The sequence below is a fragment of the Microcoleus sp. T3_D1 genome (assembly GCF_036700405.1).
Classification (GTDB): Bacteria; Cyanobacteriota; Cyanobacteriia; order Cyanobacteriales; family Microcoleaceae; genus Microcoleus.
Genome location: NZ_JAUBOV010000004.1, coordinates 115,343 through 156,118 on the forward strand (window position 1 = coordinate 115,343; position 40,776 = coordinate 156,118).

Sequence of the window (40,776 nt, forward strand, 5' to 3'; positions counted from 1 at the left end):
AACCTGAAAGATTTTGTACATTTTTATGAATGGCAAGGGCTTTTTCACGAACGAGATGACTGGAGTGAGAGCTTTTGGGAGTGGACACACTGAGGGAAATAAGTAAATCAATAAGTAAATTAATGAATTCAAATAAATTAGCAGTCAAGGGATTTATCACTATTTTAACCGGTCTTTACTCTTTCCAGGATTGCGTTCATTTTCTGGCGTCTGTTAGGAAGTTTCACCGCGAACCAATTATTATTTTAATAGATAGAGTACCTCTAATTTTATATCCTTTACTTCAGGTGTTCGGAAATGTCATATTGAAACCTGCACCCTCTAATGAAAATCCTGTTTTGGCGTCGCGGCTAGCTAAGCTGGCTTTGTACGGGGAATCTCTGTTTGAGAAAACTATTTATCTGGATTGTGATATTTGTTTGCTGTCGCCAATAGATGAGGTTTTTGATTTTCTTGATGGGGTGGATTTGTTGGTGACGGAAGATGTGCAGCCTGCGATTGCTAAAGCGGCAAATTTATTAAGAGTGAAGCAGGATATTCTGTCAACTTTGCAGTCTGTCGGGTTGCCGCTAAATGAAAATAGTATTCAATACAATGGCGGATTTATCGCTTTTACGAAAAGCAGTAAAACTCAGGAATTGTTCACAAATTTTAAGAAATATTTCGAGATGGTAGTGGCGCATCAAAATGTGCTACTGTTAAAAGACCAGGGCGCTTTTGCGGCTGCTGTTGAATCTGTGAAACCGAAAATGACAACTTTGTCCCCGGTTTACAACTATTTGGATAAGTGGAAAGATGTTTATACGATCGACAAACCGATTAAAGTAATGCACTGCACTTATCCTTACCGCCCTCAGTACGCGAAGAACGTGACGCGATCGCTCTTTACTAGAATAGTCGATCGCACGGCTAAAATATTTTTACCAAATCAACTTAACAATCCCTGGCGTTTAAAATAATTAAAGTTTGTTGGCCAACTGCATCAAAAGCAACAAAAATCAGCGCAAAATAAAAAAAATTAGCATCAACATATCCGAAAATTTACTTAGAAGAATTATTGCTGGCTTGAATAACAGTCTTGGGTTCATTACTGTGTTTTTTGTACCAAAAGACGCGTTGCTGCCCTTTTCCCTGGTTAAAAACCCCGTTGCTTTGGTCAAGAGTGCCTGAGTCCCCATAGCCTTGACAAAAGCTCGGTTAAGCAGGAAAATTAAATAAATGTTTTAAACAAAATACTCAGTGAAAGTTTCATTAGTAGTGAGCGATTTGTCAGGAGGAGGTGCAATTCGTGCTTTTTTATTAGCTCAAGTCTTGATAGAGCTTAAATGTGATGTAGAAGTTGTTGGATTTCAGTTTGGCACGGAATTGTATGCTACTCCTCCCAGAGACATCCCGGTATGTGCGATACCGGGTAAAAATTATCCGGGGTTTTTGATGGATGCTCAAAAACTTTGGAAAAAAATAGATGGGGATATTATTTATGCAGTCAAACCTAAACCTACAAGCTTGGGTTTATCGCTGCTCAAAAAACTGGCGAGTCGCCACTCTATAATTTTAGATATAGACGACTGGGAACTGAGCTGGTACGGGGGAGATGAATGGCAATACCGTCCCTCTTTCAAACAACTTTATCGAGATATTTTTAAACACAACGGTCAATTGAGAGAACCAGATCATCCCCTCTATCTCAAGTGGATGGAAAGTCTCATTCACCGTGCGGATGCAGTCACCGTTGATACTGAGTTTTTAAAACAGCGTTTTGGTGGTGTATATTTGCCTAATGGTAAGGATACTGCAATGTTCGATCCTGCTAAATACAATCCTGAATTGAGCAGACAGCGTTACGGCTTGTCCGGGTATAGAATCTTAATGTTTCCCGGTGCGCCGCGACCTCACAAAGGTGTTGAGGATGTTTTGATGGCCCTCGAACAGTTAAATGAACCCGATTTAAAATTAGCGATCGTCGGCGGGAGTCCTTATGATGATTATGATGATAAACTTGTGAAACAATGGGGGCGTTGGATTATTAAACTGCCAAGGTTTCCAGTGGAGACGATGCCGTCGGTTGTAGCGGCGGCTCATGTTGTCGTTGTTCCTCAGCGAGAAACTCTCACAGCCGTGGCTCAGTTTCCGCTCAAGCTGACAGATGGCATGGCAATGGCTAAGCCTGTTTTGTCTACGCGAGTGGGGGATATTCCAGCAATTTTAGGAGGAACGGGTTATTTAGTCGATCCGAGTTCTCCCGCTCAAATTTCCCAAAAAATTCAATGGATATTTCAAAATTTGACAGCGGCTAATTTACAAGGAATGAAAGCTCGGGAAAGATGTGTAAAAAAATATAGTATTCAAGCAATGAAACCGATACTTTCAGATATAATTGCAGGTATGTAAAGGTTATTTTAAAACTACTCAAGGGAGGAAGAAAAACTGGCTGTTATTAAAGAATTTTTTGAGATGCCGTACTGTTTAGCTGGGAATGCTTCATGTCTGCCAATAAGCTACTCCTAAAATTTGCCAGACGATATCCCGGCAGGATTCTCTTAACCGTGATGCTGGGCTTTTCTGGCGCTTTATTCAACGGTATCAGCACTACTCTGATTGTACCAGTTCTTTTAAGTTTTTTAGATCACGCTATCGAGCTGCGCGGCGCTCCACCTCTAATTAAAACTTTGATGTATCCCTTTGAGGGAATGCCCGAAAATCAGCGTTTAATGTTGATGACGGGGGCGGTTGTGCTGGCAATTTTTTTAAAAAATGTTGCGAGTTATATCAATACTTTAGTAGCTACTTCTCTGACGCGCTCTCTGACTTTTGATTTGCGAGAAGCAGGTTTGCGGTTGTTGTTAGAAGTTGATTTAGATTTTTACTCAAAAACTAAAGTCGGGGATTTAATTAATAGATTGGGCGGAGAGATTGGTCGGACTGCTAGTGCAGTTGGTACGGCCATCGGAATGTTTACTACGTCAATCACGGTTTTGGTTTTTGTGGGTCTGCTACTTTCTATCTCGTGGAAACTGACGGTGACAGCTACAGTTTTGCTGGCGTTAGTTGCTTGGGCTAATCAATATATTATTAACCGTTCCAAGCATTTTGGTCACCTGCTTTCTGAAATGTCGAAAGATTATTCGGTTAGGGTGCTGGAAACCATTACGGGGATTCGGCTGGTCAAGTCAACGGGGAACGAGGAAAGGGAGTATCAGCGGATAAAGCATTTAATTCAAAGGCGAGAACAAGCGGATTTTCAGGCTCAGGTAAATTATGCGGCGATCGCCCCAATTAACGAAGTTGTTAATTTGATAGTTATAATTTTGATTGTATTTATAGGTCGCACAATATTTGCGAAGGAGATAGAGTCTATTGCTACAATTTTATTAACCTATTTATTGGTACTTTTTAGGTTAATTCCTTTAATTTCTCAGTTGAATAGCGGGCGCAGTCAATTTGCAAATACGTCGGCTAGTGTAGAGGTGGTTAATGATTTTTTGAGCTGCGAGGACAAGCCATTTATGCTGAACGGTTCTGTGCCTTACACTCATTTGCGATCGGGAATTCATTTTAATAAAATATCTTTTAGTTATCCTAACCACAAAAATTTAGTTTTGCAAGGAATTGATTTATTTCTACCTCACGGCACTACGTTGGCTTTGGTAGGAACTTCGGGTTCTGGCAAGTCAACTTTGGCAGATTTACTGCCGAGATTTTACGATCCTACTGAAGGTCATATCTCGATCGATGGCAGGGATTTGCGCGAATTTGAGCTGAAAAGTCTCAGACAAGCGATGGGTATTGTTAGCCAAGATACGTTTTTGTTTAATGCTTCAGTGCGCGAAAATATTGCTTACGCTAGACCCCAAGCGACTGAGGAAGAAATTGTGGAAGCGGCGAAGGGAGCGAATGCTTACGAGTTTATCCAACTATTGCCGGAGGGGTTGGATACTCAAATTGGCGATCGGGGCGTGATTTTATCGGGAGGGCAGCGTCAGAGAATTTCAATTGCTAGAGCCCTGCTGCAAAACCCGGAAATCTTAATTTTAGATGAGGCAACGAGTTCGCTGGATACGGTTTCGGAAAGGTACGTGCAAGCGGCGATCGAGAAATTGAGCTGCGATCGCACAACCTTAGTAATCGCCCACCGCCTCTCCACAGTCCAAAAAGCCCACAAAATCGCCGTGATCGATCGCGGACAAGTAGTAGAAATGGGTTCCCACGAAGAATTGCTAGCCAAAGGAGGGTACTACACTCGCTTGTATTCAGTGCAATTTGCAGAAGAAACCGCTCGCGATGAAGCTCTAATTAGAGGTTCTTACGAAATTCGCACTCGCCTGACTCCCATGATAGCTTACCTCAAATTGCTCGTAGATGAAATGGTAGACTCTCCCGAAGAAAGAGACGAGTTAATCCGAGAATCATTTCACTCGGCTGCTAATATTTTCACTACTTTAGAATTTATAGAAAATACTATTAAGCGTCAGGCTGTTAAAAAGTAGTCAGTTGGCAGTTGGCAGTTGGCAGTTGGCAGTAGTCATTAGTCAACAGTCAACAGTCAACAGTCAACAGTCAACAGTCAACAGTCAACAGTCAACAATTACCAATTACTAACTACCAATTACCATGCCCAAATATTATGTATTTTTTACCAGAAATATCTTGCCGCAACCCAATGTAGCGAGCTTAGTTCAAGTTGCACACTCTGCCAATGCCGCAGCAAACCTCGGTTATCCAGCAGTTTTGGTATACCTCCGCAAAGGCTGGAGTGCTTTGAATCCAGTTGATTTGCTTTTTCCTTTTCAACCCCGGAAACCCGATGAAAAACTTGCCACAATTTACAATATTCAAGATAAATTAAAAGTAGCAGATTTACCGATGCCGTGGCCGATCGACCTTTTGGACAGCAAGTGGACGAGTTCCAGTACAATAGTATCAAAATACTACTTACCGATTCACCTGGTTAAATCAACTAAAATTGTCCACACCCGCGACTGGAACTTTGTCAAAGCAGCAGTTAAAAACGGAATTCCCGCTATCTACGAACAGCACCATCATGAAGACAAAAATTTTGAACCAGAAATCCTTCGCAATCCTCTATTTCAAATTGCTGTAACTGTTGCAGATACTGTCCGAGACAGCATGATTTTGAATGGAATGCCACCGGAAAAAGTAATTACGCTGCACAACGGTTTTAACCATTTGTTTCTCGCGAGACAAACAGAAGCAGCCCAAAATTGGCGAAAGCAATTATTAGAAGATGACAGACAGCATTTAGCAGTTTATGCAGGGGGACTTTACCCGTTTAAAGGTGTTGATATGTTGGTGGATGTGGCTAAGGAATTGCCACTGGTTCAATTTGCGATCGCCGGCGGTGATTCATCCCAAGTAACAGCCTACCAGCAGTTAGCCAAATCCAAGCAAGTTAACAACATTAAATTTCTCGGCTACCTCCCTCAAAATCAACTTGCTAGCTTGCTGCAAGCAGCCGATGTTTTGACTCACCCGCACTGTTTGACAGAAGCCGCGACGTTCACATCTCCTTTAAAATTCTTTGATTACATGGCATCGGGAACTCCGATTGTAGCAACGGAGATTGCATCTTTAATGGAATTTAAATCGGGAAATATAGCAGCAACTTGGTGCGAACCGGATAACCCGCACCATTTCGCGCAAAGCATTCAAGCTTGTTTAACAAAATATCCCAGGAAGGTCGAAGGTTATGCAGAAACCTTGAATTTTGTCAAGCAATTCTCGTGGGAAAATAGGATACAGAAAATTATGGGTTATGTAGATGAGCAAGTGCGATATCCGATAATTCAAAATTCCGTAGGGGCGGGTTTTACCAACAATCATCGCCTCAAATAAACAATCTCATAAACCCGCCCTGCCCAACGGAAAAACCACATTTATTATCAGTAGGCGCGGGTTTTACCAACAATTATCGCCTCAAATAAACAATCTCATAAACCCGCCCCGCCGACACGCAAAAACCAGATTTATTATTAGATATGAACCCAAAAATTATCGGCACAATCACCACCTACCCAGGGATGAGTCAAAGCGACTGGCTGTGGCAACAAACCCCCCAAAACTTCGGCAAATGGGGAAACATTCAAATGCTCGCCAACCACCCAGAACCAGACTTTTTACTCATGTATCAATTCGACTTTCCCAAACCTCCCAAAAAGCAATCGTGGCTCGATAAAATCCGCCAATACAGACATCAAAACCAAGAAAACGACATTCAAGAAAAATTGCGCGGTGTCCCCAAGGAACGCATAATTTACCTGATCCGCGAGCCACCCTTACCAGAAGTTATTGCAATTACCAAAGCCAACTACGAACAAGCCAAACTTTATTGCGGTTACGTTTCCGGGCCCGACGATTTCGCACCCAAACCAGATTATATGCCCGCGATTTGGTATCACTCTAACTCGTTTCGAGAACTAGATGAAATGCCTGCGCCGCCGAAAACTAAATCCTGTTCTTGGATTACTTCAGGGGTTAGCCGCACCGCCAATCACCGCCACAGATTAGATTTTATCAAATTGCTGCGATCGCAAGAATTGGATTTTGACCTTTACGGGCGAAACTTGCCAACTTGGGCGCGCGGGAACGGGATTGTGAACAATAAATGGCACGCTGTCGCACCATACTATTACAACTTAGCTATTGAAAATTATGCCGAAAACGATTGGTATGTCAGCGAGAAGCTTTGGGATGCTTTGTTAGCTTGGTGTTTGCCAATTTATTACGGCGGTTCGGCGGCGGATAAGTTGTTGCCGGCGGGGAGTTTTCTGAGGCTGCCGAGTTTGGATGAGAAAGGAGTAGAATTTATTAAAGAGGTTGTGGCTAATGCGGATTATTGGCATGAAGCGAGGGAGAAAATTGCCGAAGCCAGACAAATCATTCTCCACGAATTGAACCTGCTCAATTGGCTGTCTAACTTTGTATCTTAGGAAATAGCGCAATGGCAGAAAACCCAAATCAACCCAGAGAATATGATGCCGTCAAAGGCGGTCAAAATCCGCCACCCATAGATGCTGCTGTCTTAGGCGGGATTTCCGGCGTTAAGAGCCGTTTGGCTTCACCGATTGTCGAGGTGAAAATTGCTGCACTGTCTGAAGCGCTGAAATATGGAGATGCAGGTTTAGATTTAATCGTTGGGGTACTGCAAGATGAATCAATGGCGGTAAAATTTGCAGCCTATTCGCTGCTGAAGGATAGAGATGAACCAAGTATCAAAGAGCAGTTACAAAAATATTTGCCTATTTTTGACTTTGATGTAATAACAGTTGATTCGTATGGAAAAGAAAACAGTCGCAGCCGTCATTATGCTCACTTCTTCGCAGAAGACTTAGGGAACGGAGTTGTGCTGGAAATGGTATCGATTCCCGGTGGCACTTTTATGATGGGTTCGCCTCCAACAGAGGAAGGTAGAGACTGTTGTGAAAGTCCGCAGCATCAAGTAACAGTACCCGCTTTTTTTGCAGGCAAATATCCCATCACCCAAGCACAGTGGCAAGCAGTGATGGGAAACAACCCATCAAATTTCGGGGGTGAAAAACGTCCTGTAGAAACAGTATCGTGGGATATGGCCGTCGAATTCTGTGGCAAACTATCGCAAAAAACCGGGAAAAAATATCGCCTCCTAAGTGAAGCAGAATGGGAATACGCCTGTCGTGCCCGAACTACAACCCCATTTCATTTTGGGGAAACTATTACCCCGCAATTAGTCAACTATGACGGATGCATACCCTACGCAAACGCCCCCGAAGGACTTGACCGCCGCTGCCAAACAATCTCTGTCGGGAGATTTCCCCCCAATGCCTTTGGATTGTACGATATGCACGGCCATGTTTGGGAGTGGTGCAGCGATAGGTGGCACAAAAACTATAGGGGCGCACCAACGGACGGAAGTTCCTGGGAAACTGGCACAGATACTTACCGGGTGCTGCGTGGCGGTTCCTGGTACGAGTATGTAGTCCTTTGCCGCTGTGCCTATCGTTACTCGTACTCGGCGGACTTCAGGTGTTTGCAGTGGGGGTTTCGCGTAGCGGTGGCGTCGGTTTCTCCCTAGTCCTAGTTTTCCCGCGAGGAGTCTTTTCTATCCTTTTACCCTTTAAATGATTCGGCGGTTGAAACCCCTTCTACACAAACAAAGTCCGCCTTCGCGAGACGATAGATATGAATGGAATTTGCACGCTTGCCAACGATACAGTTTACGACCAACTAATTGCCTTGCTCAACAGTATTGAAGTTATCTTAGGCTCAAATACTCCTGTCTGTATTTATCCTTTCGACGACCAAATAGAGGAAATCAAAGCAGAAATTGTCAACCGTCCCAACGTCTTTATTTATGAAGATAGCGCATCTATTCAGCGATGGGATAAATTCATGCAAGCAGCGGCACCAGAGCGTTTGAACCGCAAAAAATTCCGGCTTTACGGCGCACACCGGCGCTTTTGCGCTTTCGACGGCCCGTTTGAAAAGTTTATCTATATGGATGCGGATACTTTGGTGATGAATTCCCTTGATGCGGTTTTTCAGAAGTTAGAGGAATCTGATTTTGTGGTTTATGATTTTCAATTTCTATCCCCAACTAAAGTATACAATATTCAGTCACCCAAGCTCCTCGAAGTTTTTGAACAAAATCGGATAGACTCGGAAATATTTTGTTCTGGATTTTACGCCAGCAAGCAAGGATTGTTTGAGCAAAATACTAGAGAATGGCTGTTAGCTCAACTGCAAGCTGGCGAGACGGAAATTCTCTATGAAGGTGCGGGAGAACAGCCGTTGCTCAATTATATGGTGATGAAAACGGGGATGAATAGCTATAATTTTGCTTATAGCCTCCCGGATGGCGAAAAAACTGGGTGCAGCGTCACTTCCCAACATTTTGAAGAGCAAGATCGGATTTTGTACGACAAGGGAAACCGACTTACTTACATTCATTATATTGGTGTGCAGCCCGATTTAATTCGGAGAGTTTGTGCGGGCGAAAATATTGAGTTTCCCTATCGCGATTTGTTTCTGCATTACCGCTATCTCCGCGAACCGTCAAAGCGTCCCATTTTTGCCGAAGCGCCAAAGTCTTATACTGAGGTTTCTGCGCCGAATTTGTTAAAAAGGGTATTGAGAAGGTTGAGGATAAATGTATGAGTCGCGGTATTTATATTGTTGCGAATGATAAGGTGATCGAAAGTGCGATCGCCCTTTTAAACAGCATACGTCTGTACAATTGTCAAGTCCCTGTTTTTCTGATTCCCTTCGACGACAATTATCAGCAAGTCGCAGCCGCCCTCAGCAGTCTCCACGGGGTGCAATTGTTCCCAAATCTGGAGTTGGTGGAACAGTTTACCAGAGAAATTGGCCAAATGTTCGATCGCAACTTTTTAGCCCTCCCCAACAAAATGCGAAAACTCGCCGCCTGGTTTGGCCCCCTTGACGAATTTCTGTACATCGATACCGATATCATCGTCTTTGAAGACATCGCAGACAACTTAAACAAACTATCAGAAGTAGACTTTTTTTGCTGCGACTACCACCACCTCAGCGAAAAACTGCGAAATGTATTTTCACCCGCTGTAAAAGAACAGAATATCTTTACCGACTCACAGCTTCAAGATGTATTCAACAGCGGTTTTTGGGCTTCTAGAAAAGGAACTATTACAGAATCGCAAATGTATGAAATTTTGCAAGAATGTTCGCAGCATCGAGAATATTTTGACTTTACTCAAAATGTCACAGACCAACCTATACTAAATTATATTATTCTTAAGCTGATTCCCAAGCGCTGCAACCTTGTTCAAGCTTCACCAAGCGAACCTGGAAGCTGGGCTGGTTCCAAACATTTTCAAGAAATAGATTATGTTCTTTATGACAAAGGCAAAAGGTTAAAATATATTCACTGGGCGGGAATACCAATTAAATCGGGTAGTCCTTATTGGAATCTTTGGAAACATTATCGTTATCTCAATGAGGAACAACCAAATTTAGTGCAAAAAATATTTCGGACTTTCAGTAGGTGAGGATAAAATTATATGTTGTATCATTATCAACCAGCTTTGCAGAACAGGCAAGATGCCTGTTCCACAATTCATAAATTTGGGGGTGCTTTTGACACCAGACAAGCTTTGAAGAACAGGCAAGATGCCTGTTCCACAATTCATAAATTCGGGGGTTTTTCTGACAGCCAACAAGCTTTGAAGAACAGGCAAGATGCCTGTTCCACAATTCATAAATTTGGGGGTGCTTTTGACACCCGACAAGCTTTGGAGAACAGGCAAGATGCCTGTTCCACAATTCATAAATTTTGTTGTGTTTCTGACAGCCAACAAGCTTTGGAGAACAGGCAAGATGCCTGTTCCACAATTCATAAATTTTGTTGTGTTTCTGACAGCCAACAAGCTTTGGAGAACAGGCAAGATGCCTGTTCCACAATCAATAAATTTTATTTCTTGTGGTGTGGGCATCTTGCCCGCACCTAAAAAGCAATATATATGCGCTGGGTTACTTATTAACTAAAAAACTATGGCTGACGGCATTTATATTCTGGCAAACGATGTTGTTTTCGACCACTTAGTCGCTTTATTAAACAGCCTCGAAGTCAACGGGGCAAAAAATATTCCTATTTGCATCATTCCCTACGATGACAGAATGAAAAAAGTGCAAGTAGAAATTGCAACTCGTCCTCATGTCACCCTGTTTGAAAATACCGATTCCCTCCATTTCTGGGAAGACTTTGCGACTCAAGTTTGGAAAACTCATGCAAAAGCTCAAACAGTTTGGCAATCTAAAGGTTTGAAACCTGTTCAATGTTTGGAGATGCACCGAAAATTATGTTGTTTCGACGGCCCTTTTGATAAATTCATCTATTTTGACGCAGACACTCTGTTAATGGGTTGTCTCGATTACATTTATCAAAAACTCGATGATTTTGATTGGGTAGCAAACGATTTTCAATACAAATCCGACCTCAATTATATATTTGATTTTTCCTCCCCCAAATTACCTCAAGTTTTAAACTTGGAGGAACTGCAATCTCATACTTTTTGTGCGGGTTGGTTTGCGTCAAAACTAGGGGTTTTTAGTCGAAATAATGCTTCTCAATTTATAGAAAAATTAACATCAGGAGAAGCGGAAATTATGTCTTTGCGGGGCGCTGACCAATCTTTACTTAACTATTTAGTTGCCCGCAGCAAAATATCTTTTTACAACTTTGCATATACTCAACCCGAACAGGTGACGGGGAATCATTGGTCTTCTCAATTTGATGTGATAGATTATGTTCTATATGACAAAGGGCGACGGTTGACTTATTTGCATTACATGAGTATTTCGGCTGCAAAGTTTACTCGATTGTGTGCTGGTGAAGATGTGGATATTCCCTACCGAGATGTATTTCTGCATTACCGTTATTTGAAGTCGCCGGAAAAATGCCCCAAACTCAAATCCCCAAGTTTGCTAGTGCGCGGATACAGAAATGCCAAAACCTTTGTCAGGCAAAAAAATATCAACTTTAGGTATAGATTGGCAAATACAGAAATGAATATTTTGCGAAAAGCTGGCCGAAAAATTCGCAGTTTACAACTCGAAAATAAAGTTTACCAACAGTATTACAAAATTATGATGGACTTGCGGACAAGCCTTCTAGGCGTTCGCTTAACTTCAATTCGGCGTCCGTCTGTGGCTAACAGAAGTAAAATATCTCTAGCTATTACCCATTTTAACCGTTCTAGTTTGGTTGTAGGGGCATTGTGCAATGCTTTGTATGACGATCGGATTGATGATATTATTATTTACGATGATGCTTCCTCCCCCGAAGAGTTTTCTAGGATGCAAGCAAATATAGCAAACTTGTCACCTAAGATTTCTATCTGCAGAGGTGAGCAAAATTTTGGTGCGTATAAAAGCAAAATTATGGCGATTTCCCACTGCAAAAATGAGTGGGCAATTATTCTTGACTCTGACAATGCCTTGAGCGAAACTTATGTCGATAGACTATACCACATAACTGCATGGAATCCCAACCTAATTTACTGTCCGACATCCGCAAATCCCTACTTTAATTTTAAATTATTTTCGGACACAGAAATCAATCTTGAAAAAGCACGAGAATTAATTCTAAATAATCCCAATCCTAAATTATTTCGCAATTTTATTAATGATGGAAACTACTTCGTCAATGTACAGAAATACCTGGATTGTGCCGAGGATAATCAAGATATTTGCGTGCAAGCTTCCGATGTCGCCGCTTTCAATTATTTGTGGTTAAAAAGTGGCGCCAGCTTGTATGCTGTGAGTAATTTAAGTTATTATCATCGGCTACATTCCGGCAGTTATTGGCTAAGTACAATGACTGATTCTAAAAAAGTTTTGAATAAAATTATCGAAGCCATTACTACTAACAAAAAGTACGATTTTTTCTAAAAGATAATGCTATAATCGCAGCATTTCGATTGCAGATAAACCTCAAAAGTTGGCGAATTCAAAAAATCAACAATGTTCAATTTAAGTTGCGGAATTTCTGGGATAGATAGCATCTAACTGTACTCTAACTGTACACAGACTGAATCCACTCCCATTCGCGCCTTAATCCTTCTTCTAAAGCAACCTGTGGCTGATAACCTAAGATTTTCTGGGCTTTAGACACATCCGCGCTAGTGTGCCGCGCGTCTCCCCTCGCAGCTTCGGTAAAATCTATCCGAATAGGTCGATCGACAATTCTCTCTATTGTATCAATAACTTCTTTCAAAACTACCCGACTTCCCCCACCAATATTAAAAACTTCCCCCGCAGCTTCTGGAACCTCAGCCGCCGCTAAATTTGCAGCAACGCAATCGCTGATAAACGTAAAATCCCGCGTTTGCAATCCGTCGCCGAAAATTGAAATCGCCTCGTCAAACAAAATCGACTTAAAAAACTTGTGAAAAGCCATATCGGGGCGCTGTCTGGGCCCGTAAACAGTAAAATAGCGCAGCGAAGTAGTGGGAAGACCAAAATTTTTGTAATAAAGCCCGCACAAACGTTCACCGGCTAATTTCGTAATTCCGTAGGGAGAAACCGGCTGCGGACAAGCATTTTCATTCGTGGGGAAAGATTCAGCATTGCCGTAAATTGAAGAAGAAGAAGCATAGACAAACTTTTGCAATTTTGGCGCATCTTTGGCCGCTTCTAACAATACTTGAGTGCTGTTAATATTGCGTTCGGTATAGCTGCGAAAACCGTCGCCCCAGCTAGCACGAACTCCTGCTTGCGCCGCCTGATGAAATATTACCTTAGCATCAGATAAAAGACCTCGCCAATTTAGAGACAAAATATCGCCTTCCACCAATTCAAAACCCGGATACCTTTCAAATCGTGCAATATTCTTGCGCTTTAGATCCGGATCGTAATAATCGTTGAACTCATCAACACCTATCACCGTCTCCCCTTGATTTAAAAGAGTTTCTACTAAGTTAGAGCCAATAAATCCCGCCGCACCCGTAACAATTAAAATACTCATTCGATTTTAGATTTTAGATTTTAGATTTTAGATTTAAAACTTTTTACACAAGTTATTTCCTAAGTTGTCATCATCTTCTTCTTTCTCTTCCTCTGCGTTCTCTGCGTTCTCTGCGGTTCAAAAAGCATCAAATAGGATAATCCTCGATAACTATCAACCCCCTTGCTTCTCACAAAAGAGGTTGATAGTTAACTTTCATTGTTCAAAAGAATCTAAATCCAGCGCTTGGGAACCTCCGCGTTCTAACTCAATCAAAAGCTTACCTAGCTGAGTCCAAACTAGCCAGCCCGTGAGTACCGTCAGCGGCAAAGCTAGGGCATAACAAAGTAGTTTTGGGAACCCAAAAATCTCCATCCCCGAAGCTAAAAATACACAAATACCGCCAGCCATTCCCAGAAAAGGTATGACCAATTGCAGCCTTGGCAGGTTAGCCAAAGTGCGAGTATAACGATTTTTAGACCACTGTTGTACGGATTGTTTGAGAGTTGCTTCAAATGCTACGCCGGAAGCCATACCTGCTAGTAATCCAGCCGACATTAAAAAATAGGGAGGTTCTGGAAAATAATACACGAATAATTCCTTAATTTGGGTAATAGGAAATGGGGAATTGGGCATGGGGCATTGGCCAAACAGGGCATTGGGCATTGGGTATGGGGAATTAGTTATTAGAACCAACAACTAACAACCAATAAATAACCAATGACTAATGACTAATGACCAATGACTAATGACTAAAATCGAGTTAGCGCGGCTGCTCCTGCTGTGGAAAACTCCGTCAAAGCGCCTAGAGCAACGTTGAACAGGCGACTGGGCTGCAAATCTTCCTTGACTAAGTTCCACAGGCTGCGAACTTCTTCGGTGTGGATTCGATCGTCCTCAATCAAAGCTAACATTAGCTGGCGTCTCAAAAACGACCCTTCCTCTGACAGCAAAAATTGCAAGCCTAGTTGTGCTGTGGGGAGCAAGTCGAAACTGCGATCCGATCGGGCGATCGCGATCATGTCCTCTAACCTGTTCCACTGGAATTTGCCATCTTTGAATAATACCTCAATCAGACGCCGCCGCAGAGCCGGAGATTCTCCGTTCAACAAACGCCGCGCTACATAAGGATACGCCACCTCGACTATCTTGAAATTCGGATTCAGCGTCAGGGCCAAACCTTCTTCTGTCACCAGAGAGCGAATAATTAAGGCAAATTTCGCCGGCACCCGGAAAGGATAATCGTACATCAACTCCGAAAACTGGTCTGTAATCGTCTTGAAGTTAAAATCTGACACCTTTTCGCCGACGATATCACCCAGTACAGATTCCAACGCCGGGACGATCGGCATAATATCTGTATCTGGAGTCAAAAAGCCAAGTTTGACAAAATCCTTGGCTAACTGTAAGTAATCTTTGTTGATCAAATGAACGACAGAATCAACCAAAGTTTCTTTAGTTGTTTCTTCCATCTGATCCATCATCCCAAAATCAATGTAAGCCATGCGGCCGTCCGCTAAGGCAAACAGATTTCCCGGATGAGGGTCAGCATGAAAAAATCCGTGTTCCAGCAACTGCCGCAAACCGCTGCGGACTCCGATTTCAATTAAACTATCGGTATCCAAACCTGCGGCTTTAACACTTGCCATATCTGTCAGCTTGATGCCGTCAATCCATTCGAGAGTCAGAACGCAATTTGAAGTATAACGCCAGTAAATACTGGGAACTTTTACTGTCGGATCGTCGGCAAAATTTGTAGCAAATTTCTCGGCGTTGCGGCCTTCATTGATATAATCAATTTCCTCGAACAATTTGATACCGAATTCATCGACTATTAAACAAAGGTCGTGACCGAGATTCAGCGGCAGCAACGGGCCCAACCATCCAGCCGCCCAGCGCATTAAATAAAGATCCAGGCTCAAGACGGGCAGCAAATTCGGTCGCTGAACCTTGACTGCTACTGCTTCCCCGGTGAGGAGGCGAGCTCGGTAGACTTGACCGAGACTTGCCGCGGCGACAGGTTCGGGGGAGATTTCGCTGTAGGTTTCGCTAATTTTGCGATCGAGTTGCGCTTCAATAATCTCGAAAGCGCGCACCGAGTCAAACGGCGGCAATTGATCCTGAAGTTTGATCAATTCTTCGAGAAAGTCTTTGCGGATCAAATCCGGTCTGGTAGAAAGGGCTTGGCCGACTTTAATGAAAGTGGGGCCCAAGCGAGTGAGTATTTGTCGTAGGTGGGCGGCCCGTTCCGGCTGGTGTGCTGCGACTTCGTGCTGCCAACTGTCCCACAGCATCCCCAGCACAAAGCCTGCAAAAGACCAAATAACGGTAATTGCGCGCCAAATTGCTTTCCAAGGACGTTTGCGGTAATACTGAGCGATCGCTTGTGGATCGTAGCGTCTAGCCTGAGTGAATTGATACTGAGGCACTCGTTTATTTTCCTCTTATCTTCTGAAAATTACAGGTTAAATTGAGAATTGGGCATCGGCCATCGGGCATGGGGCATTAGTTATCAGGCATCTGGCATCGGGCATCGGGGATTGGAAGTCGAAAATTAAAAGTTAAAACATTAATTATTCTTCCTTCTTCCTTCTTCCCTCTTCCCTCTTCCCTCTTCCTGACATCCGTTACATCCGTTACATCCGTTACATCCGTCGAGCGAATCCGTTGCCGAACTTCCTTCTTCGTCATTGACCGATCGCACTGCAAGGTTTAGGCGAGCGGAAAATGCACCCGTTCGAGGCGGATTGCTAGCCTAAATTTGTTTCTTTTCATTAAATATAGTACATAAAAGTACAAGTGATCGGTCAAAATACTTAACAGCTCTCCCTGATTGCTGTACATTCTCACACCACTGCAACCCTGCAATTCTTTTCTCCTCCTGCATTTCCCTCGCTGACGCCATCGCGCCAAAGCTACCGGATGCGATCGGCCTTTGCCAAGCAATCTTTCAGCCCATAAATCGTCCGCTCTTGTTGATCCCTCGACAGTTCCGGGAACATCGGCAAAGACAAGACTTCGCGACAAACTTGCTCAGCCTTTGGCAATTGGCCGGCAGAATAGCCCAAAGATTTGTAAACAGGTTGCAGGTGCAAAGGTAACGGATAGTAAACCATCGAACCGATGCCAGCTTCCTGCAACTGAGCCCGCATCCAATCTCGAAAATTGCCAGAGGGATTTTGCGCGTCTTCTGGACTTGTCAGCCGGATCGTGTATTGATTCCAAACTCCTTTTGCTTCGGGCAATTCTTTGGGGAGGGCAACTCCGGGCACGCGGGAGAGAAATTCGCTGTAAAGTGTCGCTTTCTCCTGCCGCTGAGCGTTCCAACTGTCGAGATACCGCAATTTAATGCTGAGAATCACCGCTTGCAGGGCATCTAAACGGCTGTTGTATCCGATTTCTTCGTAGAAATACCTAGAAGACTGTCCGTGTTCTTTGAGCATTCGCATTTCTGCTGCGAGGGCTCGATCGTTTGTCGTCACCGCGCCACCATCACCGCAAGCGCCTAAATTTTTGGTCGGATAAAAACTGAAACAGCCGACATGGCCGATGCTGCCGACTTTTCGAGACTGCCACTGGGCCCCGACAGACTGGGCGCAATCTTCAATTACGGCTAAATTGTGCCGAGTCGCAATTTCCATCAGCCGAGTCATGTCTACCGGTTGGCCGAAGATGTGGACGGGCATAATTGCCTTGGTTTTGTCGGTAATTGCCGCTTCGAGGAGCTCGACATCCAGATTAAAAGTCTCGCTGTCAATATCGACAAATACTGGAGTCGCACCGACGGCGCTAATTGTCTCAGCCGAAGCAAAAAAGGTAAAAGGAGTGGTAATCACTTCATCGCCAGGGCCAATTTTGAGAGCTCGCAAAGCCAAAATCAGGGCATCGGTGCCGGAGTTGCAGCCAACGCACTCGGAAACGCCGGTGTAGTCGGCGAACTCTCGTTCAAAACTCTTCACGGCCGGGCCGCCTACGTAGCCGCCAGAGGCAAGCACTTTTTGCACCGCTGCGGTTATCTCGTCGCCAATCTGGGCGTATTGGCGGGTTAAGTCGAGGGGGGGAACATTATTCACTCTTCACACCATAAATTTCAAGGATTATCAAAGCAAATTCTTGCAGCAAAACTGTTTCTCAGAAACCTTTATTGCAATATCTTATATTTGGACAGGCAAACAATCACATTATCGAAAGGGTGGGCCGGTGTTAATTCTGCTAGATTTTACTGATTTGGGTTGGGCTTTGGGGATGGTGGCGATCGCGATCGGGCTTTCGGCGTGGCAGGGATTGGGATTGGAGGGGGCGATCGCGATCGCCGCGGGGCGCACCCTGATCCAGCTAATCTTAGTCGGGTACGTGCTCGCAGTCATATTTGACCCGGAGGGGAAAAATCCTTGGCTGGTTTTAGCAGTTTTAGCAATCATGCTGACAACAGCTAGCATGGTTGCCAGCAACCGCATCAGCAAAAAAATCAAGAACTTACTGCCCTTAGTTTGGGGTTCAATTTTTATCAGTACGGCCTTGACTCTCGCCTATACAAACTTGCTAATTTTGCAACCTGACCCTTGGTACGAACCGCAATACCTGATTCCTTTAGCGGGTATGATTTTGGGCAATGCCATGAACTCCGGGGCGATCGCGGGCGAAAGACTTGTGAGTACAGTTAATAGCAGCCAGTTAGAAATAGAAACCCATTTAAGTTTAGGTTCGACGCCGCAGCAAGCAGTAAAGCAGTACCGCAAAGATGCGATCAAAGCTGGATTAATCCCGCTGTTAAATACAATGACGGTGGTAGGAATAGTAACTTTACCCGGAATGATGACAGGTCAAATGCTGAGCGGTGTCAGTCCTCTCGATGCAGCATCTTACCAGATTTTGATTATGTTTGTGTTAGCGCTGGCAACTGTAATCGCTACTCTGCTGTTGACTGAGGGATTGTCCCGGAAGTTTTTCAATCAAGATGCACAATTGATAAAATGGTAATTGTTAATAGGTGATTGTAGATGTAAATTGATTATGATTACCCTAGGGGCGGGTTCACCAATATCTCCCATACAAATGATAAATATCATAAACCCCCCCCGCCCGTGACTTTATCGACCACAAGATCCGGTCTGGGCAGGTTTAGGGAATATCGGGCTGATCTTACTCAGCAGATCCAATGATTGGAATTAATCGTTCCTCGATTTCATCAATATAGGCTGTTAAGCCTGTATGAACACCTTTTTCTCGCAGATATTCCAGAGGCGTGTCTTCCCAGCACTGTTGTTCGCGCTCCATCTTGCCACCTGTTAGCTTTTCGACAACAACTTTAGGATTTCTAATGCGATCGGGTTCTGTCAATGAGTTAGAGCGTAGTCTGTGTGACTCCTCGCAAGGATTAAACTTCAATTGTGTCGTTATCTCTTTAAGGATTTGTTCTTCGTCTTGATTAGATGGAATAAATCCATTCAAAACCCAAGCTTCCCGCATTCGCTCGGCTGTACCAATAACAATTTCTAATTTAGGTGGTCGATTAATGTGTTCTGAACGTGCTTGCTCAATTCCTTGTCTTCGTTCAGGTTGATTATCTAAATCTCGAATCAAGAGAAGTGCTTTAATGTTTCGTGTTTTTTGAAGATAACTGACTAAATTAATAATTTTGATAGTATTTGCTCCATCAGGTTGTAATGTTTTCTGGCGAGGCTTATTACGACGTAAAAATCGGGGTGGCTGAAATCCTGATTCTTTTTCACGCTCAATGATATGACTAATATTTTTCCAGCAAGAATGCTCTGTATTTTCTTCTAAACCACTCCAGTGAAATAGATGTTGCAGCATCTCAGGTTCTAACCAATCAATGTTTTCTACTAAAACGCGATCGGCTAATTTAGTAGCGGTTCGTGCATCTGCGCTACTTTCTACAATCACGACAAACTCAATCATTTCTTTCTCCTGCAACCACCCAATCTTCCCCCACCGAATCCCAAAATTCGCCAGTGGTTAAAGTTTGTTTTGCCCATTCTACATCAGGGTGTTCATCCAATCGTTTGCAACGAGTCACACCTGAATTGTTGTTACTTAATACGTGGACTTGAGAAGGAATAAGTTCATCGACAATGTAAGGAGAATGGGTCGAAAAAATAATTTGCAGGTTGCTGTTTTCTTGAATAATTTCCTTGAAAACAGCGATTAATTCTCGTTGCGCTGTTGAATGGAGTCCCTGTTCAACATCATCTAGTAATACTAAATTAGGTTGATTAGTATTCATCAAAACAGTCAATAATCCTAGAGTGAGCATTGTGCCTTCGCTAATGGCATGGGCTGGTATACGCTTACCAGTATTCATGTCTAGGACAACTTCTTGCCCTGCCATTTCCTGACTTTCTTCGTAGGAGATAGACTTTCCACCGACTTCGATTAAGCGTTGGCGATTCACCATAACTTTAGCTCGCCTTACCCCTACCTCGCGTACACCTGGTACAATCCGTTTCAACATTTCCTGTAAAGATTGAAATTTATCTGGAGCTTCGTTACGAAGATAGTCTAAGGTAGGTGCTAACCCGGAACCATCGAACTCAACTCGCGGTGTAATTGCATCACTGTAAGCTGCTTTAGCAAGATTACTGGCTACGAGCTTAAGATGAACTGCGTTTCTCAAAGATTGCTGAATTGGCTCTTCCGTAGTCATTAAGGAAGGTGCAGAGGTTACTTCATATTCCGGGTTTTTATTGGCATTCCATGATGCTCTAAACGCCCACCCATGATTAACGTCTACGCTCCATTTATAGGAAGCTTTCCAATTATTTATATCTGGGTTTTTCCAAAAACCAGTTGCAGTAACAGACATATTATCTTGCCCAATTGTTGTAATAAATTGAGGCGCTATTTCATGCTGAAAAATATTTTCAAATGATGAATTAGCAAGCCGACTGAGATAATGCAATGCTTGCAACACTGATGTTTTACCAGAACTGTTTTGCCCTACGAGTGCGTGCAGGCGCGAACTATCAAAATTAAGTTTTGTATCTTTATGACTTTTGAAGTTATGAAGTTTTACCTTTTGTAGCATTTGATGGCTAACATCCTTTTATACTTTTTGATTGCCGAAATTGTAGCGTGTGTTCGGATGTTCTAAGTTGTTAGCGCGCATTTAATTGTAACAATCATGTTTCTTGAAACAATGAGTGGGGCGTTGCTCCTAGCCCGCCCCAAAAACTAAAATTAAATGCCGTAACAGCTTATTTCGGTTCGTGACTCCCAATTCGCTGGCCTTCGCCATCGTACACCTGCATCGGGATTTTGGCGTTTTCGGCGATCGCCTCCAAAGCTTTTTGCAACGTTTGAACGTGCTTTTCTACAGCTTGGCGAGTCTTCACAGCATTGTTGTTGTTTGCTTGGATGAAAGTTTCTTGCAGTTTCTGCACGTAACCTGGAGTCATCTGCACCGCAATCAAATCTTTGCTAACAGTATAGTCGCAAATCTTGGGGTTGCCTTTGCAAGTTCTATCTAAATCGGTGCGGGCTTTTTGCAGGTTTCTTTCTTCCTGTAACTTTACTTCTGCTTGCTGCAATGAAGTTTTGTAGGAAGCGATCAGCGGTTGGGCTTTCTGAGAATAGGCAGTTGCCGCCGGCACTTGCTCCGCGTAACTCAAAGCTCTTCGCCAGGATTCTGATGCTTTAAACCAGGCGTTTTTGCCCTCAAAAATTCGAGCTTCCGCTGCTAAAGTCACAGCTTGAGTATACGCATTTTCCGAAATTCCTTCGACATTTTTGCGCTCGCGAGCTTCTGAAAGTTTGGTTTCGTATTTGGGAACTAACAGTTTAGCTTGTTGGTAAGATGTCGTGCCCGTGGGAATTTCTGATAGGATTGCGAGGGATTCTTCCCAACCTGCTTGCACTTGATCCCAAGTCTCGGCAGTAGTCGCTACTGCTTCGCGAGCTTCTGCTATTTGGGCTGTATTTTTGGCCGCGAGCAGCGTTTTTTCGGCTTTTTTCTCTGTGCTTAACTGCCGATTTCCTGTTACTACATTCTTCCGGTATTCCTTTGTTTTTCTCTGAGCAAATGGATACACTGGGCTGTCTGTGGGGATTTCTCCGAGTTCGGCGATCGCACTTTGCCACAGAGCTTGCGCTTTTTGCCCGTCCTCGGCAGAATAAGGCGGATTTTGGGTTTTCTGGGCTGCTGACTGTGCGAGGCGTGCTGCATCGATCGCAGAGTTTAAATTCTGATTTTGCGAACGGTAGTTTTCCAGAGCGCTTTGAGCTTCACCGCGATGAATTGACCATGAGGGAATCGGTTCCAAAAGGGCGATCGCCTGTTTTAACTGTCGCTGCGCTTCTTGGGGGCTGTTGGCAACTTTTGACGTTTTCAGCGTCTTCGTCGAATTCTCGCTCAACTGTTTGGCATTAGCTAAAGCACTACATCCTCCGATGACGCAGGGCCGGCTCAGCATATAATAACCGCCTGCCAAAACTAGCGCCGCGACACTGATGATTCCTGCAGCAGCCAGCATCGCCAACGGTGAATGCTTGGGTTTTGGGGCAACTGTTACCGCTTCCATATCCAGCGGATTGAAGGGATTGTCTGCAATATCTGCCGGGATTGCAGCTACCCTAAAGGCGATCGGCTCGGAATTGCTGGAACTCTCAGACAAATTGGGAAAATATTCTTCATCCCACGCATCTTTATCATCGGTTTCTAACGGTATCTCCTCCTCTACATCCGCCGTATCTGCCACATTTTCTGTTAAGACTATCCCCGTTTCTTCAGCAGGGAGATTCTCGGTTTTTTTGAACAACAGCACTGCTTTTGGTCTTGACAAAACCGGGTGGTGCATGGTAAAAGAATGGAAAGCATAAGGCTGTTTTTGCCCGGTAATTTTTAGGCAAAGTCCAATCTGTTGAATAGATTCGGGTTCTATTTCGAGAATTGCTGCTTCTAGCACCGCAAAAGTCGGTTTGGCTTTGAGAACTAAACTGCGCGGGTGTTCTCCCACAACCGTTAAAGATTCATCTCGAAAATCACAACTAATATAAAGCGGTAAGTTTTTAAATCCGGCTGCTTGCAAGTGTTGCTGCAATTTTACTTCTAGAATTTGTGCGTTGCTTTGTCGCGTTGCTGCTGTCATATTTTCTCCTCTGTCTGATCTCACCACTTGCGATTTTAGATTTGGGATTTTAGATTTGATATCATGTCCGATCGATTAACCATAATATCCCGGTCTGGGCGGGTTTTTGAGATGGTCAATTATTGGCAGGTATTGTTGGCTCACGGGCCCCTACAAAAATCCCGGTCGCTCGACCGGACATGATTTGAGATTGCAGAACTGTCGGGATTTTTGATGTGTTTGAACTTTGGCACTGATTCATTCCAAATCTTAACTCTTAAAATTCAAGTTGCCACAAAATCTTAACTCTCAAATCTCAGCTTGCAAAGCCTGTCCATAACTTTCGCTGTAATAAACTTGAGTCACGTCAAAACGTCCGCCATATTGTTTGAAAGGTGCTGCTGCATAACCAAGCGGCAGCAAACAGCAAACATCTACTTCTTCGGGGATTTGAAAGGCTTCTTTCACCTTAGCGCTGACAAAACCTTCCATCGGACAACTGTCTACCCCAAAGCTTTTAGCTGCAATCATTAAGTGGGCTACTGCGAGCATTGTATGTCTGTTTGTCCAAGTTTCTAGGGACTCGAAGCAGGGACGGTTCTCGAACAATTGCGGGATTGCTTGTCGCATATAACCGGCTAAATTGTCATTCATTGCGCCTGTGGTTTTGCCCAATTCGATGACGGCTTCGGTGTTTTCGGGTTGGGTGGCGCGCCGATCGCCACAACAGATTAATACTACTGGGGCTTCTACCACTTGGCGCTGATCGAAGGCGCAAGCTTTTAATTTTTCCTTGCTGGCTGGGTCTTGAAGTACGATAAACCGCCAAGGCTGCAAGTTGTAACCAGAGGGCGATCGCACTCCCAACCGCAAAATCTCTGCCAATATTGCTGGGGGAATCGGATCGGGTTGAAAACTGCGCGCGGCCCGCCGGCTTTCGATCGCCGTTTTAACATTAATTGAAGGTTGGATTTCAATTGTCATGGATAATTGGTAATTGGTAATTGGTAATCGGTAATCGAGAATTGAGAATTGGTTATTGGAAATTAGAACAACAACTATCAACTGCAAACGGTCAACGGTTAACCGTCAACTGCTAACTGCTAACTATCAACTGTCAACTGTCAACTGTCAACTGACTTACCCCAAGCCCAACTCGCGCTTGAGCAAATTAATCGACTTAGATCCGATGTAATTTTCGGAGCATATCAGTTGCGGGGGACGAATAATATCTTCTCTAGCCGCATTGATGGCAGCTTTTACTGTAGCAAAACTCGGTTGGTCGCAAAAAATTGTTCTGGCCGATCGCACGATCGAGTTAATCTTGTACTCGTCTGAAACCAAGGCCGTCATTACCAGCAAATCCTCTCCCCGGATGCTGTGGATGATGACTTCGGTCGATCGCAGCATTCCCGGACTCAGGCTGACGAGACCCAAATAACTGTCTTTCGGCAAACCCCCGACTAACTGGATTTCCTGGCTGTAGTCGTAGATGTCTACGGGAATAACTCGCACCGAACGCGGTGCCGAAATCGATTCTGCTTCTCCGATAAAATACCGACTCGTGATCACAGTTCCCGAAGAGATTTGATCCAAAAAAGTACCTAGCTGTTCCATCGGCACTAACTGTATGGGAATGCGGAGAGCTTGTTCGAGTTCTTTCGCCATCAGTTCACCCACGCCGATGTCTTCTGTGGGGGCTGTAACGACCACGCGGGCGCTGCACCTGAGCCGCCAGTCAATTTCGGCCAAAAATAATTCCCTCGCTTGGTTGAGCGTACAGCCCTGTCCCAGCAGTTGATCGATACTTCCTTGCACTATTTTGTTGGCAAGGGGATATTCTTCGAGGATCGGAGATTTGAGTTTGTTGCCGCCTTCGTTGCCTAGGGCGCGGACGTAAATGCCCGATCCTGCTTGGGCTTCTACGAGTCCGGTATTTTCGAGCTGGCGGTATACTTTGCTGATGGTGTTGCGGTGCAAACCCGTCTGCATGGCTAGCTGTCTGGTGCTGGGCAAGCGGTGTCCGGGCGGAAATTGTCGCGAGGCGATCGCAAACCTGATTTGATTGAATAGTTGGGTGGATGCTGGAATATCGCTATCGGTTTGAATATGAAATTGAACCATTATTAAAGGCTCCGACGACTTCAACTTAGTATTTTTATAAGGTCGAGTACCGCGCCTCGGATTGCTGCGATATCTCTGTCTATAGCATAATCTTATTTGGCTGCTCTGCTGCAGCCGTTCTGCCGAGCGGGCGATCGCGCCTTCGAGGCGATTAATCGCAGCCTGCAGAGTTTCCCTCAACAATCAGGTACTTTCAAGTCTTAGTTTTATTTACTGCTTTGTAAAACTTACCTAAACTTGTCTAAAGCCATTTTTAAACACAATTGAGAAATAAAACCACATTCTAATGGTTCAACAAGCCGAAAAGTTCCCAGCGTAGGGATTTTAATGGTGCTACCAGCGACCAACAAAACTTTGCCGTTAGACGAATCGACTGTAAAGGATTGACTGTCTCTGCGGCTGGCGAATTTTGGATGACCTGCTTGGACAGAGCGATAACGATTGAAAGCATCTTTTAGATCGATTAACGCATTTTGGTAAACTCGACTAGATAACTGGTTCATCCAAGCAAATTCAGGCTTTTTCTTGACGTAGTTGGTGAGAACTTTCTTGACTTCGCCTATCACCTTCGAGTCGGTAAATTTCCCTTCGCTATACATTTGAGTCCGCAAGCTCAGCCCAAAGTTAAATACTACGCGCCGGAATCCTGCGTGTTTTGCCATCACGGTCGCTTCTCTGTTATTCAGTTTGAGCGCTCGTTTAATAGCAAACACAAAACTTCCTCTCAATAATCAACTAGGGAGAATTTTAGCAAACTATTTGGCACTTTAGTCAAGCTCTGCAATTTTGAGATCGCTTACTGTTTTTCTACCCGTCAGCAAATAAGTCCGCATTTGCCCTTTACCTTTAATCTCGATCTCGCCGCGATCTTCAAATTCATATTTATCCTGCAGCAAATCATAAGTATAGTGACTGACTTGAATGCGACCTGTTATGCCGTGAGATTCCATGCGGCTGGCTGTATTTACCGCATTTCCCCACAAATCGTAAATAAATTTTTTAGTGCCGATTACCCCCGCTACCACCGGGCCGCTATTAATCCCGATGCGGAGGTCAAATTTCGCGTCTAGCTTCACATTTAATTTCTGAATTGTTGCTAGCATATCCAGCGCCATTTCGGCGATCGCCTCTGCGTGGTCGGGGCGTTCAATGGGAATGCCGCCTGCTACCATGTAAGCGTCCCCGATCGTCTTGATTTTTTCTAAGCCGTGCTTCTCACTCAGTTGGTCAAAAGCTGAGAAAATTTCATTCAGCAAGTACACTAATTTAGTTGCGGACATTGTAGTAGAAATTTGGGTAAAATTCACCAAATCAGCAAAAAGAATTGTTGCTTTTTCAAACTTGTCTGCAATCACCCCCGGTTCGTGCTTCAACCGATCGACGATCGGGCCGGGCAAAATATTTAGCAGTAAACCGTCAGTTTTCCTCTGTTCTTTCTTGAGTGCAGATTCCATCTTCTTGCGCTTGGAAATGTCGTGAAAAAACACAGAAATCCCGTCGTGACTAGGAAAAGCCCGGACTTCCAACCACACTCTTAAGGGAAGATAATATTTTTCAAAACTCACTCCAACTTGTTTCGCTACTGCTCCATGATACTCTTCATAAAAATCAGAATTAACTAATTCTGGAAACTCTTCCCAAAAAATTTTACCATAAAGTTCTTCCGGCGAGCGCTGCAAAAATTGCGCTGCTTTGTAATTGACGTAAGTAAATCGCCACTGGGTGTCTAAAGCATAAAAAGCATCGCTCATTCCTTCTAAAAAATTGACAATTTGCTCGTCTGTCGAACGGAGTTTTTCTTCTACTTGTTTGTGCTTGATCTGTGCGCGCTTTAATTTAGTTATATTTATTCGCAACTCCATTTGGGTAATAATTTGCCGTCCTAAAGTCCGCAGCGCTTCTAGCTGTTGTGGGGTGAGATTACGAGGAACTGTATCTATCGCGCACAAAGTGCCGATCGGATAACCGTCAGGAGTTACTAGCGGGGCTCCAGCATAAAACCGAATATTGGGATCGGAAGTTACTAGCGGATTGCCGACAAAGCGATCGTCATCTAGAGCATTGGGTACAACTAGCAATTCGTTGGGATTTAAAATAGCGTGGGCGCAAAAAGCTGACTCTCTCGGAGTTTCGGGCGCTTCCAGACCAACTTTTGATTTAAACCACTGTCGGTTAGAATCTATTAAGCTTACTAAAGCAATCGGAGTGCCACAAATATAAGATGCTAAAGCTGTTAGGTCATCAAAAGCTGCTTCGGCTTCTGTGTCGAGAATGTTGTAGCGGTGAAGTGCTTCTACTCTCTCTTCTTCGTTGCGGGGCAAAGGTGCAGCTTGCATCGGCGGCCGCGAGGATATAGGTTTGCGAACACTGCGTGGAAGTATTATTGCAGCGAATTTTCTGACTTGCAAGACCACTTTTTTAACTAATATCAAAAGATTCCTTGACCAACCTTTATTCATCTTTATCTTTTTTCACACCTGATGTAACGGCGTATGTGCGATATAATTGGTATCAACTTAAGCCTGAAACCCCTGATAAATGTCGCTTTTAGGTAAAGTCTAGATCCCCCTAAATCCCCCTGATTGTTGGGGAGTAGGGGTTGACTTTGAGAAGACTCCTGTCCCCCCCTTATTAAGGGGGGCTAGGGGGGATCTAGCCTTAATAGTCAAACATCAGTCTATAACTGGGTTTGACGTTAAGTTGACACCAATGGTGCGATCGAACTCGGCTCAACTTACTTATTTACCGCCACTAACTCCTCAATCTCTGGAGCTTTTGTCGGCAATTCGCCTGTCAATACTTCTCTACCCTTTTCGCTGACAAGTATATCATCTTCTATGCGTATCCCCCGCACATCTGCAAATTTTTCCAACTCCTCCCACTTAACAATATCTGCATATTTAGCGCGGTGATCTGGGTTATTTAAGATGGCCGGAACTTGATAAAATCCCGGTTCGATCGATACCAGCATTCCCGGACGCAAAACTCGATTCAACCGCAAAAACCCCAACCCAAACCGACTGCTTCTCGTTCTTCCTTCTTCATAGCCAGCCAAATCTCCTAAATCTTCCATATCGTGAACATCCAAACCGATTAAATGTCCGATACCGTGTACAAAAAACAGCGCGTGAGCATCCATTTCTACCAAATCTTCAACATTGCCCCGCAAAATACCCAAATCAACCAATCCTTCCGCCATAATCCGAGCAGCTAACAGGTGAATGTCTTGATATTCCACGCCCGGACTAATGTAATCAATACAAGCATCGTGCGCGGCCAAAACCACATCATAAATCGCTCTTTGAGTCGGAGAAAACTTGCCACAAACCGGCCAAGTGCGAGTCACATCAGCCGCCCATCCCGTTGATATTTCTGCACCGACATCTGCTAACAGCAAATCTCCGGTTTGTAGGGGATTGTGATAATGTTCGCTGTGCAGCACTTCTCCATGCACAGTAACGATACTAGGATAGGCATAGGTCATATTTTTGGAGATGATGACACTTTCCATTGCAGCGCGCACCCCTGCTTCAATTTGAGCATTTCGAGTTGCCGCCATTCCCGCTTTGTGAGCTTCTACAGTGACAGTGGCAGCTTGACGCAATTCGGCCAAACTGGCTGCATCGTGGCTCAGGCGCAGAGATATGATGGCCTTGGTTAATTCTAGGTCGATTCCGGTTGGCGAGTTGGGCGGTGCCAGAGGGCGAGCGAGAATTTGAGACTGTTGCAACTGAGTCCAAGAATCCTGAATTGCGATCGTTGCTGCATTTGTCGAGCGCGCTTTCAATTCGGCCATTGGGAAAGCAGCATCAGCCCCAATTAGTTCGGCAATTTCTGCTCTTTTTGGCATTTCTCCGTGCCAAAGCGTGCTGCTAGCAGGTGCGTCATCTAAGAACAATTCTAATTTGCCAGATTCTAAGCGAATGGCAGCATTTTCTAAGGGCAAACCAGCAAAATATAGAAAGTGACTGCTGGCACGAAAGGGATAAGTAAGTGCCGGATAATTGCGAGGAATGCTGCGCCCTGACCATAAAATTACCGGAAAATTAATTAAACGAGCCAGTTTTTGGCGCCGTAGGTGTAAACTATTTGCTAACAATTTATCGCTGTTTGTAATTTTCATGGGTAAAAACCGATTATTTAGACTTGGGTTTGCAGTAAGGACTTCAGTCATTCAATTCTTGGCATTAAATAAATAAAGTCCAGACTTCAAAATTAGCAGCCATTTTTGCACAAAGTCTAATCTTTATCTTCTTTCTGGCTATCGTCTTGCTTGCTGTCTTTTTTATCGTCTTTGTCGTCATCATCATCCTGCTTTTCTTGGGCCGGGATGCTGTCTGGGCGCGAGGACAAAAAGGCTGAAAGTGCTACTCCACCGACAATTAGCAGCAAGGCGGCAACAGCCGCCACCAGCCAAATTCGTTTGTTTGGTTGTGGTTGATTTTGTGACATGAGCGATCGCCTCTATTGACTGTTTTATAATTTAGACTTTAAAGTATAAGTAAAATTCACTGAAAAAACATGAAAACTGCTCAGAAAGCTCCTCAAAGTTCCTTGCAAGTACGCGACTGGCCGATAGCACATTTACCGGGATTGAGCAAGGAAAACCAATCTCAACTGGAAGAGTGCAGCATCACCACAACCGGACAACTAATTAGCCTGACGAAAACGCAGGCGGCGAAAGTGTTGCTAGCCAATCAATTACAGATTAACATTCAATATGTTAATAAATGGGTAGCGATGGCAAATTTGGCTCGAATTCCAAGTGTAGGGTGTCAGTATTGCGGGCTGTTACTTCACGCCGGCGTTGCTTCGCCGGCTCAATTGGCTCAAATGCCCGTGGAGAGATTGCACCAACAAATTTTAAGGCTGCACGTAGCGACAATGCAGCGCAATGATTTAACTCCTTCAGTCGATCGCGTGCAAAAATGGGTTCAACAAGCTAGATTAGTCCGTAGTGATTAGTCATTAGTTAGTAGTCAGTTGTCAGTTGTCAGTTGTTATTAGGAAACAGCCAACAGTCAACAGTCAACAGTCAACAGTCAACAATCAACAATCATTATTATGTCAATTCAAGTTTACGGAATCCCGAACTGCGGCACCTGCAAAAAAGCTTTCCAGTGGCTCAAAGATAGCGATGTTAATTACGAGTTCATTAACACAAAAGAACAGCCGCCGACTCGCGAAACAATTCAAAGCTGGGTAGCTGCTTTGGGTTTTCAACCCATGCGAAATACTTCCGGTCAATCTTACCGCGCTTTGGGCGATGACAAGAACAATTGGACTAGCGAAGATTGGGTAGAGGCTTTTGCTAAGGATGTGATGCTGCTGAAACGTCCTCTTTTCGTTAAAGATGGAACGGCTGTTTTAGTGGGTTTCAAAGAAGACGTAATTCTAGAAAGATTGGGGCTTTCAAAGGGCTGAGTTCAGCCTGTTGTTCGCCGCAAAAACTTAAGTTCGCCCACGTCATCGGAGAAACCCCAACGCTCGTAAAACGGCATCATGTTCGGCAAACAATTAAGATAAAAATGCTCGACAGTTTGCAATTTGGGATGATTTAAAACTGCATCCATCAACTTCGCACCCAGTCCCATTTTTCTGTGTGTAGGCTTGATAATGACATCAAAAATCATCGCTCTGTAGACAAAATCGGTAATGACGCGGGTAATGCCAATTAGTCGTGAAGCGTAGCTATCCCGCAGGGAATCGCTCTCATCGACAAAACCAATGATAACATCAGTTGCCGCCAGCATTTTCACCACATCTTCCCGCGTCCGCTTGTCGCTCCAAAACTCGTTTTTGTACAAATCCATCAAGTCGGAAACCTGGCTTTCGGTCAAAGTTTCGACAATTCGGTACTTATCCATTTGATCGGTCATACTCTACTTTACCGTAATCTAGTTTAATGGCGCGATCGGCAATATCAAAATAGCGATCGTCGTGACTAATCACAAACACCGTTTTCCCCCGCCGCTTCAACTCCGGTAGCAACTGCTTGTAAAAAATATCCCGGAAAAACGGGTCTTGATCCGAAGCCCATTCATCAAACAAATAAATCGGTCTATCTTCCAAATACGCCGTCAGCAAAGCCAGCCGCTTTCGCTGTCCCTGAGACAAAGCCGTAGTTGACAAAACTCCATCTTTCACCTGAACTTTATTCTCCAAATGAAACTCTCGCAAATATTCAGCAGCCTGCTTGTCCAAATCGTGATTAGTCATCCCCAAAAGCCTTTCAAACAGATAAAAATCCGAAAAAATTGCCGAAAAATTCTGCCTGTACCACTCACGATTCTCATCAGTAATTGGCTGACCATCTAGGAGAATTTCTCCCGATTCAGGAATGTACAAACCAGTGATTAACTTAGCTAAAGTAGACTTACCGCTGCCATTCCCGCCAATTATAAACACCAATTGACCCGGATGAAACTTCAAATTCAGCTCGCCCAAACTAAAATTGCTGTCTTCTTTTTCTCCCGGATAGCTGTGAATTACTCGATTTAACTCCAGCGTCTCCCACTCAGCAGTTTGAAACAGTTTAACCGTTGAATTTATCTCAGCTTGACTCGCCAAAGCCAATCCCATCCTCTCTATCTTTTCCACAGAAGTATTAGCCCGAAAAATCGCCGGCAACCTTTGCAAAATATTGTTAAACGGAGACATCAAATAGGTACTTGTCAGAATGTAAGCTGACAAAACCGGAGTAGAAACAGGCACAAATTTGGGTAAACCAAACAGCAGCAAACCCATCAGCATAAAAAACAGCAACTGCCCAACTCCAATCGCAACTGCACCAGTATTCAAAGCAGTCACGTTATAATCGCGGGAAGCATCAGCACTCACCTGCAATTGTTCGGTAAAAAATTCTTGGCGGCGCAAGGAATGCAGTTTAAGTTCCTTAATTCCATCAGTAATACTGCGAAAATGCTTAAACAATATATCTTGTTCTTCTCTGGCTAAATCGAAGAATTTCCGCATTTTGCTGAGCAACAACTGCACCGTGCCAATCATCAGCACCAGAAAACCAAAGACAACCACAAAAACCGTCCCAGAAATCGTGCTTAAATAAGTTAAGCAGCCCACGACAACGGCGATATCAACACATAGAAAAGGAATTAAAAATATAGTATTAGAAAGCGTTCCCACATCATCTGTGAGAGTTGCCAGCAAGCGGTTAGCGCCCAACTCTTCCAAATTCCGCAAAGGAGTAGACAAAATGCCACGGCTCAAACTCAGCCGCAGATTGTAAACAGCTTCTTGAGAAAGGTAGATTAACAAAAATTGGGAGACAAAGCCACTCAAAAGAGCCAAGATTGCTAATCCCGCAAAATACCAGACTAAATTAGCATTGGAATTGTCGCTGATTGCCCGATTAATTAGGGAAATTAACATAGCGCTGCAACCGCCGCTGATTAAGCCTGTGAGTATGGCAATGGAAACATTTAACCAAGAAGCTTTTAACAGTAACCAAATTACATTCATCCTTTACCTCTATAATAATTCTTATCTGCTTTCAAGAACAGGCTTTTCGGCCTGTTCCACAAACAGTTAATTTTCTTGTGGAACAGGCCGAAAAGCCTGTTCATAAAAGGCTTATTGAGAATGTGGGGACATCTCAAATGCAACCAACTCATAAATATCAGTCATAGAAATTTGCACTCCCACAGAAGCAAAAGAAACTATTGCTGATTCTCCCTCATATTCCCGAAACAACCATTCATTTGATTCTGTTTTAATATATTGTGCGACTAAAAACTCAGATTGATTGACTAACACATATTCACGGAATTCAGGGATCGATCGATAAAACCGAAACTTATCCTCCGGATCAAAATTTTTGGTAGACTTAGAAAGCACTTCCACGATGAGCATCGGATTGAGGATCTCATCACTGCGCCCCTCGGTAAAAACTGGCTCCCCTTCAATCACCATCACATCCGGGTAAGTTCCGCGTCGGTACCGAGGAATCCACAACCGCAAACCGCTGATAAATACTTTTGCATTCTTCCCCCGCAAAGCAGTATGCAAACCAGCACAGATATTGCCTTTAATCTGGCTGCGATTAATCGTGCTGCCTGCAATTGGTACAATTTCTCCATCGCGGTATTCATTTATAAACTCGGCAGTTTCCTCTAACTTTCGATACTCATCTGCAGTATAAAACTTGTTGGGCTGATTTTTTACTAGCATTTTTGCCTCATGCAGCACTGGAAAATTCACCGAATTAGCAATAAAACAAACATGATGTGCGTTGTCGTGCAAACTGCGGGCTTTTTCCAAATCGTCACCAGCTTCGATTGTTACCAGCGGATGCAAAATTACCTCGGTAAACCGAATCTTTCCATCCTTTTGTGCCATCTTGCCCGTCGCTGCATCCGAGTAAGAGACTACCCGAATGCCAGCACGAGCGCACAAAGCAAGATAGCTCAACATATGACAAGCTGACAGTGCCATCAACAACAAATCTTCGGGATTGTACAGAGAAGCATCGCCCCGAAAAGTCGGGTCTGCCGAACCCACAAATGGCGGCTTACCCTCAATATTGATGGCATACTCACGAGAATAAGCGTCGTAAGATGAAGTAGAACCTTGACTGGCACCAGTCCAAACAGTGTTGATGCGGTATAGGTGTTCTTTAGTCATTCTCAATTACCCACTTTTCTCTGCGTTAATCTGCGTTAATCTGCGCTTAAAAATCATAATTAACAGTATCAGGAGTTACGCAAGTGTCATAATTAGTAAGGTGCGTCAGAGCGTAAACTCTTGATTACCCGTTGATAATGAAAGTCTGACGCACCCTACAAGTCGATAGTCCCCAGTTGGCATTAGTCCTAAGTATATCACAACAAAAAAGAAACGCCCAACTGCAAAGAGTCAGGCGTTTTCCACTATTTCAAAACCAGGAAAAATTAATCCCGGCGAGACACCAAATTCGAGTCAATTTTCGCACCCACAACAGGTTGCACATGACTCAAAGCCGACTGCAACATGGGAGTTTTGGTAACAGCATCATTAGCCAAATTAAACAAAGGGTTTGACAAAATTCCCGCCAATGTTGTCGCCACCAAAGTGAGTACAACACTGACTTGCAAAGGCCGCATTCCCTGAAGGTTCCAGCGAACTTCGGGATAATTTTTCACCGCGTCTGACATTTCTTGAGGTTCTTTTACTACCATCATCTTGACAACGCGGATGTAGTAGTAAATCGAAACTACGCTGGTAATTAATCCCAGAATAACTAAGCCGTAAAGTCCTGCTTGCCAGCCAGCCCAGAACAGATAGATTTTGCCAAAAAATCCAGCCAGGGGCGGAATTCCGCCGAGAGAAAGCAGGCAAATACTTAAGGCTAAAGTTAACAGCGGGTCTTTTTGGTACAAACCCGAGTATTCGCTAATTTGGTCGGTTCCAGTCCGCAGCGAGAACAGGATGATGCAGGCGAAAGCACCCAAGTTCATAAACAGGTAAACCAACATATAAAATATCATGCTGGAGTAACCGGCTTCGGTTCCTGCAATCAAACCCAGCATTACAAAACCGGCTTGGGCGATCGACGAATAAGCCAAAAGCCGCTTCATGCTAGTCTGGGCGAGGGCAACCACATTTCCCAACACCATGCTGAGAATGGCTAAGGCCGTGAACACGAACTGCCACTGTTCGATAAGTGCGGGGAAAGCAGTTGTTAACAAGCGGATTGCTAGGGCAAAACCTGCTGCTTTGGAACCGACAGAAAGGAAGGCAACAACGGGTGTAGGAGAACCTTCGTAAACGTCAGGAGTCCACTGGTGAAAGGGAACGGCAGAGATTTTGAAGGCGATTCCGGCGATCGCAAAAACCAAAGCAATCACCAAACCGAGAGATTGACCTTCATTCACAGTAGAAAGGTTAGCCGCGATCGCACTCAGCTTAGTTTCGCCACCAGACAACCCGTACAGCAGCGACAGCCCGTAGAGAAACACCGCCGAAGAAGACGACCCAATTAACAAATATTTCAAAGCAGCTTCATTGGAACGCGGGTCGCGTTTTGTGTAACCCGTCAGCAAATAAGACGAGATACTCAGAGTTTCCAACGAAATAAAAATCATCACCAATTCATCAGCGCCGCTGAGGAACATTCCCCCCAAAGTAGCGGTCAGCAAAATGCCGATAAATTCCGCTAAAGCAGTACCCGTTTGCAGTACATAGCGGACGGATATCAAAATAGTGACAGCCGTACTCAAAGCGATAATTCCGCGAAACACTAAACTCAAGGCATCGCTGTTAAAACCGCCCAGAAACGAGATGGTATCCGTGTTATCCCACTGCAAACACAAGGCAGCGACGGCGGCCAGCAAACCCGCAACGGCAACGTAGGGAGTCCAACCCGAGGAACTGCGGCCTACGATTAAATCGCCGACGAGAACCACCAAGAGGGTGAGGATGACAATTCCCTCTGGCAAGATAGTTCCAGCATTTAGCTGGGCAGCAAGAGTAGCAAAATCCATATTTTCAGGCAGGTTGGGTAGTACAAGCCGCAAAGGCTGTAAAGGGCTGTGAACTTGTAAAAATTCTTTACCAAACACAGATTGTAGCGGATTACAGCTTCGCGATCCCAATTGGGCGAGTGTTTGTTGCCGGAGAGTTGATACTCGGTAGCGGTTTTGCATACATTTGCGGGCATTGTAGAGATTGCCGCCTGATGTCACCTGGGACGAGAGTCGCGATCGACCATAACTGGCACAATGTAGAAAGTGAAACCAGTAATGTGGCATAACCGAAAGCATCCAGGATACAAGCCCCCGGATTCATCCGTCCAGAAATAAAAAACCTGTATCCGATAAAGGAGCCCCCGAATTTATCCGTGGGGTCAATTCTTCAATTCTTCAATTCTAAAATCTAAAATCTAAAATCTAAAATCGATTGACCTCCAGTATACGATTAAATGTAGACACACTATCTATTAGCCTTAATCTATCTTACGTTTTTTTAGGTGGAGCTACTTAGAAGATGGTTTGGGAACTGCAACGGTGGTAACACGGACATTCGGATCGAGGGCGTCACCTTGAGAGTAAATATAATCAAATGCCGATCGATCTTTAAGCATATTTGCCCGCAAAAACAGGGCGCTCCAACGGGCGATCGTTTCAATACCCACGGCTCGCTCTAAGGTAGCAGTATTGCGATCGGGGTTCGCACCAGGGGGGTTATTAACATCGGTGATGCCGAAGTGATTTGCACCCATAACAGTAATCAAAGCTTTGGGTGGTGTTTGAATTTGGTCAAAGGTGCTTTGAGATCGATCGGGCAGGGCGACACCATCGATAGATCCTTGAATCAACGCCACTGCAATGCCATCATTAGCGATGCGTACAAATTCATTAGCAATAGGATTCCGCAAGTTAGCTCCAAAAAATGCAGCCGCTAATAGTTCTTTCGGGCGCGTAAATGGCTCTTGACACAAATACAATTCTGGGAGACATTTGTTAGCAATCACCGATAACCCCACTGCACCACCAAAAGAATGACCCAATAAACCAAGGCGCTGCGTATCGATAACAGACGCGATCGGGGATGTGGGCTTTGTGTTTTCGATCGCCATTTGCGACAAAACCGCCGCAATTTGCGAAGTTTCCGACGCCAAATTAGGCGGTGAAGTGGGATTGAAGGGCGAAGGGCGCAAATGGTTCGGAACGACTACCACAAAGCCGTACCGCGCCACATGGCTAGCGTAATCTGAATAAAATGATTTATCTACAAGCACACCTTGCAATAAAAGTACAATGGGGAAAGAGTAATTACCGGAATTAAGATCGGATGGTTTAGGATAATAAATATCAGCTAAATCTTTATTAGCCGATATAGTCGTACTGTAAAAGGTACTTTCTTTAAATGGCGGTGCATAATCGATTGTTGTGGCAAAGACTTTTCCCCCAAGGATAACCAACGCAGCAATTACACAAACAATTGCTAGGGTTTTTACTGAAAAAAGATCCTGGTTTAAATTCATCATTATTTTGGGTTTGAGAGTGCGTGCATAAGCTACTAAAAAAAAGCAATTTGGCGACTTGCCATTAAGGGAAAATTGTGTAAAAATTGCAAATCATAATGATATCATGTCCCCTCGATCGCAATTTTTGTAGGGGCGGGTTCACCCACAATACCTGCCAATAATTGACCATCTCAAAAACCCGCCCCGACCGGGATATTATGGTTAATCGATCGGACATGATATGACTCCTAAATAAACACGATTCACGATTTGACACCCTTTTTGACTACTTTTATTTTAGTGTGGCTTATAACCCGACCAAATCTTTTTTATAAAAACGTTTTTTAGAGTAGTGAATCGGAATTTCGATGGCTAATGTCGCCCCTTGAGCCGGTACCGAAAGACAACGGAGTTGCCCGCCGTGCTCGCCCACTACGATAGCATAGCTAATCGATAACCCCAAACCCTTTCCTTTGCCCACTTCCTTCGTTGTAAAAAATGGCTCAAATATGCGTTGTTGAATATCTTCGGTTATGCCGGGCCCATTATCAGTAATATAAATACCCACTTGAAAGTCGGAGAGTAACTTGGTGCAAATAGTAATAGTAGGGATGGATCTGCTATCATCTACGTCATTTCCCCAACGTTTTGGGGATTGCAACGCATCAATCGCATTAGTCAGGACGTTCATAAAAACCTGATTCATTCGCCCAGCGAAGCATTCTATTGTTGGCAGAGCCTCATACTCTTTTACCACTTTAATTATCGTTTGATCTGCTTCAGCTTTCAGCCGATGCTGCAAAATCATCAGCGTACTCTCAAGTCCTTCATGGATATCCACCGCTTTCAAATCAGATTCATCAAGTCGGGAAAAATTCCGCAGCGATTGCACTATTTCTCCGATTCGGTCAGCTCCTATGCTCATAGAAGCAATTAGCTTCGGCAAGTCATTCCTGAGAAAAGTGAAATCGATTGCCTCCAGTTGTTCCTGGATAGCTGCTGTGGGATTGGGGAAATCTTCTGCGTAGAGTTGCACCAGCCTCAGCAAATCTTCAGTGTACTCCCTTACGGGCGAGAGGTTCCCTTTAATGAAGCTAATCGGATTGTTAATTTCGTGAGCTACCCCTGCTACGACATTCCCTAAACTTGACATTTTCTCGCTTTGGATGAGTTGAGCTTGTGCATTTTGTAACTGTTGTAGAGCCAGCTCTAGTTCTTGGGCTTTCTCTCGCTCTTTAGCCTCGGACTCCTGCAATCGCGCATTTTGCTCGTGCAATTTTTTTTGCAAACGCTGAATAGTTAGTTGATTTTCGACACGAGCTAAAACTTCTTCTAAATGAAATGGCTTGGTGATGTAGTCTACTCCTCCCACAGCAAATGCTTTGACTTTATCCAACACTCGATCTAGGGCGCTCAAGAAAATAACTGGAATACCCGAAGTTCTGCCATCCGCTTTTAAATGTTGGCAAACTTCGTAGCCATTCATCTGGGGCATCGTGATGTCGAGCAAAATCAAATCGGGTGGGGTAGAACGCGCTGCTTTTAAGGCCATATCCCCGTTTATTACGCCCCGAACTTTATATCCTTTGTCGCTCAGCATAGTGGATAAAAGACGCAGGTTGTCTGGGGTATCGTCAACCACTAAAAGATTGGCTAAATGAGATTTTAATTGATGACTGCTCATGGAATCATTTCTTCAGTTAAGTTAGTAATTTTATCAAAACGAAAGTTGTTAGCCCAATCAGCGATGGTCTCCGCGAAAGAAGTATTAGATTCGGGGATTGCGGCGACCAAACTTAAAATCAGCTCTGCATCAGCATCGATAGCTCCTTGATGTAACTGTATCACCCACTCCGCAGGCATTGTCGCCAAAGTAGTCCTTAAATTTCCCGTTTTTTCCCCTTCTTTTACACTCAAGTCTTGACCCTCAAGCTGAGATAATGTAAAGTTCGGTAAATCTTCATAAATATACTGTACCCCTAAATGTTCCGCCATTTTGGCAAAAATAATTTCTTCTTGGAAAGGCTTGCTCACAAAATCGTCACAGCCTGATGATAAAACAATGGCTCGCTCTTCCTCAAAAGCGCTAGCGGTCAACGCAACAATCGGGGTAGCCTCATCTTGCATCTTGGCTTTAATTTGTCTGGTTGCCTCATACCCGTCTATCACAGGCATTTCCATATCCATCCAAATTAGGTGAGGTTTCCAAGTTTCCCAGATGCTAATAGCTTCTTGACCATTTACTGCTTCGCACACCTCCAACCCAAGCGGTTTGAGAAGATGAACCAATAGCAAACGGCTCTCCCATTTATCATCAACCACCAAGATGCGATATGAGGGTTGGTTGGGTTCTAAACCAATTACCCGCCTTTTTGATTGTCGAGGTTGAACTTCAGCCATCTCAGGGGAGCTAATTTGGATATCAAAACTAAAAATTGTTCCTCGATTCAAGGTACTGCTGACGGTAATGTCTCCTCCCATCAGTTGTACGAATTGTCTGCTGATGGGTAAACCCAAGCCTGTTCCTTCTTGAGATTTCCGACCGGCGTCCGTTTGCACAAAAGCCTTAAATAGAGAATCTAGCTCAGTAGGAGCAATGCCGTAACCAGTGTCTTCCACTTCAAACGTAATAGTCCGTGGTTCGTTGTCTGTTGGGGACTTTTGTTTCGCACTAATGGCTGCAACCCGAAGCGTTACACTTCCCTTCGTAGTAAACTTTATCGCATTTCCTAACAGATTAATTAAGACTTGACGCAATTTACTTTCGTCAGTTTTTACATACTGCGGAATGTTAGAATTGATGTGCCAAATGAGCTGTAAATCTTTAGAATCAGCTTTGAGTTTGAGCATCTCTTCGAGAGAATGGAGCAAATGATACAGGTCAAAGCTAGTAGGATTTAAGGTAATCCGACCTGCCTCGATTTTAGACATTTCCAGCACGTCATTAATCAGCGTCAGCAAATGCTCCCCAGAACGACTAATGATGCCTATCTGTCCCTGCTGTATGCGAGAAAGGGATGAGTCGCGGGCTAACACTTGGGTAAAGCCGAGAATTGCATTGAGGGGAGTTCGCAGTTCGTGACTCATTTTTGATAAAAATTCGCTTTTAGCCTTGTTAGCCGCATCTGCTACTTCTTTGGCTTGTTGTAAGGCTGCCTCTGCTTTTTTACTTTCCGTAATATCGCTTGCTGTGCCAGTTATTCCTAAAATATTTCCCTCGGAATCCCGCACTACAATTGAATTAAACCGGAGATTGATAGGTCTACTATCTTTAGCTAATTGTATAGTTTCATACTGAAATACGGACTCTCCCTTCAGCATACGTTGGAATATCTCGTTATCTTTGGGAAGTTGTTCAGGTAGCTGAAAATCACTGAATTTTCGCCCTATCATTTCTTCAGGGCAGTAGCCAAAAATCTGTTGGACGGCAGCGTTGACGAAGGTATAACGCCCTTCAGCATCAAGTGACCAAATCATATCCTGCGATGTTTCAACTAAGTCACGGTATTTAGCCTCGCTTTCTTTGAGCGCTTCTTCTACCCTTTGACGATCGGTAATGTCGTTAGTGACTAAGAGAATACACGCTTCTCCACCCAGCTCAATAATATCTGCTGATACCAGCATCTTCCTCACCTCGCCTGCGGAAGTACGACAATCAAATTCCTGATTGCGAAGCACTCCTGATTCTTGCAATAGCTGTTTGTATCTGTCACATTCTTCTAAATTAACCCAAAAATTCAACTCAATTGCTGTAAAACCAATTACCTGTTCGCGAGAGTAACTAAAAGTGCTGAGGAAACTGTCGTTCACTTCGATGTAGCGTCCATCTGCGAAGCGGGCGATCGCGATCGGGTTAGGACTGGAACGAAAGGCTGTAGAAAACTTTTCCTCAGACTTGCCCAAGGCTATTTCTGTCTGCATTCTAACAGCGATTTCCTGTTGCAATTCTTGCGTTCTTTCTATAACCTTACGTTCCAGCGTTCGGGAGTATTCCCCTAATTGATCGTAAAGTTGAGCATTCTCAATGGAAATAGCAATTTGGGCAGATAAAATTTTTAACAATTCTAGGCGATCGGTAGTAAAAGCCCCTTCAGTCAGGTTATTTTCCAAATAAAGAATGCCTGTCAGCT

35 protein-coding genes (1 of these 35 running past the window's edge) are annotated in these 40,776 nt (G+C 44.1%); 14 read left to right on the forward strand and 21 right to left on the reverse strand.

The genetic code is table 11. The features are described 5' to 3' along the window. From QT992_RS03800 to QT992_RS03850, 11 genes are all read left to right on the forward strand, one after another. A protein-coding gene (locus tag QT992_RS03800; RefSeq protein ID WP_333335206.1) for an alpha-1,2-fucosyltransferase crosses the window boundary here: on the forward strand, positions 1–93 show its 3' portion. 831 nt of this gene lie to the left of the window's left edge; the window shows 93 of its 924 coding nt (coding positions 832–924); the start codon falls outside the window, past its left edge; its stop codon occupies positions 91–93. A gap of 29 nt (positions 94–122) precedes the next feature. Next, positions 123–959: a hypothetical protein gene (locus QT992_RS03805; protein ID WP_333316065.1), complete on the forward strand. Its 837-nt coding sequence runs from the start codon at positions 123–125 to the stop codon at positions 957–959. A gap of 280 nt (positions 960–1,239) precedes the next feature. Then, positions 1,240–2,391 (forward strand): glycosyltransferase family 4 protein, encoded by a 1,152-nt coding sequence (locus QT992_RS03810; protein WP_333316066.1) that lies wholly within the window; start codon positions 1,240–1,242, stop codon positions 2,389–2,391. Between the two features lie 92 nt (positions 2,392–2,483). Further along, complete coding sequence (locus QT992_RS03815; RefSeq protein ID WP_333376559.1) at positions 2,484–4,487, forward strand: ABC transporter ATP-binding protein; 2,004 nt, start codon at positions 2,484–2,486, stop codon at positions 4,485–4,487. A gap of 124 nt (positions 4,488–4,611) precedes the next feature. Beyond that, positions 4,612–5,853 (forward strand): glycosyltransferase family 4 protein, encoded by a 1,242-nt coding sequence (locus tag QT992_RS03820; protein WP_333376561.1) that lies wholly within the window; start codon positions 4,612–4,614, stop codon positions 5,851–5,853. 143 nt (positions 5,854–5,996) lie between these two features. Further along, complete coding sequence (locus tag QT992_RS03825) at positions 5,997–6,947, forward strand: glycosyltransferase family 10 domain-containing protein (protein WP_333376564.1); 951 nt, start codon at positions 5,997–5,999, stop codon at positions 6,945–6,947. An 11-nt stretch (positions 6,948–6,958) separates the two neighbouring features. After that, positions 6,959–8,068 carry a formylglycine-generating enzyme family protein gene (locus QT992_RS03830; RefSeq protein WP_333376566.1) on the forward strand — a complete coding sequence of 370 codons (1,110 nt, stop codon included), beginning with the start codon at positions 6,959–6,961 and terminating at the stop codon, positions 8,066–8,068. A 107-nt stretch (positions 8,069–8,175) separates the two neighbouring features. Further along, positions 8,176–9,150: an Npun_R2821/Npun_R2822 family protein gene (locus tag QT992_RS03835; RefSeq protein ID WP_333376568.1), complete on the forward strand. Its 975-nt coding sequence runs from the start codon at positions 8,176–8,178 to the stop codon at positions 9,148–9,150. Next, entirely contained in the window at positions 9,147–10,019 is an 873-nt protein-coding gene (locus QT992_RS03840; RefSeq protein WP_333376570.1) for an Npun_R2821/Npun_R2822 family protein, read from the forward strand. Before QT992_RS03835 ends, QT992_RS03840 begins: the two co-directional genes overlap by 4 nt. A gap of 12 nt (positions 10,020–10,031) precedes the next feature. Continuing rightward, on the forward strand, positions 10,032–10,478 hold the full coding sequence (locus tag QT992_RS03845) for a hypothetical protein (RefSeq protein WP_333376572.1): 447 nt from the start codon (positions 10,032–10,034) through the stop codon (positions 10,476–10,478). 43 nt (positions 10,479–10,521) lie between these two features. Continuing rightward, positions 10,522–12,420: an Npun_R2821/Npun_R2822 family protein gene (locus QT992_RS03850; RefSeq protein WP_333376574.1), complete on the forward strand. Its 1,899-nt coding sequence runs from the start codon at positions 10,522–10,524 to the stop codon at positions 12,418–12,420. A 124-nt stretch (positions 12,421–12,544) separates the two neighbouring features. On the opposite strand, the gene QT992_RS03855 is transcribed toward QT992_RS03850, so the two are convergent. From QT992_RS03855 to QT992_RS03875, 5 genes are all read right to left on the reverse strand, one after another. Continuing rightward, entirely contained in the window at positions 12,545–13,495 is a 951-nt protein-coding gene (locus QT992_RS03855) for an NAD-dependent epimerase/dehydratase family protein (RefSeq protein ID WP_333376576.1), read from the reverse strand. A gap of 195 nt (positions 13,496–13,690) precedes the next feature. Further along, positions 13,691–14,110, reverse strand: coding sequence for a hypothetical protein (locus tag QT992_RS03860; protein ID WP_445251114.1), 420 nt, complete (start codon positions 14,108–14,110; stop codon positions 13,691–13,693). Positions 14,111–14,226: 116 nt separating this feature from the next. Further along, positions 14,227–15,903: an AarF/ABC1/UbiB kinase family protein gene (locus QT992_RS03865; protein WP_333316085.1), complete on the reverse strand. Its 1,677-nt coding sequence runs from the start codon at positions 15,901–15,903 to the stop codon at positions 14,227–14,229. A 76-nt stretch (positions 15,904–15,979) separates the two neighbouring features. Further along, on the reverse strand, positions 15,980–16,165 hold the full coding sequence (locus QT992_RS03870) for a hypothetical protein (RefSeq protein WP_333376578.1): 186 nt from the start codon (positions 16,163–16,165) through the stop codon (positions 15,980–15,982). Positions 16,166–16,389: 224 nt separating this feature from the next. Then, positions 16,390–17,547, reverse strand: a complete 1,158-nt coding sequence (locus QT992_RS03875; protein ID WP_333376581.1) for a DegT/DnrJ/EryC1/StrS family aminotransferase — start codon at positions 17,545–17,547, stop codon at positions 16,390–16,392. Positions 17,548–17,674: 127 nt separating this feature from the next. Here QT992_RS03875 and QT992_RS03880 point away from each other — a divergent pair, with 127 nt between their 5' ends. Beyond that, positions 17,675–18,454, forward strand: coding sequence for an ABC transporter permease (locus QT992_RS03880; protein WP_333164777.1), 780 nt, complete (start codon positions 17,675–17,677; stop codon positions 18,452–18,454). A 162-nt stretch (positions 18,455–18,616) separates the two neighbouring features. On the opposite strand, the gene QT992_RS03885 is transcribed toward QT992_RS03880, so the two are convergent. From QT992_RS03885 to QT992_RS03925, 9 genes are all read right to left on the reverse strand, one after another. Then, on the reverse strand, positions 18,617–19,411 hold the full coding sequence (locus QT992_RS03885) for a hypothetical protein (protein WP_333376583.1): 795 nt from the start codon (positions 19,409–19,411) through the stop codon (positions 18,617–18,619). Continuing rightward, positions 19,389–20,522, reverse strand: coding sequence for an AAA family ATPase (locus QT992_RS03890; RefSeq protein WP_333316091.1), 1,134 nt, complete (start codon positions 20,520–20,522; stop codon positions 19,389–19,391). Before QT992_RS03890 ends, QT992_RS03885 begins: the two co-directional genes overlap by 23 nt. A 169-nt stretch (positions 20,523–20,691) precedes the next feature. Next, a complete protein-coding gene (locus QT992_RS03895) occupies positions 20,692–22,581 on the reverse strand; it encodes a hypothetical protein (protein WP_333316093.1) in 1,890 nt (629 codons plus the stop codon). A 288-nt stretch (positions 22,582–22,869) separates the two neighbouring features. Continuing rightward, positions 22,870–23,544 (reverse strand): nitroreductase family protein, encoded by a 675-nt coding sequence (locus QT992_RS03900; RefSeq protein WP_333316095.1) that lies wholly within the window; start codon positions 23,542–23,544, stop codon positions 22,870–22,872. 156 nt (positions 23,545–23,700) lie between these two features. Continuing rightward, positions 23,701–24,684 carry a GntR family transcriptional regulator gene (locus tag QT992_RS03905; RefSeq protein ID WP_333144854.1) on the reverse strand — a complete coding sequence of 328 codons (984 nt, stop codon included), beginning with the start codon at positions 24,682–24,684 and terminating at the stop codon, positions 23,701–23,703. A 227-nt stretch (positions 24,685–24,911) separates the two neighbouring features. After that, entirely contained in the window at positions 24,912–25,397 is a 486-nt protein-coding gene (locus tag QT992_RS03910; protein ID WP_333316097.1) for a helix-turn-helix domain-containing protein, read from the reverse strand. Positions 25,398–25,451: 54 nt separating this feature from the next. Further along, positions 25,452–27,020 carry an adenylate/guanylate cyclase domain-containing protein gene (locus tag QT992_RS03915; RefSeq protein WP_333316099.1) on the reverse strand — a complete coding sequence of 523 codons (1,569 nt, stop codon included), beginning with the start codon at positions 27,018–27,020 and terminating at the stop codon, positions 25,452–25,454. A gap of 398 nt (positions 27,021–27,418) precedes the next feature. Continuing rightward, positions 27,419–28,807, reverse strand: coding sequence for an aminopeptidase P family protein (locus QT992_RS03920; RefSeq protein WP_333316101.1), 1,389 nt, complete (start codon positions 28,805–28,807; stop codon positions 27,419–27,421). A 116-nt stretch (positions 28,808–28,923) separates the two neighbouring features. Next, positions 28,924–29,136: a hypothetical protein gene (locus QT992_RS03925; protein ID WP_333200791.1), complete on the reverse strand. Its 213-nt coding sequence runs from the start codon at positions 29,134–29,136 to the stop codon at positions 28,924–28,926. Positions 29,137–29,205: 69 nt separating this feature from the next. Between QT992_RS03925 and QT992_RS03930 the strand changes: the two genes are divergently transcribed. Together QT992_RS03930 and QT992_RS03935 are read left to right on the forward strand one after the other, a co-directional pair. Next, complete coding sequence (locus tag QT992_RS03930) at positions 29,206–29,649, forward strand: DUF4332 domain-containing protein (protein WP_333316103.1); 444 nt, start codon at positions 29,206–29,208, stop codon at positions 29,647–29,649. A gap of 99 nt (positions 29,650–29,748) precedes the next feature. After that, positions 29,749–30,108: a Spx/MgsR family RNA polymerase-binding regulatory protein gene (locus QT992_RS03935; RefSeq protein ID WP_333316105.1), complete on the forward strand. Its 360-nt coding sequence runs from the start codon at positions 29,749–29,751 to the stop codon at positions 30,106–30,108. Between the two features lie 2 nt (positions 30,109–30,110). Here QT992_RS03935 and QT992_RS03940 read toward each other — a convergent pair whose 3' ends face one another. From QT992_RS03940 to QT992_RS03970, 7 genes are all read right to left on the reverse strand, one after another. Continuing rightward, positions 30,111–30,563: a GNAT family N-acetyltransferase gene (locus QT992_RS03940; RefSeq protein WP_333335236.1), complete on the reverse strand. Its 453-nt coding sequence runs from the start codon at positions 30,561–30,563 to the stop codon at positions 30,111–30,113. Then, entirely contained in the window at positions 30,544–32,163 is a 1,620-nt protein-coding gene (locus QT992_RS03945; protein WP_333316108.1) for a cyclic peptide export ABC transporter, read from the reverse strand. The genes QT992_RS03940 and QT992_RS03945 overlap by 20 nt, the downstream gene beginning before the upstream one ends. Before the next feature lie 111 nt (positions 32,164–32,274). Beyond that, on the reverse strand, positions 32,275–33,324 hold the full coding sequence (locus tag QT992_RS03950) for a Uma2 family endonuclease (RefSeq protein WP_333316110.1): 1,050 nt from the start codon (positions 33,322–33,324) through the stop codon (positions 32,275–32,277). Between the two features lie 266 nt (positions 33,325–33,590). Then, positions 33,591–35,162, reverse strand: coding sequence for an NAD(P)H-quinone oxidoreductase subunit N (locus QT992_RS03955; RefSeq protein ID WP_333335250.1), 1,572 nt, complete (start codon positions 35,160–35,162; stop codon positions 33,591–33,593). Between the two features lie 491 nt (positions 35,163–35,653). After that, a complete protein-coding gene (locus QT992_RS03960) occupies positions 35,654–36,667 on the reverse strand; it encodes a poly(ethylene terephthalate) hydrolase family protein (RefSeq protein WP_333316112.1) in 1,014 nt (337 codons plus the stop codon). A 286-nt stretch (positions 36,668–36,953) separates the two neighbouring features. Continuing rightward, entirely contained in the window at positions 36,954–38,330 is a 1,377-nt protein-coding gene (locus tag QT992_RS03965; RefSeq protein ID WP_333335240.1) for a response regulator, read from the reverse strand. Then, positions 38,327–40,776, reverse strand: a 2,450-nt coding sequence (locus QT992_RS03970) for a PAS domain S-box protein (protein WP_333335243.1), incomplete at its 5' end; no start/stop codon positions are given. The genes QT992_RS03965 and QT992_RS03970, both read right to left, overlap by 4 nt.

Bases quoted from the DNA above. Each gene is read 5' to 3' on its own strand.
- QT992_RS03805 (WP_333316065.1), top strand. From the start codon at position 123: ATGAATTCAAATAAATTAGCAGTCAAGGGATTTATCACTATTTTAACC.
- QT992_RS03815 (WP_333376559.1), top strand. From the start codon at position 2,484: ATGTCTGCCAATAAGCTACTCCTAAAATTTGCCAGACGATATCCCGGC.
- QT992_RS03820 (WP_333376561.1), top strand. From the start codon at position 4,612: ATGCCCAAATATTATGTATTTTTTACCAGAAATATCTTGCCGCAACCC.
- QT992_RS03825 (WP_333376564.1), top strand. From the start codon at position 5,997: ATGAACCCAAAAATTATCGGCACAATCACCACCTACCCAGGGATGAGT.
- QT992_RS03830 (WP_333376566.1), top strand. From the start codon at position 6,959: ATGGCAGAAAACCCAAATCAACCCAGAGAATATGATGCCGTCAAAGGC.
- QT992_RS03835 (WP_333376568.1), top strand. From the start codon at position 8,176: ATGAATGGAATTTGCACGCTTGCCAACGATACAGTTTACGACCAACTA.
- QT992_RS03840 (WP_333376570.1), top strand. From the start codon at position 9,147: ATGAGTCGCGGTATTTATATTGTTGCGAATGATAAGGTGATCGAAAGT.
- QT992_RS03845 (WP_333376572.1), top strand. From the start codon at position 10,032: ATGTTGTATCATTATCAACCAGCTTTGCAGAACAGGCAAGATGCCTGT.
- QT992_RS03850 (WP_333376574.1), top strand. From the start codon at position 10,522: ATGGCTGACGGCATTTATATTCTGGCAAACGATGTTGTTTTCGACCAC.
- QT992_RS03855 (WP_333376576.1), bottom strand. From the start codon at position 13,495: ATGAGTATTTTAATTGTTACGGGTGCGGCGGGATTTATTGGCTCTAAC.
- QT992_RS03860 (WP_445251114.1), bottom strand. From the start codon at position 14,110: ATGCCCAATTCCCCATTTCCTATTACCCAAATTAAGGAATTATTCGTG.
- QT992_RS03870 (WP_333376578.1), bottom strand. From the start codon at position 16,165: ATGACGAAGAAGGAAGTTCGGCAACGGATTCGCTCGACGGATGTAACG.
- QT992_RS03890 (WP_333316091.1), bottom strand. From the start codon at position 20,522: ATGCTACAAAAGGTAAAACTTCATAACTTCAAAAGTCATAAAGATACA.
- QT992_RS03895 (WP_333316093.1), bottom strand. From the start codon at position 22,581: ATGACAGCAGCAACGCGACAAAGCAACGCACAAATTCTAGAAGTAAAA.
- QT992_RS03900 (WP_333316095.1), bottom strand. From the start codon at position 23,544: ATGACAATTGAAATCCAACCTTCAATTAATGTTAAAACGGCGATCGAA.
- QT992_RS03905 (WP_333144854.1), bottom strand. From the start codon at position 24,684: ATGGTTCAATTTCATATTCAAACCGATAGCGATATTCCAGCATCCACC.
- QT992_RS03915 (WP_333316099.1), bottom strand. From the start codon at position 27,020: ATGCAAGCTGCACCTTTGCCCCGCAACGAAGAAGAGAGAGTAGAAGCA.
- QT992_RS03920 (WP_333316101.1), bottom strand. From the start codon at position 28,807: ATGAAAATTACAAACAGCGATAAATTGTTAGCAAATAGTTTACACCTA.
- QT992_RS03925 (WP_333200791.1), bottom strand. From the start codon at position 29,136: ATGTCACAAAATCAACCACAACCAAACAAACGAATTTGGCTGGTGGCG.
- QT992_RS03930 (WP_333316103.1), top strand. From the start codon at position 29,206: ATGAAAACTGCTCAGAAAGCTCCTCAAAGTTCCTTGCAAGTACGCGAC.
- QT992_RS03935 (WP_333316105.1), top strand. From the start codon at position 29,749: ATGTCAATTCAAGTTTACGGAATCCCGAACTGCGGCACCTGCAAAAAA.
- QT992_RS03940 (WP_333335236.1), bottom strand. From the start codon at position 30,563: ATGACCGATCAAATGGATAAGTACCGAATTGTCGAAACTTTGACCGAA.
- QT992_RS03945 (WP_333316108.1), bottom strand. From the start codon at position 32,163: ATGAATGTAATTTGGTTACTGTTAAAAGCTTCTTGGTTAAATGTTTCC.
- QT992_RS03950 (WP_333316110.1), bottom strand. From the start codon at position 33,324: ATGACTAAAGAACACCTATACCGCATCAACACTGTTTGGACTGGTGCC.
- QT992_RS03955 (WP_333335250.1), bottom strand. From the start codon at position 35,162: ATGGATTTTGCTACTCTTGCTGCCCAGCTAAATGCTGGAACTATCTTG.
- QT992_RS03960 (WP_333316112.1), bottom strand. From the start codon at position 36,667: ATGATGAATTTAAACCAGGATCTTTTTTCAGTAAAAACCCTAGCAATT.
- QT992_RS03965 (WP_333335240.1), bottom strand. From the start codon at position 38,330: ATGAGCAGTCATCAATTAAAATCTCATTTAGCCAATCTTTTAGTGGTT.